General features: G+C 73.0%; 59 protein-coding genes, 2 tRNA genes and 3 pseudogenes (2 of these 64 running past the window's edge). 39 read left to right on the top strand and 25 right to left on the bottom strand.

The features are described from left to right. From AB0873_RS04485 to AB0873_RS04475, 3 genes and pseudogenes are all read left to right on the top strand, one after another. Window positions 1–292, top strand: the 3' portion of a protein-coding gene (locus tag AB0873_RS04485) for a copper resistance protein CopC (protein ID WP_366598383.1). The gene continues 1,373 nt to the left of window position 1, outside the view; the window shows 292 of its 1,665 coding nt (coding positions 1,374–1,665); the start codon falls outside the window, past its left edge; its stop codon occupies window positions 290–292. Window positions 293–309: 17 nt separating this feature from the next. Next, window positions 310–1,047, top strand: a complete 738-nt coding sequence (locus AB0873_RS04480) for a YcnI family protein (protein WP_366598382.1) — start codon at window positions 310–312, stop codon at window positions 1,045–1,047. 143 nt (window positions 1,048–1,190) lie between these two features. After that, window positions 1,191–1,574 (top strand): annotated as a pseudogene (locus tag AB0873_RS04475) (hypothetical protein); the annotation flags it as partial. Between the two features lie 595 nt (window positions 1,575–2,169). Here the strand turns inward: AB0873_RS04475 and AB0873_RS04470 are convergent. Then, the gene (locus AB0873_RS04470; protein WP_366598381.1) at window positions 2,170–3,435 is read right to left on the bottom strand and encodes a glycosyltransferase family 87 protein; all 1,266 of its coding nucleotides are present in this window, start codon (window positions 3,433–3,435) and stop codon (window positions 2,170–2,172) included. A gap of 68 nt (window positions 3,436–3,503) precedes the next feature. On the opposite strand from AB0873_RS04470, the gene orn reads away from it, so the two are divergent. Next, entirely contained in the window at window positions 3,504–4,100 is a 597-nt protein-coding gene (gene orn, locus AB0873_RS04465; RefSeq protein WP_155333759.1) for an oligoribonuclease, read from the top strand. A 96-nt stretch (window positions 4,101–4,196) separates the two neighbouring features. After that, window positions 4,197–4,269: transfer RNA gene (locus AB0873_RS04460), tRNA-His, on the top strand. 45 nt (window positions 4,270–4,314) lie between these two features. Here AB0873_RS04460 and AB0873_RS04455 read toward each other — a convergent pair. Beyond that, complete coding sequence (locus AB0873_RS04455; protein WP_366598380.1) at window positions 4,315–5,586, bottom strand: Ig-like domain-containing protein; 1,272 nt, start codon at window positions 5,584–5,586, stop codon at window positions 4,315–4,317. Window positions 5,587–5,736: 150 nt separating this feature from the next. Beyond that, a complete protein-coding gene (locus tag AB0873_RS04450; RefSeq protein WP_366598379.1) occupies window positions 5,737–6,984 on the bottom strand; it encodes an Ig-like domain-containing protein in 1,248 nt (415 codons plus the stop codon). A 187-nt stretch (window positions 6,985–7,171) separates the two neighbouring features. Between AB0873_RS04450 and AB0873_RS04445 the strand changes: the two genes are divergently transcribed. Together AB0873_RS04445 and AB0873_RS04440 are read left to right on the top strand one after the other, a co-directional pair. Continuing rightward, a tRNA-Lys gene (locus AB0873_RS04445) sits at window positions 7,172–7,247 on the top strand. Between the two features lie 282 nt (window positions 7,248–7,529). Beyond that, the gene (locus AB0873_RS04440) at window positions 7,530–7,826 is read left to right on the top strand and encodes a DUF4326 domain-containing protein (protein WP_366598378.1); all 297 of its coding nucleotides are present in this window, start codon (window positions 7,530–7,532) and stop codon (window positions 7,824–7,826) included. A gap of 7 nt (window positions 7,827–7,833) precedes the next feature. On the opposite strand, the gene AB0873_RS04435 is transcribed toward AB0873_RS04440, so the two are convergent. After that, on the bottom strand, window positions 7,834–8,706 hold the full coding sequence (locus AB0873_RS04435) for a hypothetical protein (RefSeq protein ID WP_366598565.1): 873 nt from the start codon (window positions 8,704–8,706) through the stop codon (window positions 7,834–7,836). 517 nt (window positions 8,707–9,223) lie between these two features. Here AB0873_RS04435 and AB0873_RS04430 point away from each other — a divergent pair. Both AB0873_RS04430 and AB0873_RS04425 read left to right on the top strand, forming a co-directional pair. Further along, a complete protein-coding gene (locus tag AB0873_RS04430; protein WP_366598376.1) occupies window positions 9,224–10,066 on the top strand; it encodes a DeoR family transcriptional regulator in 843 nt (280 codons plus the stop codon). Between the two features lie 96 nt (window positions 10,067–10,162). Continuing rightward, window positions 10,163–10,843 carry a YdcF family protein gene (locus AB0873_RS04425; RefSeq protein ID WP_366598375.1) on the top strand — a complete coding sequence of 227 codons (681 nt, stop codon included), beginning with the start codon at window positions 10,163–10,165 and terminating at the stop codon, window positions 10,841–10,843. A gap of 6 nt (window positions 10,844–10,849) precedes the next feature. Here AB0873_RS04425 and AB0873_RS04420 read toward each other — a convergent pair whose 3' ends face one another. Then, complete coding sequence (locus tag AB0873_RS04420) at window positions 10,850–12,076, bottom strand: helix-turn-helix transcriptional regulator (protein WP_366598374.1); 1,227 nt, start codon at window positions 12,074–12,076, stop codon at window positions 10,850–10,852. Window positions 12,077–12,446: 370 nt separating this feature from the next. Between AB0873_RS04420 and amcA (AB0873_RS04415) the strand changes: the two genes are divergently transcribed. From amcA (AB0873_RS04415) to AB0873_RS04395, 5 genes are all read left to right on the top strand, one after another. Then, window positions 12,447–12,611 (top strand): multiple cyclophane-containing RiPP AmcA, encoded by a 165-nt coding sequence (gene amcA, locus AB0873_RS04415; RefSeq protein WP_196222611.1) that lies wholly within the window; start codon window positions 12,447–12,449, stop codon window positions 12,609–12,611. After that, window positions 12,608–12,955: a hypothetical protein gene (locus tag AB0873_RS04410; RefSeq protein WP_366598373.1), complete on the top strand. Its 348-nt coding sequence runs from the start codon at window positions 12,608–12,610 to the stop codon at window positions 12,953–12,955. Before amcA (AB0873_RS04415) ends, AB0873_RS04410 begins: the two co-directional genes overlap by 4 nt. After that, window positions 12,952–14,088 (top strand): cyclophane-forming radical SAM peptide maturase AmcB, encoded by a 1,137-nt coding sequence (amcB, locus tag AB0873_RS04405; RefSeq protein WP_366598372.1) that lies wholly within the window; start codon window positions 12,952–12,954, stop codon window positions 14,086–14,088. Before AB0873_RS04410 ends, amcB begins: the two co-directional genes overlap by 4 nt. Further along, entirely contained in the window at window positions 14,085–14,267 is a 183-nt protein-coding gene (gene amcA, locus AB0873_RS04400) for a multiple cyclophane-containing RiPP AmcA (RefSeq protein WP_366598370.1), read from the top strand. The genes amcB and amcA (AB0873_RS04400) overlap by 4 nt, the downstream gene beginning before the upstream one ends. Before the next feature lie 61 nt (window positions 14,268–14,328). Further along, a complete protein-coding gene (locus tag AB0873_RS04395) occupies window positions 14,329–14,991 on the top strand; it encodes a pentapeptide repeat-containing protein (RefSeq protein WP_366598369.1) in 663 nt (220 codons plus the stop codon). Between the two features lie 70 nt (window positions 14,992–15,061). On the opposite strand, the gene AB0873_RS04390 is transcribed toward AB0873_RS04395, so the two are convergent. Then, complete coding sequence (locus AB0873_RS04390; protein WP_366598368.1) at window positions 15,062–15,778, bottom strand: hypothetical protein; 717 nt, start codon at window positions 15,776–15,778, stop codon at window positions 15,062–15,064. 176 nt (window positions 15,779–15,954) lie between these two features. Here AB0873_RS04390 and AB0873_RS04385 point away from each other — a divergent pair, with 176 nt between their 5' ends. Continuing rightward, a complete protein-coding gene (locus AB0873_RS04385) occupies window positions 15,955–16,398 on the top strand; it encodes a hypothetical protein (protein WP_366598367.1) in 444 nt (147 codons plus the stop codon). Between the two features lie 18 nt (window positions 16,399–16,416). Further along, window positions 16,417–17,040, top strand: a pseudogene (locus AB0873_RS04380) (crosslink repair DNA glycosylase YcaQ family protein); the annotation flags it as partial. A 12-nt stretch (window positions 17,041–17,052) separates the two neighbouring features. Here AB0873_RS04380 and AB0873_RS04375 read toward each other — a convergent pair. Then, window positions 17,053–17,880, bottom strand: coding sequence for a DUF72 domain-containing protein (locus tag AB0873_RS04375; protein WP_366598366.1), 828 nt, complete (start codon window positions 17,878–17,880; stop codon window positions 17,053–17,055). Window positions 17,881–18,004: 124 nt separating this feature from the next. On the opposite strand from AB0873_RS04375, the gene AB0873_RS04370 reads away from it, so the two are divergent. After that, window positions 18,005–18,745 carry a Clp protease N-terminal domain-containing protein gene (locus AB0873_RS04370; RefSeq protein WP_366598365.1) on the top strand — a complete coding sequence of 247 codons (741 nt, stop codon included), beginning with the start codon at window positions 18,005–18,007 and terminating at the stop codon, window positions 18,743–18,745. A 3-nt stretch (window positions 18,746–18,748) separates the two neighbouring features. Here the strand turns inward: AB0873_RS04370 and AB0873_RS04365 are convergent, their stop codons facing one another. The 4 genes from AB0873_RS04365 to AB0873_RS04350 all read right to left on the bottom strand — a co-directional run bounded on the left by AB0873_RS04365 (window position 18,749) and on the right by AB0873_RS04350 (window position 21,317). Continuing rightward, window positions 18,749–19,261: a hypothetical protein gene (locus AB0873_RS04365; RefSeq protein WP_366598364.1), complete on the bottom strand. Its 513-nt coding sequence runs from the start codon at window positions 19,259–19,261 to the stop codon at window positions 18,749–18,751. 93 nt (window positions 19,262–19,354) lie between these two features. Next, window positions 19,355–19,537, bottom strand: coding sequence for a hypothetical protein (locus AB0873_RS04360; protein WP_155333744.1), 183 nt, complete (start codon window positions 19,535–19,537; stop codon window positions 19,355–19,357). A gap of 30 nt (window positions 19,538–19,567) precedes the next feature. Next, on the bottom strand, window positions 19,568–20,629 hold the full coding sequence (locus tag AB0873_RS04355) for a HAMP domain-containing sensor histidine kinase (RefSeq protein WP_155333743.1): 1,062 nt from the start codon (window positions 20,627–20,629) through the stop codon (window positions 19,568–19,570). Continuing rightward, window positions 20,622–21,317: a response regulator transcription factor gene (locus AB0873_RS04350; protein ID WP_366598363.1), complete on the bottom strand. Its 696-nt coding sequence runs from the start codon at window positions 21,315–21,317 to the stop codon at window positions 20,622–20,624. Before AB0873_RS04350 ends, AB0873_RS04355 begins: the two co-directional genes overlap by 8 nt. Before the next feature lie 86 nt (window positions 21,318–21,403). Here AB0873_RS04350 and AB0873_RS04345 point away from each other — a divergent pair, with 86 nt between their 5' ends. The 3 genes from AB0873_RS04345 (at window position 21,404) to AB0873_RS04335 (ending at window position 23,009) form a co-directional block, all read left to right on the top strand. Beyond that, on the top strand, window positions 21,404–21,529 hold the full coding sequence (locus AB0873_RS04345; protein WP_366598361.1) for a hypothetical protein: 126 nt from the start codon (window positions 21,404–21,406) through the stop codon (window positions 21,527–21,529). A 126-nt stretch (window positions 21,530–21,655) separates the two neighbouring features. Then, entirely contained in the window at window positions 21,656–22,318 is a 663-nt protein-coding gene (locus tag AB0873_RS04340) for a GNAT family N-acetyltransferase (protein WP_366598360.1), read from the top strand. Window positions 22,319–22,649: 331 nt separating this feature from the next. Next, window positions 22,650–23,009 (top strand): STAS domain-containing protein, encoded by a 360-nt coding sequence (locus AB0873_RS04335; protein ID WP_366598564.1) that lies wholly within the window; start codon window positions 22,650–22,652, stop codon window positions 23,007–23,009. A gap of 8 nt (window positions 23,010–23,017) precedes the next feature. On the opposite strand, the gene AB0873_RS04330 is transcribed toward AB0873_RS04335, so the two are convergent. Then, window positions 23,018–24,220 carry a PP2C family protein-serine/threonine phosphatase gene (locus tag AB0873_RS04330; RefSeq protein ID WP_366598359.1) on the bottom strand — a complete coding sequence of 401 codons (1,203 nt, stop codon included), beginning with the start codon at window positions 24,218–24,220 and terminating at the stop codon, window positions 23,018–23,020. 114 nt (window positions 24,221–24,334) lie between these two features. Then, window positions 24,335–25,786, bottom strand: coding sequence for a glycoside hydrolase family 3 N-terminal domain-containing protein (locus AB0873_RS04325; RefSeq protein WP_366598358.1), 1,452 nt, complete (start codon window positions 25,784–25,786; stop codon window positions 24,335–24,337). A gap of 165 nt (window positions 25,787–25,951) precedes the next feature. On the opposite strand from AB0873_RS04325, the gene AB0873_RS04320 reads away from it, so the two are divergent. Beyond that, window positions 25,952–27,127, top strand: coding sequence for an ROK family transcriptional regulator (locus AB0873_RS04320; protein ID WP_366598357.1), 1,176 nt, complete (start codon window positions 25,952–25,954; stop codon window positions 27,125–27,127). A gap of 96 nt (window positions 27,128–27,223) precedes the next feature. Here AB0873_RS04320 and AB0873_RS04315 read toward each other — a convergent pair whose 3' ends face one another. Then, on the bottom strand, window positions 27,224–28,240 hold the full coding sequence (locus AB0873_RS04315; protein ID WP_366598356.1) for an ABC transporter permease subunit: 1,017 nt from the start codon (window positions 28,238–28,240) through the stop codon (window positions 27,224–27,226). Next, entirely contained in the window at window positions 28,237–29,247 is a 1,011-nt protein-coding gene (locus tag AB0873_RS04310) for an ABC transporter ATP-binding protein (protein WP_366598355.1), read from the bottom strand. Before AB0873_RS04310 ends, AB0873_RS04315 begins: the two co-directional genes overlap by 4 nt. Window positions 29,248–29,370: 123 nt before the next feature. On the opposite strand from AB0873_RS04310, the gene AB0873_RS04305 reads away from it, so the two are divergent. After that, window positions 29,371–30,222, top strand: coding sequence for an ABC transporter ATP-binding protein (locus tag AB0873_RS04305; protein WP_196255758.1), 852 nt, complete (start codon window positions 29,371–29,373; stop codon window positions 30,220–30,222). Between the two features lie 4 nt (window positions 30,223–30,226). On the opposite strand, the gene ftrA is transcribed toward AB0873_RS04305, so the two are convergent. Further along, window positions 30,227–31,225 (bottom strand): transcriptional regulator FtrA, encoded by a 999-nt coding sequence (ftrA, locus tag AB0873_RS04300; RefSeq protein WP_366598354.1) that lies wholly within the window; start codon window positions 31,223–31,225, stop codon window positions 30,227–30,229. Between the two features lie 72 nt (window positions 31,226–31,297). Between ftrA and AB0873_RS04295 the strand changes: the two genes are divergently transcribed. Then, window positions 31,298–31,756 (top strand): rhodanese-like domain-containing protein, encoded by a 459-nt coding sequence (locus AB0873_RS04295; RefSeq protein ID WP_366598353.1) that lies wholly within the window; start codon window positions 31,298–31,300, stop codon window positions 31,754–31,756. Window positions 31,757–31,793: 37 nt separating this feature from the next. Here AB0873_RS04295 and AB0873_RS04290 read toward each other — a convergent pair whose 3' ends face one another. Continuing rightward, window positions 31,794–32,510, bottom strand: coding sequence for a hypothetical protein (locus tag AB0873_RS04290; RefSeq protein ID WP_366598352.1), 717 nt, complete (start codon window positions 32,508–32,510; stop codon window positions 31,794–31,796). 15 nt (window positions 32,511–32,525) lie between these two features. Further along, on the bottom strand, window positions 32,526–33,005 hold the full coding sequence (locus AB0873_RS04285; RefSeq protein WP_155333729.1) for a DUF6232 family protein: 480 nt from the start codon (window positions 33,003–33,005) through the stop codon (window positions 32,526–32,528). 557 nt (window positions 33,006–33,562) lie between these two features. Here AB0873_RS04285 and AB0873_RS04280 point away from each other — a divergent pair. After that, a complete protein-coding gene (locus tag AB0873_RS04280; RefSeq protein WP_366598351.1) occupies window positions 33,563–33,829 on the top strand; it encodes a hypothetical protein in 267 nt (88 codons plus the stop codon). A gap of 119 nt (window positions 33,830–33,948) precedes the next feature. Here AB0873_RS04280 and AB0873_RS04275 read toward each other — a convergent pair. Continuing rightward, window positions 33,949–34,404, bottom strand: a pseudogene (locus AB0873_RS04275) (DUF6232 family protein); the annotation flags it as partial. Between the two features lie 99 nt (window positions 34,405–34,503). Between AB0873_RS04275 and AB0873_RS04270 the strand changes: the two are divergent. Continuing rightward, complete coding sequence (locus tag AB0873_RS04270; protein ID WP_366598350.1) at window positions 34,504–35,277, top strand: enoyl-CoA hydratase-related protein; 774 nt, start codon at window positions 34,504–34,506, stop codon at window positions 35,275–35,277. Window positions 35,278–35,352: 75 nt separating this feature from the next. Further along, a complete protein-coding gene (locus tag AB0873_RS04265) occupies window positions 35,353–36,975 on the top strand; it encodes an acetolactate synthase (RefSeq protein ID WP_366598349.1) in 1,623 nt (540 codons plus the stop codon). A gap of 37 nt (window positions 36,976–37,012) precedes the next feature. Here the strand turns inward: AB0873_RS04265 and AB0873_RS04260 are convergent, their stop codons facing one another. From AB0873_RS04260 to AB0873_RS04250, 3 genes are read right to left on the bottom strand one after another with little or no spacing between them, the layout of a single operon-like run. Further along, on the bottom strand, window positions 37,013–37,429 hold the full coding sequence (locus AB0873_RS04260; RefSeq protein ID WP_366598348.1) for a PLD nuclease N-terminal domain-containing protein: 417 nt from the start codon (window positions 37,427–37,429) through the stop codon (window positions 37,013–37,015). Window positions 37,430–37,456: 27 nt separating this feature from the next. Next, the gene (locus AB0873_RS04255; protein WP_366598347.1) at window positions 37,457–37,777 is read right to left on the bottom strand and encodes a DUF202 domain-containing protein; all 321 of its coding nucleotides are present in this window, start codon (window positions 37,775–37,777) and stop codon (window positions 37,457–37,459) included. Beyond that, on the bottom strand, window positions 37,770–38,165 hold the full coding sequence (locus tag AB0873_RS04250) for a DUF202 domain-containing protein (protein WP_366598563.1): 396 nt from the start codon (window positions 38,163–38,165) through the stop codon (window positions 37,770–37,772). Before AB0873_RS04250 ends, AB0873_RS04255 begins: the two co-directional genes overlap by 8 nt. Before the next feature lie 40 nt (window positions 38,166–38,205). Here AB0873_RS04250 and AB0873_RS04245 point away from each other — a divergent pair, with 40 nt between their 5' ends. The 5 genes from AB0873_RS04245 to AB0873_RS04225 all read left to right on the top strand — a co-directional run bounded on the left by AB0873_RS04245 (window position 38,206) and on the right by AB0873_RS04225 (window position 44,211). Further along, window positions 38,206–39,003 (top strand): GNAT family N-acetyltransferase, encoded by a 798-nt coding sequence (locus AB0873_RS04245; RefSeq protein WP_366598345.1) that lies wholly within the window; start codon window positions 38,206–38,208, stop codon window positions 39,001–39,003. After that, complete coding sequence (locus tag AB0873_RS04240; protein ID WP_366598344.1) at window positions 39,000–39,413, top strand: hypothetical protein; 414 nt, start codon at window positions 39,000–39,002, stop codon at window positions 39,411–39,413. Before AB0873_RS04245 ends, AB0873_RS04240 begins: the two co-directional genes overlap by 4 nt. 179 nt (window positions 39,414–39,592) lie before the next feature. Continuing rightward, window positions 39,593–40,372, top strand: coding sequence for an electron transfer flavoprotein subunit beta/FixA family protein (locus AB0873_RS04235; RefSeq protein ID WP_155333721.1), 780 nt, complete (start codon window positions 39,593–39,595; stop codon window positions 40,370–40,372). A 14-nt stretch (window positions 40,373–40,386) separates the two neighbouring features. Then, window positions 40,387–41,346, top strand: a complete 960-nt coding sequence (locus AB0873_RS04230) for an electron transfer flavoprotein subunit alpha/FixB family protein (RefSeq protein ID WP_366598343.1) — start codon at window positions 40,387–40,389, stop codon at window positions 41,344–41,346. Window positions 41,347–41,508: 162 nt separating this feature from the next. Further along, window positions 41,509–44,211 carry an HAD-IC family P-type ATPase gene (locus tag AB0873_RS04225; protein WP_366598342.1) on the top strand — a complete coding sequence of 901 codons (2,703 nt, stop codon included), beginning with the start codon at window positions 41,509–41,511 and terminating at the stop codon, window positions 44,209–44,211. Window positions 44,212–44,277: 66 nt separating this feature from the next. Here the strand turns inward: AB0873_RS04225 and AB0873_RS04220 are convergent, their stop codons facing one another. Beyond that, the gene (locus AB0873_RS04220; protein WP_366598341.1) at window positions 44,278–45,057 is read right to left on the bottom strand and encodes an anti-sigma factor; all 780 of its coding nucleotides are present in this window, start codon (window positions 45,055–45,057) and stop codon (window positions 44,278–44,280) included. Next, window positions 45,011–45,616, bottom strand: coding sequence for a sigma-70 family RNA polymerase sigma factor (locus AB0873_RS04215; protein WP_155333717.1), 606 nt, complete (start codon window positions 45,614–45,616; stop codon window positions 45,011–45,013). Before AB0873_RS04215 ends, AB0873_RS04220 begins: the two co-directional genes overlap by 47 nt. A gap of 229 nt (window positions 45,617–45,845) precedes the next feature. Here AB0873_RS04215 and AB0873_RS04210 point away from each other — a divergent pair, with 229 nt between their 5' ends. From AB0873_RS04210 to AB0873_RS04180, 7 genes are all read left to right on the top strand, one after another. After that, the gene (locus AB0873_RS04210) at window positions 45,846–46,676 is read left to right on the top strand and encodes a DUF4397 domain-containing protein (protein ID WP_155333716.1); all 831 of its coding nucleotides are present in this window, start codon (window positions 45,846–45,848) and stop codon (window positions 46,674–46,676) included. Then, window positions 46,673–47,335 carry a class F sortase gene (locus AB0873_RS04205; RefSeq protein ID WP_366598340.1) on the top strand — a complete coding sequence of 221 codons (663 nt, stop codon included), beginning with the start codon at window positions 46,673–46,675 and terminating at the stop codon, window positions 47,333–47,335. The genes AB0873_RS04210 and AB0873_RS04205 overlap by 4 nt, the downstream gene beginning before the upstream one ends. A 178-nt stretch (window positions 47,336–47,513) precedes the next feature. After that, a complete protein-coding gene (locus AB0873_RS04200) occupies window positions 47,514–48,689 on the top strand; it encodes a cysteine desulfurase family protein (protein ID WP_366598339.1) in 1,176 nt (391 codons plus the stop codon). 186 nt (window positions 48,690–48,875) lie between these two features. Further along, window positions 48,876–49,949 carry a tRNA 2-thiouridine(34) synthase MnmA gene (gene mnmA / locus AB0873_RS04195; protein ID WP_155333713.1) on the top strand — a complete coding sequence of 358 codons (1,074 nt, stop codon included), beginning with the start codon at window positions 48,876–48,878 and terminating at the stop codon, window positions 49,947–49,949. 118 nt (window positions 49,950–50,067) lie between these two features. Continuing rightward, the gene (locus AB0873_RS04190) at window positions 50,068–51,072 is read left to right on the top strand and encodes a methionine synthase (RefSeq protein ID WP_366598338.1); all 1,005 of its coding nucleotides are present in this window, start codon (window positions 50,068–50,070) and stop codon (window positions 51,070–51,072) included. Window positions 51,073–51,107: 35 nt separating this feature from the next. Beyond that, entirely contained in the window at window positions 51,108–51,467 is a 360-nt protein-coding gene (locus AB0873_RS04185; RefSeq protein WP_155333711.1) for a VOC family protein, read from the top strand. 137 nt (window positions 51,468–51,604) lie between these two features. Further along, the gene (locus AB0873_RS04180; protein ID WP_366598337.1) at window positions 51,605–52,615 is read left to right on the top strand and encodes an ADP-ribosylglycohydrolase family protein; all 1,011 of its coding nucleotides are present in this window, start codon (window positions 51,605–51,607) and stop codon (window positions 52,613–52,615) included. A 91-nt stretch (window positions 52,616–52,706) separates the two neighbouring features. On the opposite strand, the gene AB0873_RS04175 is transcribed toward AB0873_RS04180, so the two are convergent. Beyond that, a complete protein-coding gene (locus AB0873_RS04175; protein ID WP_366598336.1) occupies window positions 52,707–53,339 on the bottom strand; it encodes a type II toxin-antitoxin system PemK/MazF family toxin in 633 nt (210 codons plus the stop codon). Window positions 53,340–53,539: 200 nt separating this feature from the next. Here AB0873_RS04175 and ligA point away from each other — a divergent pair, with 200 nt between their 5' ends. Further along, a protein-coding gene (gene ligA / locus AB0873_RS04170; RefSeq protein WP_366598335.1) for an NAD-dependent DNA ligase LigA crosses the window boundary here: on the top strand, window positions 53,540–54,027 show its 5' end (the start). It continues 1,648 nt past the right edge of the window; the window shows 488 of its 2,136 coding nt (coding positions 1–488); the start codon lies at window positions 53,540–53,542; its stop codon lies beyond the right edge, outside the window.

Below are 54,027 nucleotides of genomic sequence, written 5' to 3'. Positions count from 1 at the left end.
GCTGGGCTCGCTCCAGGTCGAGGTGGACCCGGCCGAGCGGGGCAACAACAGCGTCCACTTCTACGCGTACACCCCGGAGAACCGGCCCCAGCCGGTGGTGGAGTGGCGGGCCACCGCCGCCCTGCCGTCCGCGGGAATCGAGCCGATCGAGGTGCCGTTGCTGCCACTGACCGACAACCACGTGACCGGCGAGATCAACCTGCCGGCGTCGGGGGAGTGGCAGCTTCGCGTCACCGTCCGTACGTCCGACATCGACCAGGCCACGGTGACCGCCACCGTGCCCGTCCGGTAGAGAAAGGTGCCCATTCCATGATCCGTCTCCGGCGTACCGCAACCGGCGCCGGCACCCTCGCCCTCGGTGCCGTCGCCGCCGCCGTTCTCGGCTTCGCCGCGCCCGCGTCCGCGCACGTCACGGTCAACCCGGAGGAGGCGACCCAGGGCGGCTACGCCCGGCTCGCGTTCCGGGTGCCGAACGAGAGCGACACCGCGTCGACGACGAAGGTCGAGGTGGTGCTGCCGGAGAACGCGCCGGTCGGCTCGGTCTCGACGATGCCGGTCCCCGGCTGGACCGTGGCGGTGGAGAAGCGCAAGCTCGACCAGCCGGTGGAGGTGCACGGCAGCCAGCTCATTGAGGCGGTGTCGAAGCTGACCTGGACCGCCGCCCCGGACGCCGTGATCAAGCCGGGCACGTTCCAGGAGTTCCCGGTTTCGATGGGCCCGCTGCCCAAGGCCGACCAGATGGTCTTCAAGTCGCTCCAGACGTACTCGGACGGCACCGTCGTGCGCTGGATCGAGGAGCCGACCGCCGGCGGCGAGGAGCCGGAGAGCCCGGCGCCGGTGCTGAAGCTGACCGCCGCCTCGCCGTCCGCCGCGCCGGCGGCCGACCCCGCCGGGGAGAGCGAGGTCGAGGCGGACGACGACGAGGCCGAGGGCGCCGGGCTGGCCACCGGTCTCGGCGCCGCCGGCCTGGTCGCCGGCCTGGCCGGCCTGGCGCTCGGCGGGCTGGCGTTCGCCCGGACCCGGCGGGAGCCCGCGCCGAAGGCGTGACCGTACGCACCGCCGTGCCGGCCCGTCGGATTCCTCCGGCGGGCCGGCGCCTTTCCGGGACCGGTGCCGTGGATATCCCCTGATCGGACGGTTCGTCTCGGTAAGGTCGGCCGGGTGTCCGGCTACGGAGGGGGACGAGGCCAATGCGGATCGTGCGGGTGTTCACCGGGGTGCTGCTGCTGACCGTCGGGATTCCGGCGCTGCTCGCCGGCGCCGTGCTCGGGGCGGATCTGACCCTGGACCTGCGCGCCGAGCTACGCGCGGGCTGGACCGCCCCGGTGACCGCCGGCCTGCTGGCCGGTGGGGTGCTGTTCGTGGCGTCGGCCCTGCTCCTGCTGCTGCGGCCGGTACGCGCCCGCGAAGTGGTCTTCGTCGTCGAGCCGGACCAGGTGCCCGTGCTGGCCGGCCGGCTCGGGGTGACGTCCCTGAGCGGGCTCGGCGTCCAGCCGACGCGGGACGGTGACCGCGCGGTCGCGCCGGCCCGCCAACTGGCGTCCGTCGGTGCGCCCCTCGACCGGCCCCGGCCGGCGCTGGGCCCGGTGCCGACGTGCCGTACCGCCGCCGGTCCGGTGCCCGCCGGTCGCCCGGCGACGCTGGCCGACCTCGTGGAGCGGCCGGACGGCGGCGGGCCGGAGGCGTCCGGTGAGGGGCCGTCGAGCGGCGACCGGCGCGGCCGGTCGGGCCGGGACGGCACCCGCTGCGTCGCGCCGTTGCGGCCGTCCGAGGTGGACCTGTCGCTCGCCTGGCCACCCGCCACCCGCACGGATGTCGCCCCGCCGGCGCCCACGTCGCGGACGGAGCCGGTCCGACCGGCCGGGCGGGCCGATCCCGTTCCGCCGGGGTCGCCGTCGCGGCCGGTGCGCGCCGCGCGGCCCGAACACCCGTCGCGGCCCGAATCCCGGTCACGGCCCGAACGCCCGTCGCGGGTCGAACCCGAGTCGCGGCAGGAGCCGTCCGCGGGGCCGCTGCGTCCGGCCGTCCCGGTCGATCCGACCTCCTGAGCGACGGCAGGTCGCCCGGGGCGGTGGACGCGGACGGCCCTCCGTGCTGCCGACACGGAGGGCCGTCCTCACCGGGGGATTCGGTGCTACCGCAGCGTCGTCTGTGGTAGTTGAGACCAGATTAGCGCCGGACGGGGCTTCTCGGGAAGTCTGTCCGTTTGGGCGTGGGCTCCATGCCCTCCCGCACCGGCAGCCCCACCAGCAGCAGCAGGCTGATCAGCACGTACGCGTTGCGGACCAGGAACTCGCCCACCGAGTCGGTGGGCACCTGGGCGGTGCCCCAGTCCTGGAACGACACCACCCCGTAGACGATGACGACGGTCGTGCCGACGGCGGCCGTCAGCAGCCGGCGGCGCTCGCCCCCCGACGTGGCGAGGGCCGCGTCGACCAGCACCACCACCGCCGGGACGAACCAGTAGATGTGGTGGGTCCAGGTGATCGGGCTGACCAGCGCGCCGACCAGGCCGGTGAGGGTGAGGCCGGTGAGCGCGTCCCCGGCGCGGGCCGCCCGCGCCGCCCGCCACAGCCCGTACCCGGCCACCAGGACGACGAGGGCCAGCCAGATCAGGCGCTCCGGCTCCTGCGGCGCGGTGAGCCGGCTCAGCAGCCCGAACAGCGACTGGTTGCCGGTGTAGTCGGTGCGGCCGACCCGCTCGGTGGTCCACAGCTCGTGGGTCCAGAACCGCCAGGAGTCGCGGGGCGCGAACGCCGCCGCGAGCAGTGTCGCGACCGCCGCCGTCGCGCTGGCCACCGCCGCCGCCCACCACCGCCGGCAGACCAGCAGGTAGACGATGAAGATGCCGGGAAACAGCTTGAGCGCCGTCGCCAGCCCCACGGCCACGCCGGCCCAGCGCCTGTTCCGGGGTACGGCGAACAGCAGGTCCGCCAGGATCAGCACCACCAGCAGCATGTTGATCTGCCCGAAGGTGATCGTCTCCCGGGTGCTCTCGACGGCGAGGACCAGCAGCACCGCCACCGTGAGCGCGAACACCCGCGGCAGGTGGTGCCGGGCGATCACCGGCTCGACCAGCCAGCGGGTGGTCACCACCACCGCCAGACCGGTCAGCGCGGTGAAGATCGCCACGGTGGCGCCCAGCGGCAGCATCGCGAACGGGCGTAGCAGCAGGGCGCTGAACGGCGGGTACGTGAAGTAGAGGGCACCCTGGACCCGGTCCGGCTGGACGTAGTCGTAGAGCGGGTTCCCCGCCGCCCACCAGTCCATCGCCCGCATGTAGATCTTCAGGTCGAAGAAGTCGTGCACCAGCCCGGGCAGGTAGAGCGCCGGCAGCACGGCGGCCAGCGCCAGCACGGCGACGATGCGACGGACCGTACGGCCACCGGGTTCGTCGTCGGTGACAGCGGGCGGTGCGACGGATTCGGCTGGCACGGGGAAACCCTAACGGTCGCCCCGCAGAGCGGTGCGCGGCGCGCGGGCCGCTGGGCTGCGCGTAGGCTGTGCCGGTGGCAGATCTTCTCGTCTGGATCGACTGTGAGATGACCGGCCTGGACCTCGGCAAGGACAAGCTGATCGAGGTCGCCGCGCTCGTCACCGACCCGGATCTCAACGTGCTCGGCGAGGGGGTCGACGTGGTGATCCACGCCGACGACGCGGCGCTGGACGCGATGCCCGAGATCGTCGCGACGATGCACGCCAAGTCGGGGCTGACCGACGAGGTGCGGCGGTCGACGGTGACGCTGGCCGAGGCGGAGCAGTTGGTCCTCGACTACGTCACCAGCCACGTGAAGGATCCGCGCACCGCGCCGCTGTGCGGCAACTCCATCGCCACCGACCGGGGCTTCATCACCCGGGACATGCCCCGGCTCGACGCCCACCTGCACTACCGCATGATCGACGTCTCGTCGATCAAGGAACTGTGCCGGCGCTGGTACCCGCGGGTGTACTTCGGGCAGCCGCAGAAGGGCCTCGCGCACCGGGCGCTGGCCGACATCCGGGAGAGCATCCGGGAGTTGGAGTACTACCGGCGGACCATCTTCGTACCCCTGCCCGGGCCGGACGTGGAGAGCGCGAAGGCCGTCGCCGCGCAGCTCTGAGCGCCCGGTTCCGTCCCAGCGAACCCGCTGGACGGGGTGGGCCGGGGTGGGGCTATTATTGGTCCGCACCGCCCGGGTGACCGGCGCGGCGGCATGGTGGCTGTAGCTCAGTTGGCAGAGCACCGGGTTGTGGTCCCGGTTGTCGTGGGTTCAATTCCCATCAGTCACCCGGCATGACGAAGGCCCCCTCCGCGGAGGGGGCCTTCGTCGTTGCTCAGGGGGTCGGGGTGGCGTCCGGGTCGGCGCTCTCGGCCGCCGCCGGCTCGTACGGCACGGCGCTGCCCTTGACGTACTCCTCCCAGCTCATGTTCCAGTCGGTCCAGCCGTTGCCGTTCTGGAGCTTGCGCTCGGTGCCCTTGACCGTGATCGGGTCACCGATCCGGGTGTTGGCGAAGAGCCACGCGCCGTTGGCCATCGACACGTTCACGCAGCCGTGGGAGACGTTGACGCTGCCCTGCTGCCCCTCCGACCAGGGAGCGGCGTGGATGAACTCGCCGCCCCAGGTGAGGCGCTGCGCGTAGTCGATCTTCGTGCGGTAGCCGTCCTCGGGGCCGAGCTCCTCGTACGTGTCGAAGACCGTCTTCCGGAGCTTCTCGATGACGACCATCGTGCCGCTCGACGACGGTGTGGACTTCTTGCCGAGGCTCACCGGGATGGTCTTGACCACCTTGCCGTCCTTCGCGACGGTCATCCGCTTGGTCCTGTTGTCCACGGTCATGACCAGCGACGGGCCGATCTTGACGTCGACGGTCAGGTCGGACCGGCCGTACCAGCCGTCGCCGAGCGGCAGTCCGCCGGCCTGGACCCGGTACGACACGGTGCTGTTCGCCTTCCAGAACTCCTTCGGGCGGTACCGGACCTCGGTCGGGCTGACCCAGTGCCAGATGCCCTCCTGCGCCGGGGTGGCGGTGACGGTCATCCGGCGCTGCAGGTCGTCCCGGTGGTCCTCCGGGATGGCCCGGCCGAACTTCACGATCAGTGGCATCCCAACGCCCACCACCTGGCCGTCACCGAGGAAGCTGCTGATCCGGACCTGCTTCTCGGGCTTGGCCATGGTGGTGAAGGTGCTGGTCGCCGTGGCGGGCCGGCCGTCGTCCCCGGTCGCGGTGACGGTCGCCGTGTACGTCGCGCCGTACTCCAGGGCGCCGCTCGGCAGCCAGCTCCCGCCGTCGGCGGCGAGCGTCCCCTCGACGGCCGCGCCGGAGGGGTCCTTGAGCTCGACGGTGGTCTCCCGGGACTCCTTCGCGGTGAAGGTGATGCCGGTCGAGGCCGGTACGTCCTTCGCGTCGGCGGCCGGTTCGACGATGGTGACGGCGGCCTTCGGGGCGGGCGCGGCGTTCCCGTCGCCGTCGCGCCACCCGGACGATCCGTCGTCGCCGCCGGAGGTGCACGCGGCGGTGAGCGTCAGCGCCGCGGCGAGAAGCCCGGCCGCGAGCGCACGGCGTCGCCCACCGCGCCGGGTCGGCTGGTCCTGGACAGCTCGCATGGTTGCCTCACAGTCGTCGTGCCGATTGCCCATCCTCTCTCAGAGGACGCACCAGACCTGATACCCGTTGCACCGGGTGAACCGAAACACACGGGGTGAGCTGTCCGAACGTGGACAGCTCCGGTGCTGGTCAGAAGGGCGGGCCGGCGCTCAGAAGGGCGAGCCGGCACCGCCGTCGGGCACCGGCAGGGCGCTGCCCTTGACGAACTCCGACCAGCTCAGGCTCCACGCCGTCCAGCCGTTGCCGGCTGCCAGCCGCCGTTCGGTGCCGGTGACGGTGATCGGGTCGCCGATCTTCGTCTTGCCGAACAGCCAACGGGCGTGGGCCGTCGACACGTTCACGCAGCCGTGCGAGACGTTCTGGCGCCCCTGCACGTGCTCCGACCAGGGCGCCGCGTGGATGTACTCACCGCCCCAGGTGAGCCGCTGCGCGAAGTCGATCTCGGTGACGTAGCGGTTGTCCGGGTTCGGGTCGTCGCGGGTGTCGAAGACGGTGGACTCCTTCTTCTCCATCACCACCATCGTGCCGCTGGAGGACGGGGTCTTCTTCTTGCCGAGGCTCACCGGCAGGGTGCGGACCACCTGGCCGTCCTCGTACACGGTCATCCGCTTGGTCGAGTTGTCGACCTTCATCTCGAAGGCGCGGCCGATCTTCGCGGTCGCGACCCGGTCGACGTTGCCGTACTTGCCGTTGCTCAGCTGGATGCCGGCCAACGCGATGCGGACGCTGAGCGTCGTGCCCGGCTTCCAGTACTCCGGTGCGCGGTAGTAGGCCTGGGTGCCGCCGTCGATCCAGTGCCACGCGCCGGGCTGCGGCGGGTCGGTCTGGACGAACATGCGCTTCTGCACCGCCGCCCGGTCCTTCTTCGGGATGCCGGGGCTGAACTCGACGACCACCGGCATCGCGACGCCGTACTCCTTGTCGTCGAACAGGTAGAGGCCGGAGCCGATCATCGACTTCGGCTTCGCCATCGTCGTGAACGTGCTGCGCCCCTCGCGGGTGCCGCCGTCGGTCGCGGTCGCGGTGACGGTGACCGAGTAGCGGGTGGCGTACTTCAGCGGGGCTGACGGCACCCACGACGAGCCGTCGGCGCGGAGCCGGCCCTCGACCGCCTTGCCGTCGGCCGCCGTCAGGGTGACGGCAGACACCTTCGCGCCGTCCGGCAGGGTGGCGCCGATCTCGGCGCTGACCGGCCGGTCCGTCGACCCGTCGGCCGGCGTGACCGGCAACGGCGGGCCGTTCGCCGCCACCGGCTCGGCCGGGGTGGCGCTCGCGGTCGGGCCGCTGCCCGCCACGAACTTTGCCTGCTCCGGATCGCCGCCGCACCCCGCCAGCGCCAGCGACGCCACCAGACCGAGGGCCCCCAGCGCCGCCCCGGCCCGCGTGAACATGCCCATCCCCACCTCTGTCCTCGCGTACCTGGCGGACATCGTGCCGCATCACCGCTAATCCGTACGTGCCCTCGCGCTCAGGCGGAGGCCGTTTGGCCGCTTTTACCCCATAAGCTCGACCGAAGGGGGGAGCCGGGGATCGGATTGGAACCCGGCTGAGAGGGCGTGCTAAGGTTCTCCCCGTTGCCAACGAGCGCCGCTAGCTCAACTGGCAGAGCAGCGGACTCTTAATCCGCGGGTTCGGGGTTCGAGTCCCTGGCGGCGCACCAACGATCAAGGCTCTGACCTGGCGGTTCACACCGGGCCGGGGCCTTTTTCGCGTACGCGGGCGGTGGGTGGTCGCTCGATGGGTGCTCGGGAGCCGTTGGACCGGGCCCGGCGTTGCTGGGACATGTGGTTGTTCCGTGGACGCCTGGGCTCCTCGTCATTTCTGAGGACAAGCCCGCATCGGGCCCTCGGGGTCGTTGGCGCATCCGCCCGCCCGCCCGGACGTCAACGCGCTTCCTTCGAGCATCCACGCGGGGGCGATCATTGGCGATTACGCTGGCGGCGTGGGGGGACAGCCGCGGGTTCGTGTGCAGGGGGACCTCTATCACCCGGTGGTGCCACCCGGTGCCGTGTACGTGGGGCGGCAGGGGTTCGGGTTGCGGCGTTCTCCGTGGGCCAATCCGTTCAGCCTGCGAAAGCATGACCGAGCGGAGGCGTTACGCCTCTATCGGCAGTGGCTTGTGGGCCAGCCGGCCCTCGTGGACCGGGCGCGTCGAGAGCTCACGGGGAAGCAGTTGGCGTGCTGGTGCCGGGTCGAGGATGCGTGCCATGCCGACGTACTGGCTGACGTCATCGGCTGAGTTGCAATCAGTATCGGGCGGTGGACCGTCTTGGTGCGTAGACGCCGCCGATGCTGAAGGACTGCGGTCGTGCCGCTTGGTTGCCTACGTAGAAGGCGACGTCGCGGTCGGCGGCGCAGAGTTGGGTGAGGAACTTGTCTCTCAGTTGCTCCTCGGCCTCCGCGTCGGTGAGCTTGCTCAGGCGACGTTGTAGGGCGACGAACTCCCAGTCCCAGAGTGTCTGCTGGTGACCGCGGCAATGACGGTCCGCGCAGCGGTAGCGGTAGGCGCCGGTGAAGCGCGGTGCTTGAAGCGGGCTGCGCTTGGCCGGTTCCAGTAGGTCGAGCTGGTTGAGGTAGCCAGTGATCTTCCTGCGATCCTCCGCCGACCAGCCGGGGTGTCGCTTGACCTGAAGCGCCGAGATGTCGGCCGCGCGAATGAGAGCGATCGATCGTGCGCTCGGGTCGTCGCGGGCCTGTTTGTTGAGTCGGCACATGGAGTCTTCGACGAGTGGATCGAGAAGGTTCCGACGCGACTGCCGATTGGCGATATGCCGCTCGGTGGTGATGGTGTCCACGATCGGCTTCCAGCTCTCGCGCCGCTGGTCTTGCCTGGCTGGGAGTGCCTCGACGTGGATGATGTCGTACTTGTGGAACTTGCCGTCGTCGTCGAGGTGCCGGTAGTGGATTGGGTAGAGGCGAATCCAGCCCGTCCAGGGTGGGTCTATGCCGAGTGCCCCGACGCAGACAGTCTCCCCGTACTGCGCGGAGGGGTTGGGTGCCGCTTTCACTGTGATCAGGAGGCGGAGTTTCGTTGGTCGCGCCAGGACTGGTTTCGGTCTCGGCTCTTCGTCGGTGCTCGGTCCCCACAATGGAAGCTGTTCCAACGGAACCACCCACATCGCTAAATGCAGCTGTACGGGCACATTCAGTTACATAGACGGTCTCACATCTAGAGGGCTGGCGCTAGCCGGCCGGGGCGAGGGGTGGCTGCTCAGCCGAACGCTGGCGCGGAAGGCTCGCTTGAATTCGTCACTTTCGGTCACCATTTTCTCAGTGTGTGGCGCTTCATCGCCGAGCCGGGAAGGCGCGTGTCAGGCGTTTCTGGCGCTCGGTGCTGGCCTCTCTGTGAAGATCAACTTTTGGTGGCCCGATTTGACCGCTTCGCTTCCTTCGTCCTCGGCTCTTCGGCTGATTCACCGAACAGTGATCTCCAAAATCAGCCCCAAAACCACGGTTTGGGTATGTGGGGCGCACGCACGGCCCGCTGACGCCTCGCCCAACGGCCCACGACGGGCGCTGTCTCCGGTCGCGGCGGTCCCTGGCTTCCGATCTCCCGGTCAGAGCATCGATCACTCTCTGTTGCGGCTCTGGGAAACAGGATGTCGGACCGCCGGGGCTCGGAGGGATCATCAGGGAATGGGTGACCAGGATGCCGCGCGGCGGTTGTCCCCGAGGCGGTGGCGGATCCTGTCGTACCTGGCGCAGCACGGTTCCGCGTCGACCCTGGACGTGGCGCTTGTTTGTGCGGTGTCGAGGCTGACGGCCCACCGGGACCTGGTGTGGCTGCACGAGGCGGGACTGGTGGGCCGCGAGCGCTCGCCGGAGGACCGGACCCACACCTGGTGGTACGAGGTCACGGCCGAGGGGACGGAGGTGCTCCGCCGCGCCCTGACGGCGTCGGGGCGACCGGTTCCGCTGCGGTTGGGTCAGCGGCCCTCCGGCAGGGCGGATGCCCTGCTGTTTCTGCCGTTGATCGAGGTGTCGCGGCGCAACCCGGGGCGGTGCGAGCTGTTCCAGTGGCTGGCGACGATGGAGACCTCGTCGTGGTTGCGCCAACACGACCTGGCGCAGTTGCGGGCCGACGGCTACGGCGTCTGGCTGCAGGACGGGCGGTGCCTGCGGTTCCTCGTCCACGTAGACCGTGGCCCGATCGGCGTATTCGCCGAGCACGAGCGGGCGACGTCAGGTCTGGGTGCACTGCTGGTCGGCTACCGGCGTGCGGACCGGCTGGTGCCGGTCGGGGCGGTTCTGGTGATCGCTCAGGACGCCGAGCGGGAGGAACGACTGAGGACCGACCTACTCCGTGGGCCGCTGCGGAACGTTGTCGCCACGACCACGCAGCAGTTGTTGTATCGCCACTGGCCGGACGAGCAGGTATGGCAGGTCCCGGGTGAAACTGGCAGGCGTCGCCTCGTCGAGCTCGGAACCTGGCCGCCCACATCACGATGCCCCGACCACCGCCAACCTCTTGATCCTTAGGAGGCCAGCGGCCTGGTGCTGGAGTCAGCGGTGTCGTGTGCCCTGCTACCCCTACGCTGGCGGCATGAGGGAACCCAGCGCGGACCGAACTGGTAGGTGCTGATGAACCGGCATGCGGCGGTACCTGCCGAGGCGATCCCCGACGCGATCCGGGCGGACGTGGAGACGCTCTGGCGCTACCACGACATGCGTCACGAGTTGCGTCCGTGCGACGTGGGGATCGGGTTGGGCAGTCATGACCTCGGCGTGGCTGTCATCGCGACGCGCTTGTTCCGCGAGGGCCTGTTCCCAAGGATCGTGTTCACCGGCGCGAACGCCCCGACGACCGTCGAGCGGTTCCCGCGTGGGGAAGCGGTGCACTACCGCGAGTACGCCGTCGAGCAGGGTGTACCCGCGGAAGCGATTCTCGTGGAGCCGGGTGCCACGAACACCGCTCAGAACCTGGAGTACTCGCGTCAGCTCCTGACTGAACACCAGATTCCGGTGCGGTCGGTGCTGATCATGTCGCGGCCTTACCAGCAGCGTCGGGCCTACGCCACGTGCCGGCTGATGTGGCCGGAGGTCGATGTGGTGTGCGCCTCGAATCCACTAGAACTGGACGACTACGTGCGCAGCATCGGCGACCCGCGTCGGGTGGTGGACATGCTGGTCGGCGACACGCAGCGGATCGAGGTGTACGCCGAGCGCGGGTTCGCTATCCCGCAGGAGATGCCGGACGAGGTACGGGCGGCCTTCGAGCGCCTGGTAGCGGCTGGCTACACGAGCCGGCTGATCTGAGCTCAGCTACCAGCGCGGCCCTCCCGACCGGACGCCCATACGGTCGCTGAGTTCGACGGCCAGCCGAGGTGGCCGGGGGCGGGTGAGGATGTCCCGGACAAGATCGCGGGAGAGCCGGTGGTAGCGCACCTGGTCGGGGCCGATGACCTCGGCGTCCAGGAGTGCCGCGAGCGCGTCGTCGATGCGGTTCCACCGGGCAAGGGCTCGGGCGGTTTCGATGGCGTGCCGAACCTGCCGCTCGACGGGCACGGTGCTGGTGTCGAGTGGGGCACCGATGGCGATGGCGCGTTGCACGTCGCCGAGTTCCATCGCCACGGTCGTCTTGTGGATCGACACGTTGGTCGGCCCGAACGCGGTCCACACGTGGTTGCCATCGGCGCCGAGCCGCTGCGCTGCGGCATCGGCCTCGGCGATGTGGGTGTCGGCGGAGGTGCGGTCGTCGTCTCGGGCGGCGGCCAGCGCGCAGACGAGGTGCAGGCTGCCGTAGACCGACAGCAGCTGCGGAGTCGGCCTGACGAGCCGGGGTTCCAGGAACCGCGCCGCCGTGGCGGCGAGGCTGCGGGCTTGGGCGTACTCACCAATGGATGCCAGTGAGTGTGCGGCGGAGCGGCTGAGTGAGCCGATGACGACGTGATCGTTGCTGGCGTTGGCGGCGGCCAGGCCTCGGCTGGCGGCTGTCCAGGCGAGGTCACCTTCGCCGAGCTTGGTGAGGAACAACGCGGCGAGCTGGTGGGCGTAGGCGGTCATCGCGTGCGCGCGCTGGCCGTCATGTCCGTCGTAAGCCTCGGTGGCGGTGAGGCAGTCGTGGATGAGGTAGGGCAGCCGGCGGGCGAGGGTGCCGTACCGGGAGTGCTGGTAGGCGGTCCAGATCTCGGCGACATCGTTCTCGATCTCGCGCAAGGCAGGAGCCTCGACGTCTCCCGTGCTGGCCAGCGCTGGCGCGAGGTGGCGATAGTCGTGAAGCGCGGCCCGCAAGGCGGGGATGGTCTCGCGTCCGGAGTCGTCCGACCACTCGAACAGGCTTGGCGCACCGATCAGGTCGCCGAGGGACACGTCGAGGGCCTTGGCGATCGCGCGGATGACCGACAGCCGGTCCAGGTCGGCCCGGTTCGTCTCGACCTTGCGTAACCACTCCTGCGTCTTGCCGACCAGACCGGCCAGCACCTCCTGGGAGAGCCCTCGCCGACGCCGGTAGAAGGCGACGCGCTGGCCGATCGTCATGTCGTCCGTCATCCCTCGCACACCATCACCCTGCCCGCTGAAGGCCGCCGGACCCGGTACGGATTTTCCCGGTCCTCCGACCGGACCGCCCCTACGTTCAGTTCACCCCGGATCACCGGCGTGTGTCGATGTAGGTGTCAGGGATGACTGACAGGGAGCTGCAGATGGAGGGATCGATGAGCGGCGCGCCACACCACGGCTTGGGCCGCCGGCTCGGCCCGTCCGGGAGCGAACTGTCTCGGTGTTTTCCCCGCCTACGTACCGCCATGAGGGCTGCGTGGGTGGGTGATCGGCGGTCTGCTCCCAGCCGCCGTGGTGCGGCGGCGGGCTCGCCATTCCCCCGGCGAGCCCGCCGCTCATCGTCCCTGGTGGGGGTGGCGGCATGACGGTGTACGTCTCGCGTAACGCCATGGCCAGCCAGTCCCGGCACCCCGAGCCCAGGTGGACGGCCTCGCCGGGGCAGGTGTGGCCCGCTGACCCGCCGCTTCTCACCTTCGTGTGGCGTCGGCTGTTCGAGCAGCAAGCCCGCGAAGGCGGTCGCCGGTGACTGGCCAGCAGCGCCGTCTCGCGGCGAACCGGCTCGCGCCGGCCGAGGTGGAACATCTGCCGATGCGCCCGCTGTGGCGGTGCCGCCGATGCGGGCAGCCGTGGCCCTGCGGCGCAGCGAAGCTCGCGCTCCTGGCCGAGTATCGAGAAGTGCCGGTGAGCCTGTTCCTCTACCTGGCCGGCTGCCTGCACGACGCGATCGACGACCTGCACCGGCTCAACCCGAGCGTCACGGGCAGCGCCGCCGACATGTTCGATCGGTTCCTCGGCTGGCCCGCCCGCCACACCCACGCCTACCGCGTCAGTACCACCCCGGACTTCAGCATCGAAAAGGCCTCCTCGTGAACGGCATCGGCCTCATCAACGCCACAGGCCAGCCGGCGGTCGCCGGCAGCTTCCACACCCTGGTCGTGCAGCCGACAAGCTTCTGCAACCTCGACTGCACCTACTGCTACCTGCCCGACCGGAGATCCCTCCGCCTGATGAGCAGCGCGGTCGCGCAGGCCTGCGCGGAGTCGATCGCCCAGCAGAACAGCAGTCATCCGGTGAGTGTCGTGTGGCACGGGGGCGAACCCACCGCCACACCCATCGGGCTGTTCCGGGATCTACTGGTGCCGTTCGAGGAACTGCGACGCGCGGGAATGGTGCGTCACGAGATCCAGACGAACGCGACGTTGATCAACCGACAGTGGTACGAGCTGTTCACCACCTACGGGTTCGAGGTCGGGGTCAGCATCGACGGACCGGGCGCGTTGAACCGTAACCGCCTCGACCTGGCCGGCAACCCGACGGACGCCCGAACTCTGCGCGGCATGCAAACCTTGGCCGACGCGGGGCTGACGTACTCGGTGATCTGTGTTGTCACCCCGGAGACCATCGACCACGCGGAAGCCCTCGTCGACTTCTTCACCGGCCTGCCCGGCTGCGAGTCGGTGGGCTTCAACATCGAAGAGCAGGAGGGCGCCGACCGGACACCGGTGTCGGAGGACGCCGCGTACCGGTTCTGGCAGCGACTGATCGCACGTCGCGTCGGCGGCAGCCCGCTGCGGATCCGTGATGTGGACCGGTTGGCCGACTACCTTGCCGCCACCCGCGCTGGGCGCGTCGACCACGCCCCGTACGAGCCGATCCCGACCGTCTCCTGGGATGGGCAGGTGGTGCTGCTGTCACCGGAGCTGCTCGGCATCACCGACCCGCGATACGGCGACTTCATCGCCGGCAACGTCCTCCATCAGCCGATCACCGCCATGCTCGCCCGCGCCGGCGACCTGGACTACGTCGCCGAGTTCATCACGGCCCTCAACGACTGCGCCGACCACTGCGCCTTCTACGACTTCTGCCGGGGCGCTCAGGCCGGCAACCGCTACTTCGAGCACGCCACGTTCACCGCCCGAGAAACGACCTACTGCCGAACCACCCGACAGGCCCTCGTCCGCGCCGCCGCGGATCACCTCACCCCTCAAGGAGGAGCACCATGACCAACGCTCTCGCGGCCCTCGTCAACGCTGCACCCGAGCAACTCGCCCGCCTCGGCGTCAACCCGAAGCGATCGGTAGCGTCCATCGACGCGGCGAAGTTCGACAACCGCCCCACCTGGGACAACCGGGGAAAGTTCGACAGCCGACCCGGCTGGGACAACTGGAACAGGAAGAAGTAGCCCCCGCCACGGAACTCGCGGGGTGGCGTGCCCACCCCGCGCCCACACAGGTTGAGGACACATGCGTACCACCACGATCGGCGACGTGAAGGTCCTGTTGCCGGACCTCGAACCGGACGACCTCGACACCACGACCTACCTTGCCGGCGGCCTCACCGAGGCTCTCGTCGAGGGCGCCGCGTGGGCTGGCTCGCGCCTCGAGGGCGGCAGCATCCGCAGCAGCCTGATCATCGGCGTGGACCTGAGCGAGAGCACCTGGGAAGCCGGCAACCTCTACGGCTGCGAGGTCACCCGCACCGATTTCTCCGGCGCGACCCTGACCGGCATCACCATCGAACGCTGCGCGATCACCGGTTCGCGGTTCACCGGCACCAGACTCACCGATGTACGCCTCAAGGACGTCGTGTTCGACGGCTGCCGCTTTGACTACGCCACCTTCCAACGGGTCACCGCTGCCGGCTCGGTTGCGTTCACCGACTGCACTCTCACCAACGGCGCGTGGTCTTCCTGCCGACTTCCTCGCATCGCGCTGCGGTCATGTGACCTCGCTGGCCTGGAACTGGACTCCTGCCACCTCGACGGCACAGACCTGAGAGGCAGCCGGCTCCACGGTCTCAAGACGTCCCTCGACAACCTGCGCGGCGTCACCCTCGGCCAGGACCAACTGCCTGACCTCACCCAGCTGGCCGTCGCCGCCCTTCACCTCACCGTACGCAGGGAATGAGTCTGGAGAGGCATCGTGCTCGCTGGACGCAGAGTCGTATTCGTCCACCTCCGCACAGGCTGGTGTGGGCTCACAGCGTTGGCGGCGGGCACCGGTCGGGAAGCGTGACCTGCCCTGGCAGGTGCCGGAACGTGTCCATCGTGAACCACTCGTCCAGCGCGGGATCGTAGAGGTTCTGGATGCCGAAGTGCAGCACCTGCCGCCACCGGCTCGGGTCGCGCTGGTCGACGTAGACGTCACCGAGCGCGAGCGGGATCCGGGGAAACACGCCCGGCTGGGTGGAGCCCGCGACGACACCGACCCGCCAGTGATGGACGTGCCGGTCGTGGTGCCCCTGCAGGATCTCCGGTCCGACGAACCGGGCGGTCTTCAGCAGGTCGTTGAACATGTGGCGGTTGAAGAAGCCCACCCGGTGGCAGGGCTGCGGCGGCTCCAGCGGGATGTTCGGCCACTTGTAGGTGAGCGTGTAGAGCGTGTCGCGGTAGATCAGGTTGGTGAACCAGATCGGGTACTGCGGACCCCCGGCGATCATCTGACTGTCGCCGTTTCTCCCCTCCCAGGTGAAGGGGACGTCGATGCCGAGGTCGCGGACGATGTACCGCCCCGCGCCGTGGAAGTCCGCCGGGAGTCGCGGGGGCCGGGGCTCTTCCAGCGCGGCGGATGTGGCGTCTTCAGCCGCAGCCGTGCCGGGATGGGCGCGGGCCATGGCTGGTGCGGTCGCGGCGATGGCGACCAAGCCGCCGACAGCCGCCGAAACGAGTGCCCGAAGTGCTCGATTCGGTGCCATGTCCCCTCCGTAAGCGTGGAACGGCTCGATGGCGCCGCCGCTCCGACAGCGCTGCTCCGGTGAGCGTAGAGTCGGCGAAATCCGAGCCAGGTTGAATCGGAGAAAAAGTCGCCTTTCGGGTCAGATGGGACGGGCGGGAGTTCCCCGTCAACAGCGGCGCCACTAGCGTCGTCGGCATGGCCGCCCACCGTCTGGACCGGGACGAAGCCCGCCGGATCGCGATCCACGCCCAACTGCTCGACGCCCCGCGCCCGACCGACCTCGTCGACGTCGTCGACCGCCTGACCGTCCTGCAGATCGACCCCACCGCGGCCATCGCTCCCAGCGCCGACCTCGTCCTGTGGAGCCGGCTCGGGTCGACCTACGACCCGGCCGACCTGACCGGGGCCATCGAGCGCGACCGCACCCTCGTCGAGACCGTCGCCTACGTCCGGGTGCCGCGCGACCTTCCGGCCGTGATCGCCGAGGGGCAGGATTCGATACACCCCTCCACCGCGGCATGGCTGGAGAAGAACGAGCCGTTCCGGCGCGACATCCTCGCGCTGCTGGAGAAGAACGGCCCGCTGCTGTCCCGCGACATTCCCGACACCAGCGTCGAGCCCTGGCCGTCCTCGGGTTGAACCAACAACCGGAACGTCACGCAGATGCTCGAGTGCCTCGCGCTCCGCGGGCAGGTCACGATCTCCGGCCGCAAGGGGCGGCAGCGCTACTGGGACCTTCCCCAGCGCGTGTTCCCCGCGGCCCTGCCGACGTTGGACCGGGCGGCCGCCGCCCGGCACCGCGACGAGCGCCGGCTCGCGGCGCTCGGCATCGCCCGGTCGACCGGCCCGCAGGTGCCGGGCGAGTCGCCGTACGTCGGCGACGCCGGTGAGGAGGCCGTCGTCGACGGTACGCCGGGGACGTGGCGGGTCCACCCGGCGTACCTGGACCTGCCGTTCACCGGGCGTACGGCGCTGCTGTCGCCGTTCGACCGGCTCGTGCACGACCGTGTCCGCGCGGAGCAGCTCTTCGACTTCGAGTACGTCCTCGAGATGTACAAGCCCCGGGAGAAGCGGCGGTGGGGCTACTTCGCGCTCCCGATCCTTCACGAGGACCGGCTCGTCGGGAAACTCGACGCGACCGCGGACCGCAGGGCCGGCGCTCTCGTCGTCAACGCGATCCACGAGGACGTTCCGTTCACCGGGGAGACGACCGCCGCCGTCCGCGCCGAGATCGAGAACCTCGCCGGGTGGCTGCGGCTTGAAACCAGCGGCGGCTTCTGACCGCCGACCCGGTCAGAAGAGGGTCAGGGGTCCGATCGGGATCGGCTCCGGCAGCGGTTCGAGCGCCGGTACGCGGGCGCGTACCTCGTCGTGGAAGCGGCGGGCCAGCACGGGCGCGTCGGCGTTGTCCGGGGTGTGGATGAACACCGTCGGCGAGCGCCCCTCGCGCAGCCACCCGGCGACGACGTCCACCCAGTGCTGCCAGCCCTCGATCGTCCGCGCGTCGTCGTCGCGGCCGAGGTACCGGACGATCGGCCGGTCGGTGAGGGCGTCCGACCGGCGCGGCACGCGGGGTTTCTTCGTCCAGGCGTCCCGCTCGGCGTCGCTGGTCGGTGGGCTGTCGAAGAAGGCGGTGGTGTCGAAGGGGACCCACTCGGCGGCGACGGTGGCGAGGGCCTCCTCGAGGAGCCGCGTGGCGTGAGCGTCGGCGAAGAACGCGGGGTGGCGGACCTCGACGGCGTACCGGTGGGACGCGGGGAGCCGGCGCAGGAAACGGGCGAGCACGGGGACGTCGGCGGGCGCGAAGGACCCCGGCAACTGGATCCAGAGGGCGTGGGCCCGCGGCCCGAGCGGCTCGATCGCGTCCAGGAAGATCCGGAGCGGCTCGTCGACCTCACCGAGACGGCGCTCGTGCGTGACGACCTTCGGCAGCTTGAGTACGAACCGGAAGTCGGGGTCGGTCTGCTGCGCCCACGACGCCACCGCGTCCCGGGCCGGTGTCGCGTAGAACGTGGTGTTGCCCTCGACCGCGGTGCACCAGGCGGCGTAGTGCCGCAGCCGTTCGTGGGACGGCAGCGGATGCGCCAGCAGACGTCCCTGCCAGGACCTGTGGGTCCACATCGCACATCCCACGTGAAGACGCATGCCGTAGCTCCTACGTCACGTCCCCGGCTGAACGCAAGTCGCAGCAGAAGTCGTCAACTTCCGGTTGACGGCGTTCGGCCGTCAACCTAAGGTTGACGATATGACGGAGCCAGTGCAGATGACCAACGCCGTACGCCTCGACGACCTCATTCAGGGCATCAAGAAGGTGCACGCCGACGCGCTCGACCAGTTGTCCAGCGCCGTCGTCGTCGCCGACCACCTCGGCGAGCTCGCCGACCACCTGATCGGGCACTTCGTCGACCAGGCCCGCCGCTCCGGCGCCTCCTGGACGGAGATCGGCCGGAGCATGGGAGTGAGCAAGCAGGCCGCGCAGAAGCGGTTCGTGCCGAAGTCGACCGATGCGCCGCTGGACCCGCAGCAGGGCTTCAACCGGTTCACCGTCCGGGCCCGCAACGTCGTCATGGCCTCCCAGAACGAGGCCCGGGGCACCGGACACACCGAGATCCGCCCCGAGCACATCGTGCTGGGGCTGCTGGCCGAGCCGGAGGCACTCGCGGCGCAGGCGATCGTCGCGCAGGGCGTACCCCTGGAGCGGGTGCGCGAGGCCGCGACGGCCGCACTCCCGCCGACGCCCGGCGGTGAGCTGTCCCCGCTGCTTCCGTTCGACGCGCAGAGCAAGAAGGTGCTGGAGCTGACGTTCCGCGAGGCGCTGCGGCTCGGGCACAACTACATCGGGACCGAGCACATCCTGCTCGCGGTGCTGGAGCAGGAGGACGGCAGCGGTGTGCTGTCCGGGCTCGGTGTCGACAAGGCCGCCGCCGAGGCCCACCTCACGGCCGCGCTCGCCGCGTTGACGAAGCAGGCGCCGACCGGCGAGTGAGTGTCAGGCGGGGAAGCCGTACCGGGCGGCGTGCTCCGGGTCGGCCGGGTCGATCTGGCGCAGACCGGCGTCGGCGAGGCGCTTGTTGACCTCGTCGAGCCGCTCGCGCACCAGTCGGGCCTCCTCCTCGGTGACCCGGCCCCGGTGCGGCCTGCCCGCGTGCTCGATGGTGCCGTAGTCGACCTTCTCGGCGGCCCGGCGCGTCTTCGGCGGGCGGACCCGCTCGGCCGTCTTCAGCAGCTGCGCCATCGGCACGTCGGTGGCCATCGCGTCGAACTCGCTGGCGGTCAGCACCACCCGGCGCGGCTCGCCGCCGCCGTGCCGGTCGTGGATCTCCACGACCGCGACGTCCAGGGCGGCGTCGTCGATGCTCTCCACCTCGACCGGGGTGGCGTCCAACTGCACGGGCCCGGCCACCAGGTCAGGGTGGTCCAGGACGACGACGCGGACGACCTCGTCGTCGGGTTGGAGCACCGTGCCGCTGAAGTCGGAGACGTGGATCGTCTTCTTGCCCATGCGCGGAGCTTCTCCTGTCGTAGGCCGGTCGAAGGACCAGGAGACGTTACCCGACAGGTGTGCGAAAGCCCGCGCTGGCTCGCCGCGGTGGGGTCAGCGGGTGTTGAGGTTGCGGGTGGAGGTGCCGGCGGGCAGGCGGTTCAGCTCACCCCAGGTGAGCGTGGCCGCGCGGTTGCCCCGGTACGGCGGCTGGGCCGGGAACCGTTCCGCGACCCCGCTGTCCGGCCAGAGCAGCTCGGGGTCGTGTTGGTAACGGTCATTCGGCTGATTCGGCATGACCCTACCGTCCCAAAGAATGTTGTACGTCTATGGAAATAGATATGACGGTCGATCGATACCCTCGGTTCCGGCGAGCGGCAACCGGATCTCGAATCGACATCCGTCCGTGATGTTGCGGACTTGTACCCGCCCGCCGTGGGCCTCAACCAATCCGCGCACGATCGCCAGCCCCAGACCGCCGGAACTGGCGGGTGCGCCGTCGCCCGGACGCGGGGTGCGCGCCGGCTCGCCCCGGAAGGCGACGTCGAAGACCCGGGGCAGGTCCTCGTCCGGAATTCCGCCGCAGGTGTCCGCCACGGCGAGCCAGGCGCTGTCCGTGTCGCACCCGGCGTCCACCCGGACCGTGCCGTCCGACGGCGTGTAGCGGACCGCGTTGAGCAACAGGTTGCCCACCACCCGGGCCAGTTCCGGCTCGCTGGCCAGCACCGTGGGCCAGCCCGAGTCGGGGGCCTCCAGGCGGACCCGGCGGGCGGCGGCCAGCGGCGCGGTGCCGGCGAGCGCGTCGGAGACCACGTCGCCCAGCGGCACGGCCGACAGCGTCAGCCGCAGCGCGCCGGCGTTGATGCGGGAGAGTTCGAACAGATCGTCCACCAGGCGCGTCATCCGGTCGGTCTCCACCCGGATCCGGCGGTGGTACTCGCCCACCGTCGCCGGGTCGTCGACCACCCGGTCCTCCAACGCCTCGGCCATCGCCCGCAGCCCGGCGAGGGGGGTCCGCAGGTCGTGTGAGACCCAGGCGACGAGATCGCGCCGTCCCTGCTCGATCCGGCGTTCCCGCTGCCGGGCCTGATCGGCCCAGACCGCCGCGGCGGCCAGGCGTCGCCCGAACAGCCAGCCCACCACGAGGCTCACGACGGCCGCCGCGGCCACGGTTATCAGCACCACGTCCCGGTCGTGGGCGGAGAGGAACATCGCCTCGGCCACCACCGCGACGCCGGCCACCACCGCGGTCACCGTGACCGCCAGCAGGGCGACGATGTGGACGGTGACGGACCGGCCGCGCAGCAGGCGGAGGACGAGCGCGCCGACCGCGCCCACGCCGAGTGCCGCGAGGAGCGCGAACGCGAAGATCAGCGCGAGATCACGCATCGCCGGGCTCGTAGCGGTAGCCGACGCCCCACACGGTCACGATCCGCCGGGGGTTCGCCGGGTCGGCCTCGACCTTCTCGCGCAGCCGCCGGACGTGCACGGTGACCGTCGACTGGTCGCCGAAGCTCCAGCCCCACACCCGTTCCAGCAGCTCGGCCCGGCGGAACGCCCGCATCGGGTGCCGCATCAGGTGCACCAGCAGGTCGAACTCCCGCACGGTCAGGGTCAGCTCGGTGCCGTGCAACCGGGCCACCCGGGGGCCGGTCTCGACCACCAGGGCGCTGTCGCGCAGCACGTCCGGCGGCGCGGTGACCGGCTCGCCGCCGGTCCGTCGCAGCACGGACCGCACCCGCAGCACCAGCTCCCGGGGGGAGAAGGGCTTGCCCAGGTAGTCGTCGGCCCCCAGTTGCAGGCCGAGGATCCGGTCGGCCTCGTCGCCGCGCGCGGTGAGCATGATGATGGGTACGCCGTCCGGCCGCGCACGCAGCCGCCGGCAGACCTCCAGGCCGTCGACCCCCGGCAGCATCAGATCGAGCACCACGAGATGCGGCGGCTCGGTCGCCACGGCGGCGAGTGCCGAGACGCCGTCGCCCACGTGCGTCACGTCGTAGCCGGCGTGCTCCAGATAGCGGCAGACCACGTCGCTGACCGTCCGGTCGTCGTCGACGACCAGCACCCGCTGCGTCACCGGACCTCCCTCGTGTCCGCACAGCCTAGCCATGCGCGGGCGGCGCGATCCTTGCGAGCCGCTTACGGGTCGGGCCCGCGGTCGCGGTGACGCACCGGTACCACCACGACGCCGACCACGCGGCCGGCGCCGACCACCACGCCGAGCACCCGGGCCACGCCGGGCGGACCGGCCACGGCGGGTACGGGCACGTCGCCCACGGCCGGCACTGAGCCCGATCGGGTCGGCCGCCCGGCCCGGCCGACGGTCCCGGCCGGCGGTCCGTACGGCGCCCCCGCACCGGGCGGTCGGCGTACGGTGATCATCGGAGTGACCACCGGGGCCGGAGGGAGGAGCCGATGCGCGACCGGCTGCTCCACCTGCACCTGGCCACGTGGCTCGGCCAGTGGCCCGCCGGCCCCGGTCTGCACGTCGTCGGGTCCCACCGCCGGGCGCAGCCCGCCTGGGACGGCCGGCTCCGCCCGGCGGTCGCCGTCTCCGCCGGGGCGAGCACCGTGCTGTCCGTGGCGCCGGACCGGGTGGCCGCCGTCCGCGACCTGGCCCGGGGCTCCGTGCGGCGGCTGCTGTCCGGCCTGCCGGCGGCGGTCGGCCATCCGGGGTGGGCCGTGCACGACGACGTGTTCCGGTGGAGCCTCGCCCCGGCGCCGTTGCCCGACGCCGGGGACTGGGTCTCGCCGGCCACACCGGGCCTGCCGCCCTGGCTGCGGCTGTTCGACCGGCCGGTGCTGGTGGTGCGGGACGACCGGGGGCGGTACCTGTCGGGCGTGGGGATCAAGCGGCACGACGCGTACGGCCACGAGCTGGCGGTGGGGACCGTGCCGGCGGCGCGCGGGCGCGGCCTGGCGCGGCGGCTGGTCGCCCAGGCGGCCCGCCGGGTGCTCGACGAGGGGGCCGTGCCGACGTACCTGCACAACCGGCGCAACACCGCCTCCGCCCGGGTCGCCGAGGCGGCCGGCTTCTCCGACCGGGGCTGGCGGTCGTTCGGCGTCTACCCGAGCTGACCCGTCGGCAGGGCGCGGACCGGAGTTCCCGGGCCGGATCCCCGGTCCGCGCCCTTCCCCCCAGGCCCCGTGCGGCTCCGGCGGGCGAGCCGGACACCGTGTGTATCGATCACGCTACGTATTCATCGGGCCGACGGCAAGGGTGGTGCGTGCGGGTCGGAGTGTCGAGAAACAGACTCTGACCTGGGCGGGAACGGTCCAGCGCTGATGTGGGGCGGTGATGCGTTGTGTGACGGACGCTGCCGACAGGTCCGCCGTGCCCGTGCTGCCGGTTGCGGTGGCGGTCGGTATGGTCGGTGGGCGGACGATGGCGGGCGGAGGTGAGGGCTTGGTGCAGCGTTCCCCGGGTGCCGAGTCCGGTGAGGCCCCCGGCCGGGTCACCCTGCGTCCCGCCGGGGAGCTCGACATCTCGACGGTGGGCACCCTCGAAGCCGCGCTCACCGACGCGCTGGCCCGCCCGGGCCTGCGCGAGATCGTGGTCGACCTGGCCGAGGTGCGCTTCCTCGACTCCAGCGGCGTACGCGTGCTCGTCCTGGCCGCCACCGCCGCCCGGAAAAGGGATGCCGTCCTGCGGGTGACCGATCCGCAGCCGGTGGTGGCCCGCGTCCTGCGGATCACCGCGGTGGGCCCGCTGCTCGGCCTGACCGACCCGGTTCCCGGCGACGGTCCCACCTGGCGTCGCCTGACCTGACCCGGCGGTCAGGGTTCGGTGTCAGCCGCGGCCCGCTCGGACCACTGCACGAGCAGCAGCGTGGCGTCGTCACCGGTCCACCCGGCCTGATGGTCACGGACGGCGTGGCTGATCCGCCGCAGTGTCTCCGGTGCGGGCAGGCCGGAGCGGATGTGCCGTTCGGCGAGGTCGGCGAGGCGCGGCAGGCCGAACAGGTCACCCGCCGCGTCGCGGGCCTCGGTCACCCCGTCGGTGTGCAGCAGCAGCCGGTCGCCGGGCTCCAGGCGGACGTGCGCCACGTCCGCACGGTCGTCCGGAAGGCCCAGCGGGAGGCGCCGCCCCTCGGCGAGGGTCCGCACGGCCCGCCCCCGGCGCAGCAGGACCGGCGGTGGATGGCCCGCGTTGACGTAGCGGAGCGCTCCGGTGTCGGTGTCGACCTCGGCGAGGACGGCGGTCACGAAGCGGGCGTCGGTCCACTGGCCGGCGATGGCGGCGTCGACCGCCCGGGCCAGCCCGGTCAGGTCGGCGCCGGCCCGCCGGGCCGAGCGCAGCGCGGACAGCGCCACCGAGGTGGTGAGCACCGCCGGCAGGCCGTGCCCCACGCCGTCGAGGAGCGCCAGTGACACCGTCGCACCGTTCAGGGCGTAGTCGAAGGCGTCGCCGCCGACCTCGTAACAGGGTTCCAGCAGGGCGCTGATCGTGGTGTTCGCGGTGGCGAAGGTGAGTGGCGGGAGGAGTTGCCACAGCAGTTCGGCGGAGACCGCCATCGGCTGGCTGCGGCGCGCGCGGTGCAGGCCGTCGCCGTACCCGATCTTGCTCGTCAGCAGGTGGCCGACCAGGCCGGCGATCAGGCGGAGACCGTCGTGCAGGGCCTCGTCGGCCAGGTCGGCATCCGCCGGGGGGAACACCTCCAGCAGTCCCAGCCGGTCGGTGCCGTCCACGATCGGCAGCCAGAGCCGAGGCGGCGGGCCCTGCCCGGGATGCACCGCCACCTGGGTGAAGGCCCGCCCGGCGAGGCTGGTGTCGATCGGCAGGGGCTCCGGCGTCGGGCGCCCGGGCTCGGGCAGCGGGCGCAGGTCGCACTGCTCCGCGTCGACGAGGTAGACGGTCGCCGAGGCCCGCAGCGGCCGGAGAACGGCGTTCACCGCGACCGGCAGGTCGTCGGGCGGCAGCCGGTGCGACCGGTGGGCGAGGTCGGCGAGCGCCCGGAGCCAGGATTCGGTCGCGGTCATCCGACCCGCATACCCGTAGCCGCCCGGTCCGATGCACGGCGCCGGCCGGGTGGACGCGCCCGCGCCCGTCCCCGGCCGGATCCCGGCGGCCGGGAACGGGCCGGTCCGCTCAGCTCAGCCGGCCAGGCCGAGGGCCTCGGCGGCGGCGCGCCCGTTGGCGTGGCTCGCCCCGTACGTGGTGACGAAGGCGCGGACGCCGGCCGGCCGCCACTGCGCGGGCCAGCCCATCTCGACCACCGCCACCGGATGCCGTGCGGCCAGCGCGGTGACCAGGTCGGCGGCGCCCGGCAACCGGTGCAGGTGTCGGCCGACCAGGACGATCGGCCGGTCGCCGGCGAGCCCGAGCAGGGTCGCCGGTTCGGTCTCGGCGGCCACCACGCGCAGTTCCTCCGCCCCGGCGAGGTGCGGGCCGAGGCCCCACGGCACCCGTCCCTCGGCGATCGTGGAGGTCGAGTGCAGTTGCACCACGAGGGGCTTCTCCAGCCCGGTCAGCACGCCCTCCACCCGTACGGCGCGCCGCGCGGCCGCGTACCCCAGGCCGGTGGGCGCGGCCTCGACGGTGCCGGCGGCCCGGGTCCAGGCGGCGAGGTCGGCGGCGCGGCCGGCCGCCTCCTCGACGCGTGCCCGGTCCAGCCGGCTGTCGCCGAGCGCGGTGACGATCTCCGCCGCGACGTGCTCCACCAGGTCGGCGTCGACCTTGGCGCCGATGCAGAGCAGGTCCGCCCCGGCGGCGAGGGCCCGGACGGCGGCGGGGCCCACGCCGCCCGCGGCGACGGCGGCGCCCTTCATCTCCAGGGCGTCGGTGACGATCGCGCCGGTGAAGCCGTACTCGCCCCGGAGCAGGTCGACCAGGACCGCGCGGCTGAAGGTGGCCGGGCCCTCCCCGGTCAGCGCCGGGACCCGGATGTGCGCGGTCATCACCGCCCGCACCCCGGCGGCGACGACCGCGGCGAACGGCGGCAGGTCCCGTTCGCGGAGCACGTCCACGGGCACGTCGACGGTGGGCAGTTCGTAGTGGGAGTCGGCGACGGTCGCGCCGTGCCCGGGGAAGTGCTTGGCGCAGGCGGCGACGCCGGCGGCCTGGAGGCCGGCCACCGCGGCGGCGGCGTGCGCCGCCACCTTGACCGGGTCGGCGCCGAACGACCGGGTGCCGATCACCGGGTTGTCGTCGGCGCTGTTCACGTCGACGGTCGGGGCGAGGTTGACGGTGATGCCGAGGGTGGCGAGTTCGGCGCCGATCGCCTCGTGGACGCGCCGGGTCAGCGCCACGTCGCCGATCGCGCCGAGCGCGGCGTTGCCGGGGTACGGGCTACCGGTGGCGTGGGCGAGCCGGGTGACGTCCCCGCCCTCCTCGTCGATCGCGATCAGCACGTCCGACCGGGCGGCGCGCAGCGTGGCGGTGCTCGCCGCCACCTGCGCCGGGTCGTGGACGTTGGTGCCGAACAGGGTGTGCCCGGCGAGCCCCTCGCCGACCAGGTCGACGGCCCAGTCCGGCGGGACCGGGCCCGGGTAGGCGGCGAGCAGCGTGCCCAGCGCGAGCCGGCGGAGTCCTGGATCCAGCCCCACTGATCTTCCCCTTTCGGTGCCCGGTGGCACGGACGTCGTACCGGAGGTGGTCCCCGGCGTGCCGGGTCGGGCGAACACTCCGGTCGCGGGTGGCCGTTACGCTACGGCTACCCGTTCGCAGGTCGGTTTACAGTTAGCAAACTTTACATATTTCGAGGACGTGGCATGAGTGCGACCCGGCTCCCCGGCACCCCCCGTCTGTTGCGGGCGCTCAACGACCGCGCGGCACTGGAACTGCTGCTGGAGCGCGGCCCGCTGACCCGGGCCCGACTGGGAGAGCTGACCGGGCTCTCCAAGGTCACCGCGTCCCAGCTGGTCGAGCGCCTGGAGGAGCGCGGGCTGGTCACCCGGGTCGGCGAGCAGGCCGGCGGGCGGGGCCCGAACGCCCAGCTCTACGCCGTCCGTCCCGGCAGCGCCCACGTGGTGGGCGTGGACGTCGGGGCGGACCGGGTGGTCGCCGCCTGCGCCGACATCACCGGGGCGGTGATCGGCCGGGTCGAGCAGTCGACGCGGGACACCGACGACCCGGTGGGCGTGGTGCACAACGCTGTCGTCCAGGTGGCGAGCAGCGCACAGGCGCAGCTGTCGAGCGTACGGCGGATCGTGCTGGGCACCCCGGGCCTGGTCGACCCGGGCAGCGGCGACATCACCTTCGCGTTCAACCTGCCGCGCTGGCACGCCGGCCTGCTCGCCGCACTCCGGGAGGACCTGCACACCCCGGTGGTCTTCGAGAACGACGTGAACCTGGCCGCGATGGCCGAGGCACAGTCCGGCGCGGCGCAGGGCGTCCCCGACTTCGTGCTGGTCTGGGTCGGCGCCGGCGTGGGTCTGGCGATCATGCTGGGTGGCCGCCTGCACCACGGCACCAGCGGCGCCGCGGGTGAGATCGGCTACCTGCCGGTGCCGGGGGCGCCCATCCCGCGCGACGTCTCCCGCCGGGCGAAGCCGGCCTTCCAGCAGCTCGTCGGCGGCGACGCGGTCCGCGCGCTGGCCCACGAGCACGGGTACGCGGACGACACGGCGGCCGGTGCGGTGCGCGCGGCGATCGCCGACGGCGCGGCCGGCGGCCCGATGCTCGACGAGCTGGCCCGCCGGCTCGCCCTGGGCGTGGCGAGCACCTGTGTGGTGCTGGACCCGCCGCTGGTGGTGCTCGCCGGCGAGGTCGGGCAGGCCGGCGGGACGGCGTTGGCCGAGCGGGTGCAGCACGAGGTCGCCGCTATCACGCTGGTCCGCCCCACGGTGGTGCCGACCGGGCTGACCGAGGAGCCGATCCTGCGGGGCGCCCTGCACACCGCCCTGGAGGCCGTCCGGGACGAGGTGTTCGGCTCCACGGTCGGCTGACCGGGTGTCACCGCCGTCCGCCATGTGAAGGAATATTTCATTCTTGGTCGGCAGGCTGCAAGGTCTTGCCGCAGCCCGCCGGCCGGCGGACGTGCCTCAGATGAGGTCGCGGCGGCGGAACACCACGAAGGACGCCGCGGTCAGCCCGCCGGCGAGCAGCAGCAGGACCGCGAGGCCCGACGGCCAGGTCAGCGTGTAGGTGCCGTCGCAGAACCCGCCGAAGGAGTCCGTGCAGGCGTTCCGGTCCCAGAACTCGGCCCGCCCGGCCAGCCAGGCACCCAGATAGCTGGAAAGCATCAGCTGGTCCGGTCGGGACACCTCCAGGATCTCCAGCACCAGCCGGGCGCCCAGTTCCCAGACCACCGCGTACGCGGCGACCGCGCCCAGCGCCGCCGAGGTGTGCCGGCCCAGCGTGGCGACGGCGAAGCCGATCACGGTGGCCAGCAGCACGACGACCAGGCCACGCCCCCAGACGGCGCCCAGGTCGGACCAGAAGTCCGCGTCCACCGGGCCGACGTAGCCGTCGACGAGGGCGATCATCCAGAACGTGGCGAGGTACGCGATCGTGGCCAGCAGGGACAGCAGCAGCACCGCCGCCATCAGCGTGCCGAGCTTCGCGCCGAGCACGGTTGTCCGGCGGGGTCGCCACAGCAGCAGGTTCACCACCCCGCCCGAGTTCAGGTCGGCCCCGATGTAGGAGGCCCCGACCAGGAATCCGAAGAGCACGAGGAAGGCGATCAGGAAGTACAGCAGGGGGCGGGTGTCGTGGCTGAAGGTGAAGACCCCGACGAGCTTGTCGGCGGCCACCGGCAACCGCTCGCGCAGGCCGGGATCCACGATGCTGCAGTCGGAGGGGAAGTAGCCACTGTCGAAGTCCTCGGGCGGCAGCTCGCCCCGCTGCCGGGCCAGGCACCGCTCGTGGTGGAGTTCCATCTCGCGCCGCTCGCTGTCGGCCTTCTGCTGGGCGACCGCCAGCTCGCCCGGGGTCGGCCGGTGGGAGATGGCCACGTTCGTCAGGGCGGTGACGCCGAACGCCAGCACCAGCAGCACGAGCATCAGCTGGACGAAGCGCCGCGACCCGAGGCGCCCCAGCTCGGCACGGACCAGGTTCACGCGTCCACTCCCTTGCGGTCCAGGTCGATCACGTCGTCGCGGACGTCCGCGCCCGATTCCGTCGAGCCGTCCACCTGCCGGGGCACCCCGGGGTGCGCGACCGGCCCGGTCAGCTCGAGGAACACGCTCTCGAGATCCGGCCGCAGCGGTGTCAGTTCGCGGACCCAGGCGCCCTGCTCACCCAGGGTTCGGCTGATGGTGGCGGCGTCGTCCACCCCGTGCACCACCAGATGGTCGGGGTGCTCGGTGACCGTGAGGCCGGCGCCGCGCAGCAGCTCCGTCGCCCGGTCCGGCTCGTCCACCCGGACCAGCACCTCGTGCCGGTCGAAGCCGGCCAGCACCTCGTTTACGCGTCCCGCGGCGACCCGTCGGCCCCGCGAGATGATCGTCACGTGGTCGCAGATCAGCTGGATCTCGGCCAGGATGTGGCTGGAGACCAGCACGGTCACGCCCGAGTCGGCCAGCGTCCGCATCAGGTCCCGCATCTCCCGGATGCCGGCCGGGTCCAACCCGTTCGCCGGCTCGTCGAGGATCAGCAGCTCCGGGCTCTTGAGCAGGGCGGACGCCACCGCGAGGCGCTGCTTCATGCCCAGGGAGTAGCCCTTCACCCGCTCGTGGCCCCGATCGCGCAGACCCACCTGGTCCAGCACCTCGTCGATCCGGGACGTCGGGACGCCGCCGGCGCGGGCCAGCAGCCGGAGTGTCCGGTGAGCGGTGAAGTTGCCGAAGAACTGCGGGCTCTCCACGATCGCGCCCACCCGCCCGGCGACCCGGGGCAGGTGCTCCGGAGCCTGCTCGCCGAGCACCCGCATCCGGCCGTCGTCGGCCCGCACAAGCCCGAGCAGGGCGCGCAGCGTGGTCGTCTTGCCCGACCCGTTCGGCCCCAGGAACCCGTGCACCTGGCCGGCCTCCACGAGCAGGTCGAACCCGTCGACCGCCACCCGGCGCCCGCGCCGCACGCTGTGGAACGTCTTGCGCAGACCCTCGATCTCGATGACCGCGCTCATCCGCGCAGCTCCGTGCTCCGAACGGGCATCGGCCGTCCTCCGGTGGGGGTGATCAATGACACGGCGACTCAGCCTAGGCCCGGCACGCCGCCCGTGGGGGGCGCCGCGGCGGTGCGTGGTTGGATGGGCCTCGTGACTGGTGACCTGATCCCCGGCGCTTCCGGCGCCGCTGCCGCCCCCTCGCCCGTGGACGCGGATCTGGTGGTCAGCCTCGACGGCGTCGGCGTGCGCCGCTCCGGCACGGCCCTCCTGCACGACCTCGACTGGCGGGTCGAGTTGGACGAGCGGTGGGTGGTCCTCGGCCCCAACGGCGCCGGCAAGACCACCCTGCTCAACCTCGCCGCCGGACGGCTGCACCCCACCACCGGCACCGCCCACGTGCTCGGCGAGCGGATCGGCCGCACCGACGTGACCGAACTGCGGACCCGCATCGGGCTCTCCACCGCCGCCCTCGCCGAGCGGATCCCCGCCGACGAACGCGTCGCCGACGTGGTGGTCACCGCCGCGTGGTCGGTCGTCGGCCGGTGGCGGGAGAGCTACGACAGCGGCGACGAGGCCCGCGCACGGTCCCTGCTCTCGCAACTCGGGGTCGGCGCGCTGGCCGACCGCCCGTACGGCACTCTCTCCGAGGGTGAGCGGAAGCGGGTGCAGATCGCCCGCGCGCTGATGACCGACCCGGAGCTGCTGCTGCTCGACGAGCCCGCCGCCGGGCTCGACCTGGGTGGCCGCGAGGACCTGGTCGCCCGGCTCGCGGAGCTGGCGTACGACCCGGACGCCCCGGCGCTGGTGCTGGTCACCCACCACGTGGAGGAGGTCCCGCCCGGCTTCACGCACGCGCTCCTGCTGCGCGAGGGCGGCGTGGTGGCGCAGGGGCTGCTCGGCGACACGCTGACCGGGGACAACCTCTCCAAGACCTTCGGCCTGCCCCTGCTGGTCGAGCGGCACGGCGACCGGTACACCGCCCGCGCCGCCTGAGGCGTCAGGAAGGGCTCCGCGTACCGCCCGCCGTCCCGGTGCGGAAGGCCCGGCGGTACGCCGACGGCGACGTCCGCATCGCCCGGGCGAAGTGGTGCCGGTACGTGACCGGGGCGTCGAAGCCGACCGCGCCGGCGACCTCCTCGACCGGGACGTCGGTCGTCTCCAGCAGCGCCAGGCTGGCCCGGATCCGCTGGTCCACCAGCCACCGGATCGGGCTGGTCCCGGTGGCCCGCGCGAAGTGCCGCAGGTACGTGCGGGACGACATGTGCGCCTGCGCGGCCAGCCGCGCCACGGTGAGCGGTTCGGCGAGGTGCGCCAGGGCCCACGCCATGCTGCCGGCGATCCGGTGGTCGTCCGGGTCGGCCGCCACCGGCGCCTCGATGAACTGCGCCTGCCCGCCGTCGCGGTGCGGCGGGATCACCAGGCGGCGGGCGACCGCGTTGGCGACCGCCGCGCCGTGGTCGCGGCGGACCACGTGGACGCACAGGTCCAGACCGGCGGCGCTGCCCGCACTGGTGAGGATGTGGCCGTCGTCCAGGTAGAGCACGTCCGGGTCGACCGTGACGCGGGGATGCCGGCGGGCCAGCCGGTCGGCGTACCGCCAGTGGGTGGTGGCGCGCCGCCCGTCGAGCAGGCCGGCGCCGGCGAGGGCGAACGCACCGGAGCAGATCGACATGATGCGGGCACCGGACCGGTGCGCCCGGCGCAGCGCGGCGACCAGCTCCGGCGACGGGTCGGCGGTCACGTCGGCCACCCCCGGCACGATCACGGTCGCGGCGGCGGCCAGCTCGTCCAGGCCGTACGGGGTGTGCAGGGTGGCGCCGCCGACCAGCGGCACCGGCCCCGGCCGCTCCGCGCACACCGTGAGCGCGTACCAGTCGACGTCGAACTCGGGCCGGGGCAGCCCGAACACCTCGGTGACGATGCCTGTCTCGAAGACCGACATCCCGGGGTACGCGAGGACGGCGACACTGCGGTCGCGGGGGGCTCGGAGCGGCATGGCGGGATGTTAGCGGAGAACGGCGTACGCGCCACTCGCCCGGCCGCCCCGGCCAGGCCGACGATCGACGGCATGACCCACGCCTTCGCCGTACCGGCCGCCACGCCGGCCGTCGCCGCAGCTCACTTCCTCGCCCGCCTCGCCGTCGAGACCGACGTCAGCGACGTGCACGCCGACCTGGAGGCGGGGGTGCCCGGCCTGGTCGTGGTCGACTCGCGCGGTGCCGCCGCCTGGGACCAGGGGCACCTGCCCGGTGCCGTCCACCTGCCGACCGCCGACATCGCGACCCGCGCCGCCGGGATCGTGCCGGCCGGATCGCGGGTCGTCACCTACTGCTGGGGTCCGGGCTGCAACGGCGCGACGCGGGCGGCGCTGGAGTTCGCCCGGCTCGGGTACGCGGTCAAGGAGATGCTCGGCGGCTACGAGTACTGGGTCCGCGAAGGGCTCCCCGTCGTCGCGCCGGGCGGGCTCACCCGCCGGCCGGTCGACGAGCTGACCGCGCCGCCCGCCGCGATCACCTGCGACTGCTGAACCCTGCCGGCGCTCCGCCTGGTGCCGGGGTGCCGGGTCACCCGGCCGGCTCGTCGGTGAGCCGTTCGCCCCGGCGGCGCAGCATGGTGAGGCCGGGGATGCCGGCGACGGCCAGCTTGAGGTCGCGGGTGACGTCGAGCAGGTCGTGCAGGTCCGGCCCGACCCGGTCGAGGGTGGCCAGGATGGGCAGGATGTCGGCGGTGAGGTGCTGCCGCAGCTTGGGCAGCTCGTCGACGAGGCGGATGGCGGCGGCCACCTCCTCGTGGCTGAGCTGCTCCACGAAGTGGTTCGCCATCGGGGCGCCCCGGCGCAGCGCGGGCTCGTACGCGGTCAGCAACTCCGCCGCGGTGGCCGCCGCCTCCGCCGCGACACCCACCGTCTCGGCCGCCCGGCCGGCGATCGAGTCGGCCGCGCCGACCACGGCGCCCGCCGTCCGGGCCACCTTCTCCGCCTCGCCGACCACCACTGTCGCGGCGGCGGCCACCTCGGCGGCGTTCTCGATGGCGGTGGTCGCGGCGGCGCTGATGACCGCCACCTCGGCCACCGCCGCCTCGGCGTCGGTGAGTACCCGGTCGGTGCGGTCCAGGGACGTCTCGATCCGGTCCACCACCCCGTCGATCCGCGTCAGCAGCGCCTCCACCCCGTCGAGCACCGCGGAGGCGCGGGCGGGGATCGCGGCGAACGAGGCCGCCGAGTCGAGGGCGGAGCGGGTGAGGCCGACGACCGACGCGGGCCGGGGGAGGGGAATCGCCATGGCACCCAGTGTGCGTCAGCGGCGCTCCCCGTGCTGTTCGACGGCGCGTTGCACGGCCCGGTAGATCTGCCCGAACCGGAGCGCGTCCGGGGTGCGCAGCAGCAGCATCTCGCGGCCGTGCGCCTGCACCCACAGCTCGTGCACGCGGTTCCCCCGCTCGTACGAGCGGTCCAGCCACCCGAGCGGGATCTCCAGGAAGGGCGTCAGCGCCAGCGCGAGCACGACGCACGCGACGAGGGTGATCAGCACCGGCAGCCAGCCCCGGTCCGGCACCGACCACGCGAGCGAGAGCGCGCACACCACGGCCACCAGCGGTGGCAGCGACAGCACCAGCACCAGGACGCCCCGGCCCAGGACCCGCCCCCGGACGGCGAGCGTCGTCCGTCCCTTGGCGTGCCAGACGTACGTCACGTCGGCGATCGCCACCGCCAGTCCACCGACCCGGATCGACTCGGACGTCACCTGCACCACGTCGTCCCGGTAATAGAGGGCCATCACTAAGCCTAACCACCCCGCGGCGAACCGCCGGTGTCCGCGAGGACGGGTCGGGGCCTCCTGTCGGGTCCGTCGGACTGCCGCCGTCGGTACCCCGCGACGTCCCGGTGGCGGCTCACCTCGTCTCACGCGGGCCGGTCCCATGGTTGCCGGCCGGCGCCTTTGGAACTGACTCATTCACGACATCAGCCGATACCTCGTCGCCCTGCCAGGTCTCCCGGTGGGGGTCGTCGTCCGGTCCGGCTTGTCAGGGGCGTTCGTCGTCCGGTTCGGGCCAGAGGCGTTCGGCGTCCGGTCTGGCTTGTCGGGGCGTTCGGCGTCCGGTCCGGCTTGACAGGGCGTTCGGCGTCCGGTCCGGCTTGTCAGCGGCGATCGGCGTCCGGTTCGGGCCAGAGGAGTTCGGCGTCCGGTCCGGGCGCAGGGGGTTCGGCGTTCCGGCCCGCTAGTGGCAAGCGACGTTCGGCGCTGACGCCGGGCGGCGGACAGCCTGTCGCCGCGAGTGCCGGCGCGGGGTGATCCAGCAACGACATCAGGTCCAAAGGGGCCGGGAGGGCTACGTGGAGGGACGCGTCGACGACGAAACAGGTTCCGAGCGGCACCGGCAGGCGGGCCCGGGGGACCGAGCAGGAGCGCAACGTCGAGGTGGTCCGGCGGTACTGGCGGACCACCGTCACGAGGGACCCGGCGGAGCTGCGCGCGGCGGCGGTCTCGTCCCCGGGCTCACCGTGCTCGCCCCGGCGATCGTGGAGCTGCTCGCCGCCGAGGATCGCTACGGCCTGCTGCGTGGCCTGGGCATGCTGCCGGACCCGCCGATCCCGTTCTGACCCGCGCCGATCGCGTTCTGGCCCGCGCCGATCGCGTTCTGGCCCGCGCCGATCGCGTTCTGGCCCGCGCCGATCGCGTTCTGGCCCGCGCCGATCCCGTTCGGGCGGCGAACCGCGGGCGGGTGGCCGGCCTCGACGGCCCGCTGCACCGCCCGGTAGATCTGGCCGAACCGCAGGGCATCCCCGGTGGCCAGCAGCTGGACCGGTCGGCCGCGCCAGCGGGCCCAGATCTCCAGCCGCCGGCTGCCGCGGGCGTACGAGCGGTCCAGGTGCTCGAAGAGAAAGTCGGCGACCGGCCCGACGGCCAGCCCGACCAGCACCGAGGCGCCGACGATCCCGACCGTGACGGCGGCGGAGCGGTCCAGCCAGAGGGCGAGCGCGATGCCCAGCCCGGCGGCGACCAGGGGCCCGGCGAGGGCCGCGCCGATCGCGCCCCGGCCGGCGAGCACCCGCCACGAGCGGCTGCCGCGGTGGTGCCACACGGCGCTGATCTCGGCCAGCGCAAAGGTCCGACCGTCCACCCGCACGGCGGTGGAGGTGACCTGGACCGACCTGTCGTCGTAGTACGTGACCATCACGGAACTCCCGGTGGCGGCGCTGACACCAGACTACGTACCCCAACGAGCCGGGCCGTAAGGTTGGCACGCGACTTCGACGAGGAAGTGAGGGTCAGCGTGGGCGAGTTCGTGCGGCTGGAGACCAAGGGCGGCATCGGCACCATCCGGCTGGAGCGGCCGCCGATGAACGCCCTCAACACCCAGGTGCAGGAGGAGTTGCGCGCCGCGGCGACGGCGGCCACCGCCGACCCGGAGGTCCGCGCCGTCATCGTGTACGGCGGAGAGAAGGTCTTCGCGGCCGGCGCGGACATCAAGGAGATGGCCGATATGTCCTATGTGGACATGGCCGACCGCGCCGCCGACCTGTCCAGCGCGCTGGGTGCGATCGCACGGATCCCCAAGCCGGTGGTCGCGGCGATCACCGGGTACGCGCTCGGCGGCGGCTGCGAGCTGGCCCTCGCCTGCGACTGGCGGGTGGTCGCCGAGGACGCCAGGCTCGGCCAGCCGGAGATCAAGCTCGGCATCATCCCGGGCGCCGGCGGCACCCAGCGGCTCGCCCGCCTGGTCGGCCCGGCTCGCGCCAAGGACCTGATCATGTCGGGCCGGATGGTGGACGCGCAGGAGGCGCTGCGGATCGGGCTGGCCGACCGCGTCGTCCCGGCCGCCGAGGTGTACGACGCCGCGGTGGCGTTGGTGAAGCCGTACCTGACCGGGCCGGTGCAGGCGCTGCGCGCGGCGAAGCTCGCGGTCGACGGCGGCCTGGACATGGACCTGAACTCCGGCCTCGCCTGGGAGAGCCAGCTCTTCGCGGCGCTGTTCGCCACCGACGACCGGCGCGAGGGCATGGCGGCGTTCGTCGAGAAGCGGAAGCCGGACTTCACCGGCCGCTGACCCGAGCGGTGTTCACATTCGGGCTACCGCTGAGTAGCGTGTGACCCCGGTCATCCGGAACGAAGGGGAGCGGTGATGTCGGAGCGGATCGAAGGTCACGGCGGCGAGCTGGCGCTCGCGGCGCTGCGCGCGTACGGGGTGCGGGAGATGTTCACCCTCTCCGGCGGGCACGTCTTCCCGCTCTACGACGCCGCGCACAAGGGCGACTTCCCGATCTACGACGTGCGGCACGAGCAGTCGGCGGTCTTCGCGGCCGAGGCGGTCGCGAAGCTCCAGCGGCGACCGGGTCTCGCCGTGCTCACCGCCGGCCCCGGTGTCACCAACGGCATCTCCGGGTTGACCAGCGCGTTCTTCAACGCGTCGCCGGTGCTGGTGCTGGGCGGGCGGGCCCCGCAGTTCCGGTGGGGTTCGGGCAGCCTCCAGGAGATGGACCACCTGCCGCTGGTCGCCCCGGTGACCAAGCACGCCGAGACGGTGTTCAGCACCGACGACATCCCGCGGGCGGTGGGAGCGGCGCTGACCGCGGCGCTCACCCCGCACCGGGGTCCGGTCTTCCTGGACTTCCCGCTCGAGGCGGTCTTCTCGGTGGCCGACGCGGACCTGCCCGCCCCGGCGGGCATCGCCCCGATCGAGCCGGACCCGGACGAGGTGACGAAGGCGGCCACCCTGATCGCCGGCGCCAGCCGTCCCGTGATCATCGCCGGTTCCGACGTGTACGCCGGTGACGCCGTCACCGCCCTGCGCGAGGCGGCCGAGGCGCTCCAGGTGCCCGTCTTCACCAACGGCATGGGTCGCGGCGCGCTGCCGCCGGAGCACCCGCTTGCCTTCGCCAAGGCCCGGCGGGTCGCCCTCAAGGGCGCCGACGTGGTCGTGGTCGTCGGCACCCCGCTCGACTTCCGGCTCGGCTTCGGCGACTTCGGCGACGCGAAGGTGGTGCACGTCGTCGACGCGCCGAGCCAGCGCGCCGGGCACGTCCAGCCGGCCGCCGCGCCCGCCGGCGACCTGCGGCTGATCCTCTCCGCGTTCGCCGGGCACACCGGCGACCGGGCCGACCACGCCGACTGGATCGCCGGCCTGCGGACCGCCGAGGACGCCGCCAAGGCCCGCGACGCCGAGGAGATGGCCGCCGAGAGCGACCCGATCCGCCCCGCCCGGGTCTACGGCGAGCTGCGCAAGGTGCTCGCCCGCGACGCCATCACCATCGGCGACGGCGGGGACTTCGTCTCGTACGCCGGCCGCTACCTGGAGCCGGCGCAGCCCGGCACCTGGCTCGACCCGGGCCCGTACGGCTGCCTCGGCACCGGCATGGGCTACGCGATGGGCGCCCGGGTGACCCACCCCGACCGGCAGGTCTGCGTGCTGATGGGCGACGGGGCGGCCGGCTTCTCGCTGATGGACGTGGAGTCGCTGGTCCGGCAGAAGCTGCCGGTCGTGATCGTGGTGGGCAACAACGGCATCTGGGGCCTGGAGAAGCACCCGATGCGGGCCATGTACGGCTACGACGTCGCGGCCGACCTCCAGCCCGAGCTGCGCTACGACGCCGTGGTCGGTGCGCTCGGCGGCGCCGGCGAGACGGTGGCGAAGGCCGCCGACCTGGGGCCGGCGTTGAAGCGGGCGTTCGAGGCGGGCGTGCCGTACCTGGTGAACGTGCTGACCGACCCGACCGACGCGTACCCCCGCTCGTCGAACCTGGCCTGAGCCGGACCGGCCGCCGGCACGCGGTGCCGGCGGCCGGTCAGGCGTCGGGGCTCTTCTCCTCGCGCGGCGGGTCGCCCTCGCGGCGCCGCAGGTCGTCCTCGCGGCGGCGCAGGTCGTCCTCCCAGCGCCGGAACAGGTCCTGGTCCCGCGGGCGGGTGCGCTCGTCGATCGAGCGGAGGAACTCGGGGTCGTCGTCGGGGGCGACCGGCCGGGGCTTGCGCTCGGCGACGCCCTTGCCGACCGGCCATGCCTTCGCGGCGCCACCGGCACCGCGGTCACGGCCGGCGACGAACCAGGCGATCGACCCGACCAGCGGGAAGAACAGGATGATCAGCACCCAGGCGACCCGGGGCAGGGCGCGGATGTTGCCCTCCTCGGCCGAGAGGCAGCTGATCAGAGCGCAGACGGCGAGGACGATCTGCGCGAGGAAGACGAGGACGTACAGCCGGGCCATGACTCCATGATGACGCACCCGCGCCGGCTACCACACCCCGCGTATCAGCACCACGACACCGAGCGTGGCGTACCCGACGGTGGCCAGCGCGGCCAGCGGCACGGCCCGGCTGTAGGCGGCCCGTCGGGCGACCGTCACCCGCCACCAGCAGACGAGCAACGCCGCCGACCAGCCGAGCACCGCCACCCCGCCGAGCGTCACTCCGGCCGCGCCGAGGGGCAGCGCCAACCGCACGGTCAACACCATGACGACCGTCATCGCCAGCGCGGTGCGCCGCCAGGCGAGCCGGGTCCGTTCGGGTTGCAGGCCCGGGTCGGGCCGGCTGGCCCCGGACGCCCGGTCAGCCATTCCCGCCGATGGTGCGGACCAGCACCGCGGCGACCAGGAGCAGCGCCCCTACGCCCACGGCGAGCGCCAGGACGGCCGGGAAGCGGGAGGCGGGCAGCTCCTCGCCGAGCCGGATCGCACGCTCGGTGCGGGCCCAGTGGTCGATGGCCCGGACCGCGACAGCCCCGCCGAGCAGCAGCAGGGCGATGGCGATCGCCTCACGCAGGTGGGCCAGCGGCAGCGGCGGCAGGAACTGTGCCGTGGCCAGGCCGCCGGCGACCAGCGCCAGGCCGGTCCGCAGCCAGGCGAGGAAGGTGCGCTCGTTGGCCAGCGAGAAGCGGTAGTCCGGCGTGGTGCCCACCGAACGTAGCTCCTGCGGGTCGAACCACCGCCTGATCGCCTGCCACACGTGCTGATTATCCGCTTCCATCCGGACGTAGCCTGGTCTGGTGACGGATCTTGATGTGAACACCCTCCGGAGGGCGTACGACCGCCGCCTGCGCGCCTTCGTGCCCGACCCGCTGCCGGCCGGCGTGTCGATCGAGCGGGACGGCCCGCTGCTGCGGTTCCTCGGCCTCGACGACGGCGGCTTCCTCACGTACCACGACCTGGGCGGCCTGGCGGGCGCGGAGCTGGACGAGCTGATCGCCCGGCAGGTGGCGATCTTCCGGGATCGGGGCGAGCCGGTCGAGTGGAAGCTGCACGGCCACGACGAACCGGCCGACCTGGCGGACCGGCTGCGCGCCGCCGGGTTCGTGCCGGAAGCGCCGGAGACCGTCGTGATCGGGCCGGTCGCGCCAATCGCCGCCGCCCTCCCGGTCGTTCCCGAGGGCGTCCGGCTGCGCGAGGTCACCTCGCGTGCGGACCTGGACCGGATCGTGGCGATGGAGGAGGCGGTGTGGGGCACCGACCGCAGCCACCTCGGGCCCGGCCTGGAGAAGGAGCTCGCCGCCGACCCGCAGTCGATCACCGTGGTGGTGGCCGAGGCCGGCGACGAGGTGGTCAGTGCCGGCTGGGTGCGGTACCCGCACGGGACCGGGTTCGCGACCCTCTGGGGCGGCTCGACCCTGCCCGCCTGGCGTCGTCGGGGGATCTACCGGGCCCTGGTCACCTACCGGGCCCGGCTCGCCGCGCAGCGCGGCGCCACGCTGCTGGAGGTGGACGCCTCGGCGGACAGCCGGCCGATCCTGGAACGGCTCGGCCTCGTCGCGGTCACCACGACCACGCCGTACGTCTACACTCCGTGATCATGGAGCAGCGGTTGACGGCCGAGGAGCGGCTGACTCTCAAGACCGGAGCCTTCGGTGCGGTCTTCCTGGTGTCCAACGCCGACCCCGGCATGATGGCGCTGTTCCGGGAGAGCTTCGCCGCCTCCGGGGCGATGGCCGACACCAGCGGGGTCGTCAAGGAGGCGCTGACCACCGGCCCGCTGCCCAGGCTGCCGAGGGACTCGGCGCTGGAGATCGAGTCGGTGGTGCTCCCGGCGCTCACCCGTGCGGTGGCGATCCTGCGGAGCAAGGCTCCGTCGGAGGTCGGGACGTACCGCGAGGTGGTGCTCGCCGCGGCGGACCGGGTGGCCCAGGCGCACCGCGGCGTCAGCCCGGAGGAGACGGCGATGATCGAACGGATCCGCGCGGCGCTGGCGCAGGCGGCCTGAGCTGCGCGGTGAGCTGTGTCACCCCCGCCCTCCGGAGAGGGCAAGCTACTTGTGGGTAACATTGCGCCGTGGGCAACTGCACAGCGGCCCGCGGTTGACCGAGCGTTAAGTCACGCGGGAGGCTGCGCCCCAGACCGGGCGAGCGATCGCCACAACCACAGGAGGGTCGTCGAAGCGCGATGAACATCGTCGTACTCGTCAAGCAGGTGCCCGATTCGGGCGCGGACCGCAACCTGCGCACTGACGACAACACCGTCGACCGCGGTTCGGCGAACAACGTCATCAACGAGATGGACGAGTACGCCATCGAGGAGGCGTTGAAGATCAAGGAGGCGCACGGCGGCGAGGTCACCATCCTGACCATGGGTCCGGACCGGGCGACCGAGTCGATCCGCAAGGCGCTCTCCATGGGGCCGGACAAGGCCGTGCACGTCGTCGACGACGCCCTGCACGGGTCCTGCGCCGTCGCCACCTCCAAGGTGCTCGCCGCCGCGCTCGGCCAGCTCAACGCCGACCTGGTCCTCTGTGGCGCCGAGTCGACCGACGGCCGCGTCCAGGTCATGCCGCACATGATCGCCGAGCGGCTGGGCGTCGCCGCCCTGACCGGCGCGCGCAAGCTCACCGTGGACGGCTCGACCCTGACCGCCGAGCGGCAGACGGAGGAGGGTTACGAGGTGGTCACCGCCTCGACCCCGGCCGTGGTCTCCGTCTGGGACACCATCAACGAGCCGCGATACCCCTCCTTCAAGGGCATCATGGCCGCCAAGAAGAAGCCGGTGCAGACCCTGTCCCTGGGTGACCTCGGCGTCGCCCCGACCGAGGTGGGCTTCGACGGCGCGACCAGCACCGTGCTGGAGCACAGCAAGCGCCCGCCGCGCTCCGGCGGCGCGAAGGTCACCGACGAGGGCGACGGCGGCGCGAAGCTGGTCGAGTTCCTCGCCACCGAGAAGTTCGTGTGAGAGCAGGTACGGACATGTCTGAGGTTCTCGTCGTCGTCGAAGCCACTCGGGAATTCGGCGTCAAGAAGGTCACCCTGGAGATGCTCACCCTCGCCCGCGGCCTGGGCACGCCCAGCGCGGTCGTGCTCGGTGGCCCCGGCGCCGCCGAGGCGCTGAGCGCGAAGCTGGGTGAGTACGGCGCGGAGAAGATCTACGCGGCCGAGAGCGAGGAGATCGACGGCTACCTGGTCGCCCCGAAGGCGACCGTGCTGGCCGAGCTGGTCCAGCGGGTGCAGCCGGCCGCCGTGCTGCTCGCCTCGTCGCAGGAGGGCAAGGAGATCGCCGCCCGCCTCGCGGTCAAGCTCGACAACGGCATCCTGACCGACGTGGTGGCCCTGACGGCCGACGGCACCGCCACGCAGGTGGCCTTCGCCGGCTCCACCATCGTGAAGTCCAAGGTCACCCGTGGCCTGCCGCTGGTCACCGTCCGGCCGAACTCGCTCAACCCGGAGCCGGCCGCGGCCAGCCCGGCGGTCGAGCAGCTCACCGTGTCGGTCACCGACACCGACAAGCTGGCCAAGGTCGTCGACCGGGTCGCCGAGCAGAAGGGCTCCCGCCCGGAGCTGACCGAGGCGTCGGTGGTCGTCTCCGGCGGCCGCGGTGTCGGCAACGCCGACAACTTCAAGCTCGTCGAGGAGCTGGCCGATCTGCTCGGCGGTGCGGTCGGCGCGTCCCGCGCCGCCGTCGACTCGGGCTTCTACCCGCACCAGTTCCAGGTGGGCCAGACCGGTAAGACCGTCTCCCCGCAGCTGTACGTCGCGCTCGGCATCTCCGGCGCGATCCAGCACCGGGCCGGCATGCAGACCTCGAAGACCATCGTCGCCGTCAACAAGGACGCGGAGGCGCCGATCTTCGAGCTGGCCGACTTCGGCGTGGTGGGTGACCTGTTCAAGGTCGTACCGCAGGCCGCCGAGGAGATCCGTAAGCGCAAGTGAGCTGAGCTCGTACCACGACGAGGGCCGGGAGCCGGGCAGGTTCCCGGCCCTCGTCGTGCCGCCGTCCGCCCGGAACCGCACGACTGGCGGCTCCGACCTGGGAGGATGGACCTGTGGGCCCCCGCGCACCCCCCGGCCCGGACGTGGGAACGAGGAGTGCGAATGCCGGTGAAGGCGCCCGGAAGTGGCCACCACGCGCTGGCCGTGCACGAGGTCGTCCTGCTGCTGGAGACCGACACCCACCGCGGCCTGAGTGCCTCGGAGGCGGCCGGGCGCCGGGAACGCTTCGGCCCGAACGTGCTGCCGACCGCCGCCCGCGGCAGTGTGCTCCGCCGGCTGCTCCGGCAGTTCCAGAACCCCCTCGTGTACGTGCTGCTGGTCGCCGGCCTGGTCACCCTGCTGCTCCGCGAGTACGTCGACGCCGCCGTGATCCTCGGAGTGGTCGTCGTCAACGCCGTCATCGGCTTCCTCCAGGAGTCCAAGGCCGAGGCCGCGCTGGACGCGCTTCGCACGATGGTGCGGACCGAGGCCCGGGTGGTGCGGGACGGCCGGCCACGGCGGGTGCCCTCGGACGACGTGGTCCCCGGCGACCTGGTGCTGGTCGAGGCGGGGGACAAGGTGCCCGCCGATCTGCGCCTGGCCCGCGCCGACGAGGTGCGGGTGGACGAGTCGACGCTGACCGGCGAGTCCCAGCCCGTACGCAAGGACGAGGTCGTCGTCGCCGACGAGACGCCGGTGGCCGACCGGAGCAACGTGTTGTACTCCGGCACCCTGGTGACCGGCGGTTCGGCGGCCGGCCTCGCCGTGGCGACCGGGGCGGAGACGGAGCTGGGCCGGATCCACCGCCTGGTCGGGAGCGCCCAGGTCCTGGACACGCCGCTGACAACCAAGCTGGCCCGCTTCAGCCGGGTACTGACCGTCGTGATCCTGCTGCTCGCCGGGGTGACCTTCGCGGTCGGCGTCCTACGCGGGGAGCGGGCCGGCGAGACGTTCACCGCGGCCGTGGCGCTGGCCGTGGGGGCCATCCCCGAGGGCCTGCCGGCGGCGGTGACCATCACCCTGGCGATCGGGGTCGCGCGGATGGCTCGCCAGCAGGCGGTGATCCGCCGGCTGCCGGCGGTGGAGACGCTGGGCAGCACGACGGTCATCTGCACCGACAAGACCGGCACCCTGACCGAGAACCAGATGACCGTGCGGGCGGTCTGGACGCTCGCCGGCCGGCACAGGGTCAGCGGCAGCGGCTACGCGGCGGCGGGGGAGATCCGCGACCCCGACGGCGGCATCGCGCGTACCGGGGAGGACGGCGCGCTGCGCTGGTCGCTGCTCGCCGGGGTCGCCTGCAACGACGCCCGGCTGGACGAGCGGGACGACCGGTGCGTGGTGCTCGGCGACCCCACCGAGGTGGCGATGCTGGTGGCCGGGGCCAAGGTGGGCCTGCGGGGTGCGGAGGTGGCCGCCGAGTTGCCCCGGGTCGCCGCGATCCCGTTCACGTCCGAGCGGCAGTTCATGGCGACCCTGCACGACACCCGGGACGGCGAGCGGGTGGTGCTGGTCAAGGGCGCGGTCGAGCGGGTGGTGGAGTGGTGCGCCGAGGCGCTGGACGAGGAGGGACGGACGGTGCCGCTCGACCGGCGCGCGGTGCTGGCGGCCGCCGGGGAACTCGCCGGTGAGGGCCTGCGGGTGCTGGCCACGGCGATGGCGCGGGTCGGCGGTGGTGCCGGGCTGGCGGAGGAGGACCTGCCCGGCAACCTGGCCTTCACCGGGCTGCACGCCATGCTGGACCCGCCGCGGGCCGCGGTCGCCGACGCGATCGCCGCCTGCCGGCGCGCCGGGGTCGCGGTGAAGATGATCACCGGTGACCACCGGACCACCGCGAGCGCCATCGCCGTACGCCTCGGACTGCTGGACGCGGAGCCGGGGCCCGGCGCGGTGCTCTCCGGCACGGACCTCGCGGAGCTGCCGGACGCCGAGCGGCCGGCGGCGGTGGACCGCGCCTCGGTGTTCGCCCGCGTCTCGCCCGAGCAGAAGCTCCGGCTCGTCGAGGCGTTGCAGGCGGACGGGCAGGTGGTCGCGATGACCGGGGACGGCGTCAACGACGCGCCGGCCCTGCGGCAGGCCAACATCGGGGTGGCGATGGGGCGGAGCGGCACGGAGGTGGCCAAGGAGGCCGCGGACATCGTGCTCACCGACGACGACTTCACCACGATCGAGGCGGCCGTCGAGGAGGGGCGCGGGGTCTTCGCCAACCTCACCAAGTTCATCACCTGGACGCTGCCCACGAACACCGGTGAGGGCCTGGTCGTCCTCGTCGCGATCGTGCTCGGTACGGCGCTGCCGATCCTGCCCAGCCAGATCCTCTGGATCAACATGACCACGGCGGTGCTGCTCGGCCTGACGCTCGCGTTCGAGCCGAAGGAGGCCGGGGTCATGGAGCGACCGCCCCGCGACCCGGCTCAGCCGCTGCTCACCGGCGCCCTGGTGGCCCGGGTCCTGCTCGTCGCCGCGCTGCTGGTGGCCGGTGCCTGGTGGCTCTTCGAGTGGGAGCTGGGCTCCGGGGCGGAGTTGCCGGAAGCGCGTACGGCGGCGGTGAACCTCTTCGTCACCGTGCAGGCGTTCTACCTGCTGAGCTGCCGGTCGCTCACCCGCTCACCGTGGCGGCTGGGGCTGTTCAGCAACCGCTGGCTCCTCGCGGGGGTGCTGCTGCAGGCTCTCGGCCAGGCCGCGCTGACCTACCTGCCGGTGATGAACACGCTGTTCCGGACGGCGCCGATCGGCGCCGACACGTGGCTGCGGATCGTGGCTGTCGCCGTGGCGGTCAGCGCCGTCGTGGCGGTGCACAAGCGGTTCGGCCGCCGGCTCGGGTGAGGCCGGCGGCCGTTGCGGCGGAAGGGGAGCTGATCGGCGGGCCGGGGAGCTGAGCCGGCCCGCCGATCAGCCCGTCAAGGTGCCCCTCAGCAGGCTGTTGCCGGAGTGGGCGGTGTTGTTGTCGTACGCCTCGGCGGAAACGTCGACAACCGAGTATGCCTCAAGGTCCACGTTCGGTGGCAACGGAAGCAGCTCGTCCTTCTGCGCACCGAGCACGCCGACCGAGAACATCGCCATGGTGTCCGGGTTGATCAGCCACACCTCGTAGTACCCCGCCACGTCCGGGAGATTCGCCACGTGCAGGTGCAGTCGCCCGTTGTCGAACACCCGGGCCTCGCCGTTCGCGTCCGGCGGGGTCGAGCCGTACGCGGTGAGCGGCGCCGTGGCCAGCACCGGCGGTGCCGGCTGCGGGTCCGGGCCGGTCACACCGAGCACCGTGAGCGTGCCGACCACACCCATGGCGGCGGCGGCGACCGCGGTCACCGCGGTCGTCAGCCAGCGCGGCCGGCGGGCCCGCCGGTGCGCCGGCGGCGACGGCACCACCGCGGGCGGGTCGCCGGCGGTGCCGGTCGGCGCGGCCGGCGACACCGGGCGGCGCGCGCCCGCGATCGTGGGCAGCTCCTCGGCGGCCCGGACCTCGGCCACGATGCCCTGCCACACGTGCTCGGGCGGGTCGGGCAGGTCCCGCAGGCCCTGCGCGCCGGCGCCGAGGCCCGCGACGTGCTGGAGGGTCTCCATCTCGAGGCGGCAGTGTTCGCAGCTGTCGAGGTGGGTGCTCTCCCCGTTGTCCGCCTCGCTCTCACCGAGCGCCAGGAAGACCAGCCGGTCGTGGTCCAGGTGTTGCACCGTCCACCTCCCATCTGCGTTTCAAGCTCTGCATGCCGCGTCGGATGTGACTCTTCACCGTGCCGAGGGGCACCCCGGTCACCGCCGCTATCTGCTGGTGTGTCAGGTCGTCGAAGAACGCCAGCTCCAGCATGCGTCGCTGGTCGTCGGGGAGTCGAGCCAGCTCGTCCGCCACGACCAGCCGGTCGACCACGGTGTCCGGATCGGGACCGGCCGGGGCCGGGTCGGGCAGTTGACGGACCGTCTCGACCACCCGGCTCTCCCGGGCCGAGGCGCGCAGCCGGTCGACCACCTTGCGGCGGCCGATACCGAGCAGCCAGCCGATCAGCGACCCTTTGGCCGGATCGAACGTCTCGCGCCCCAACCAGGCGGCCACGAACGTCGCCTGCGTCACGTCCTCGGCGTCGCTGCGGTTGGCCAGCGTGCTGGTGGCCAGGTGGAGCACCGCCCGGCCGTACCGGTCGTACGCCTCCCGGAGCGCCGCCTCGTCGCCGGCGCGGAAGCGGGCGGCCAGGTCGTCCTCGGGCGGACCCGGGGGCTGCTGTGGTGCCGCCGTCACGGGTCGGCTCGCCTTCCTCGGGGCATGCCCGACTGTAACTCCCACAGCCTCCGCCCCACTTTCCTGGTCGTGTCGTTCCCACCCGCTCTTCGTCGTGGGGGCCGCCCGCGGATGCGGTCGCCCGGAGAAAAAGAAATCGTCTCCGGCCGCATCCAGCCGGCGCGGAACGGGCGTAACCCGTTTCGCAAGCCGAGCCTGACGAATCAGCTCCAATCACCAGGAGGCAGACATGCAGCTCTCGTACATCCGCCGGGCGGCCGCCGGCGGCGCGGTCGCCGCGCTGACGTTCGCCGGTGTCGCCGCCGTCACCGCGACCCCGGCGTACGCCGCGACGTCCAAGGTCTCCGTGGTGCACGGCATCCCGGACACCCCGGTGGACGTCTACGTCAACGGCGAGAAGACCCTCTCGAACTTCGCGCCCGGCGACGTGGCGGGCCCGCTGGACCTGGCGGAGGGGGCGTACGACATCGCGCTGACCAAGCCCGGCGAGCCGGTCGGCAGCGCGATCCTCACCGTCGACGACGCCCAGGTGCCGGGCGGGGCGAACATCAGCATCGCCGCCCACCTGGACGCGAACGGGCAGCCGAAGATCACACCGTTCGTCAACGACACCGCGAAGGTCGGCGCCGGCAAGGCGCGGCTGATCGTCCGGCACACCGCCGCCGCCCCGGCGGTGGACGTGCGGGCCGGTGGCACTCCGGTCTTCGAGGACCTGACCAACCCGAACGAGGCCAAGGCCGACGTCGACGCCGGCACCGTCAGCGCGGACGTCGTGCTCGCCGGCACCTCGACCGTGGCGATCGGCCCGGCCGACCTGAACCTGCGCGAGGGCACCGCGACGATCGTCTACGCGATCGGCTCCGCCGAGGCGAACAACCTGGAGGTCGTGGCGCAGACGATCACCGGCCTGCACTCGGCCCCGGCCGGTGTGCCGAGCGGTGACGGCGGCCTGGCCGGCACCGGCGTGGGCACCTGGTGGTACGTGCTGGCCGGCGCGGGTGTGCTCCTGCTGGTCGGTGGCGGGGCGCGGGTCGCCACCGCCCGGACCGGCCGCCGGTGACGGTGCGGGATCGCGGGGCGCTGGCGGCGATGGCCGCCGGCGCCGCCGCGCTCACCGTCGCCGCGCTGGTCGCCTGCGCCAACCGGCCGGCGGAGGACGTCGGCGCGGACGAGGCGGCCGCACTCGCCGGCGCCAGCCCCTCGGCGACGGCCACCGGCGGCGGGTCGTCCGTGCCGGTCACCGCCGGCGACCTGCCCGCCGGGCCGGAGGTCGTCCCGCCGGTCCGCCTGGAGATCCCGACGATCGGGGTGACCGCCAGGGTGAACGCGGTCGGGATCAACGAGCGGACCGGCGAGTTCGAGGTGCCACCCAGCGTGGACCAGATCGGCTGGTACCGGTACGGCCCCGGGCTGGAGGCGACGGCCGGGTCGGTGGTGATCGCCGGGCACGTCGACAGCTCGACCCAGGGCCGGGGCGCCTTCTTCCGGCTCCGGGAGCTGGACCGGGGTGACACGCTCACGGTCACCGACGGCGCCGGCGGGGAGCGCGCCTACCGGGTGGTCGCCCGGGAGGAGTACCGGAAGACGAAGATCCCGCTGGAGCGGTACTTCGCGCGGGACGGGGCTCCGCGCCTCACGCTGATCACCTGCGGCGGGCCGTTCGACGCCGAGACCCGCCGCTACCGCGACAACATCGTGGTCACGGCCGTGCCGGCGTGACCGCCGGGACGCGCCCGTCGGCCGCCCGACCTGCCGGCTGACCGGGCCGCGCCGAGCCGGGGCGGGGGAGGAGACGCACCCCCGCCCCGGCTCCGGCGTACCGGGCGAGCTCCGCCGTTCGCGGCCCGCGTACTCCGGCGTCCGGCGGGTGCCCGGATGGTCGTTAGGCTGAACCCTGATGGCTTACCTGGATCACGCGGCGACGACTCCGATGCTCGACGAGGCACTGGAGGCGTACGTCGCCACCGCCCGCGAGGTCGGCAACCCGTCCGCCCTGCACGCGGCGGGCCGCCGTGCCCGCCGGCGGGTGGAGGAGTCGCGGGAGCGGGTGGCCGCCGCGCTGGGCGCCCGACCCTCCGAGGTGATCTTCACGGGCGGCGGCACGGAGAGCGACAACCTCGCCGTCAAGGGTGTCTTCTGGGCGCGCCGGGCCGCGGACGGCCGGCGGACCCGGGTGGTCTCCAGCGCCGTCGAGCACCACGCCGTGCTGGACGCGGTCGACTGGCTCGCCGCTCACGAGGGCGCCGAGGTGGGCTTCCTCCCGGTGGACGCGGCCGGTCGGGTCGACCCGGATCAGCTCCGCGCCGAGCTCACCGCGCGCGGCGACCGGGTCGCCGTGGTGACGACGATGTGGGCGAACAACGAGGTCGGCACGATCCAGCCGGTCGCCGCGCTGGCGGCGGTCGCCGCCGCGCACGGCGTGCCGTTCCACACCGACGCGATCCAGGCGGTCGGCCAGGTGCCGGTCGACTTCGCCGCCAGCGGCGTCTCGGCGCTCACCGTCACCGGGCACAAGCTCGGCGGGCCGGCCGGCGTGGGTGCGCTGCTGCTCGCCCGCGACGTCGCCGCCACCCCGCTGCTGCACGGCGGCGGCCAGGAGCGCGACGTCCGGTCCGGCACGCTCGACACCGCCGGCATCGTCGCCTTCGCGGTCGCGGTGGAGACGGCGGTCAAGCGCCAGCAGGAGTACGCGGCCCGCGTCGCCGCCCTCCGCGACGACCTCGTCGAGCGGGTCCGGCAGGCGGTGCCGGAGGTCGTGTTCAACGGCGACCCGGTGGACCGGCTGCCCGGCAACGCGCACTTCTCCTTCCCCGGCTGCGAGGGCGACGCGCTGCTGCTCCTGCTCGACGCGCAGGGCATCGCCTGCTCCACCGGTTCGGCCTGCTCGGCCGGGGTGGCCCAGCCGAGCCACGTGCTGATCGCGATGGGCGCCGACGACGACCGCGCCCGTTCCTCCCTGCGCTTCACCCTGGGCCACACCAGCACGGAGTCGGAGATCGACGCCCTGATCAGGGCCCTCCCCGCGGCGGTGGACCGCGCCCGCCGCGCCGCCAGCTACCGCACCCCCCGCTGAGCCCGCGACCGCCGGCCAGCAGCCGTGGTGCCCGAAGTGCCACCTTCTGCACCAATTGCGGCCACCACCACTTCGTGATCGCGGGCGCTGGGACGGGTGGGGTGGGTCGCAGCGGGGGTGCAGGGAGTTCGAGGGTGGGGTCTCGGGTCGTTACGCTCGGACGGGAGATGGGGAAGGGTGGTAGAGGTGCGGGTACTGGCGGCGATGTCGGGCGGCGTGGACTCCGCCGTGGCGGCGGCGCGGGCCGTCGAGGCGGGGCACGACGTGACCGGCGTGCACCTGGCGCTCGCCCGTAACCCGCAGACGTACCGCACCGGCGCCCGGGGCTGCTGCACCCTGGAGGACTCGCGGGACGCCCGCCGGGCCGCCGACGTGATCGGCATCCCGTTCTACGTGTGGGACATGGCCGACCGGTTCCACGCCGACGTGGTGGACGACTTCGTCGCCGAGTACGCGGCCGGTCGTACCCCGAATCCCTGCCTGCGCTGCAACGAGAAGATCAAGTTCGCCGCGGTGCTGGACCGCGCCGTCGCCCTGGGATTCGACGCGGTGGTCACCGGCCACCACGCCCGGCTCGGCGCGGACGGCCTGCTGCGGCGCAGCGTCGACCTCGCCAAGGACCAGTCGTACGTCCTCGCCGTGCTGTCCCGCGAGCAGTTGGACCGGTCGATGTTCCCGCTGGGGGACTCGACGAAGGCGCAGGTCCGCGAGGAGGCGGCGCGCCGCGGGCTCGCCGTGGCCGACAAGCCGGACTCGCACGACATCTGCTTCATCGCCGACGGGGACACCCGCGGCTTCCTCGCCGAGCGGCTCGGCGAGACACCCGGTGACGTGGTCGACGCGACCACCGGCGCCGTCGTCGGCACGCACGCCGGGGCGTACGCGTACACCGTCGGCCAGCGGCGGGGCCTGCACCTGGACCGGCCGGCGCCGGACGGCCGCCCGCGCTACGTCCTGTCGATCACGCCGAAGACCAACACGGTGACGGTCGGCCCGGCCGAGGCTCTGGCGGTGTCGCACGTCCGCGCCGAGCGTCCGGTGTGGACGGGCGGGGTGCGTCCGGACGCGCCGGTCGAGTGCGAGGTGCAGCTGCGCGCACACGGCGACGTGGTGCCCGCCACGGTGACGGTGACCGCCGACGGCCTGCGCGCCGAGCTGCGTCGCCCGGTCCGGGGCGTCGCCGCCGGTCAGGCGATCGTGGCGTACCGGCCGGAGCCGGCCGGCGACGTCGTGCTCGGCTCCGCCACCATCGCCGCCTGAGCCGGCTCCCGCCCGCTGCCGGCGTGACGGTGGGCCCGACCCGGTCGACGCGGGTGAGGTATGCGCCGGGACCGGCGGTCCGGGTGGGGCGGCACCGCGTACCCGATAGTCTTCGGCCGTGACAGATCAGGGGTGGCCGTGGCCGGCCGGGGCGGCGACCGGCGTCGGATCGCTGCCGGGCACCGACATCGCCGAGGCCCAGCGGATCGTCCTCGGTGAGCTCCCCGCCCTGCCGCACCTGCCGGAGCTGCCCGCCCGCGGCCCCGGTGCGGACCTGATCGGCCGCACCGCCGGCCTGCTGGTGGAGCTGCCCGTCGAGCTGTACGCGGCCCGCTGGCGCATCGCGCCCCGCCCCGGGCGGGACCTGCGCCGCGCGCGGGACCTGATGGAGCGCGACCTGGACCAGCTCGCCGAGCAGGCCGAGGCGTACGCCGGTCCGATCAAGATCCAGGTCGGCGGACCGCTCACCCTGGCGGCGTCGCTGGAGCTGCCGATCGGCGGCCGGATGGTCCGCGACCCGGGAGCGGTCCGGGACCTGACCGGGTCGCTCGCCGAGGGGGTACGCGGCCACGTCGCCGCCGTGACCCGCCGCCTGCCCCGGGCCTCGGTGCTGCTGCAACTGGACGAGCCGTCGCTGCCCGCGGTGCTCGCCGGCCGGGTGCCGACCGAGAGCGGCTTCGGCACGTACCGGGCGGTGGAGCCGGGGGTGGCCGGCGCGCTGCTCGGCGACGTCGTCGAGGCGGCCGGGGTGCCGGTGGTCGTGCACTGCTGCGCGCCCGACGTGCCGCTGGAGCTGATCCGTACGGCCGGCGCGGTGGGCGTGGCGCTCGACCTCGGCCTCGTCACCGACCTGGACCCGCTGGGCGAGGCCGTCGACGCGGGCCTCGGGCTGCTGGCCGGCGCCGTGCCGACCGGGCCGCCGGCCGCCGGGCGCGCGCCCACGTCGGCGCAGGTCGCCGACCGGGTACGCCAGCTCTGGGACCGCCTCGGATTCCCGCGCCGCCGCCTTGCCGAGCAGGTGGTCGTCACCCCGGCCTGCGGGCTCGCCGACGCCACCCCGCGGTACGCCCGGGCGGTGCTCACCGCCTGCCGGGACGCCGGGCGGCGGCTCGCGGAGGAGTGAGGTTTCCTGTCGTACGGGCGGGGCAGGATGACGCCATGATTGGACAGCTTCGTTCCGTGGTGATCGACTGCCCCGACCCGCGGGCCCTCGCGGCGTTCTACTCCGAGCTGCTCGGCGTGCCGCTCGACTCCGACGACACGGAGGACGACTGGGTGGTGCTCTCCGGCGGCGGGCACCGGCTCGCCTTCCAGAAGGCACCCAACCTGCGTCCGCCGACCTGGCCCGAGCCGGCCGTCCCGCAGCAGTTCCACCTGGACGTGGAGGTCGAGGACGTGGCGGCGGCGGAGAAGCAGGTGCTCGCGCTCGGTGCGCGCCGGCTGCCCGGCGGGGGGCAGGACTTCCGGGTCTACGCCGACCCGGCCGGCCACCCGTTCTGCCTGGTCTTCGACGTCTGAGCCGCCGGGCCCCGGCCGCTGGGCGGTCCTCCGCTCCGGGAGGTTCCGCCGTCCCACCACCTCGGTCTGCGGCGCCCGGGTCGGGCGGGTGGCCGCGGGGCTGGCGGAGGTCGTCAGTGGACGGCATGATCGCGGGAATGACCGACCCCTCCCTCCGGCGGGCCGCGGGCTCGCTGTTCGGCCTGGCCTACGGTGACGCGCTCGGCAAGCCGACCGAGTTCCTGACCGTCGCCGAGATCGTCCGACGGTACGGCCCGGCCGGCCCGCGCGAGCTGACCGGCGACCCGGCCCTGGTCACCGATGACACCCAGATGGCGCTGGCGGTCGGCTGGGCCCTCCACGACGCGCCGCAGCTCACCCCGGAGACGGTCGAGCCGCTGCTGCGGCGGCGCTTCGTGGCCTGGTCGGTGAGCCCGGACAACGACCGGGCTCCCGGGATGACCTGCCTGCGCGCCTGCGCGGAGCTGGCCCGGGGGACCCGCTGGCAGCACGCGACCGTGATCGGGTCGAAGGGGTGCGGCGCGAACATGCGGGTCACCCCGGTCGGCCTGCTCGACGTGGATTTCGACACGCTCGCCGGGCTGGCTCAGCTCCAGGCGGGGCTGACGCACGGCCACCCGACGGGTCTGGCGGCCAGCGAGCTGACCGCGTACGCGGTGCGGCTGCTGCGCGACGGCGCCGAGCCAACCGCGGTGCCGGCGCTGCTCGCGGAGCGGGCCCGGGAGCAGCGGGGGACCTACCGGGAGGAGTGGCTCGGCGACCTGTGGCAGGTCGCTCGCGCCGCCGGCCCGGCGGCCTTCATCGCCACCGGCTGGGACGAGTGCCTCGCGATCCTCGACCGCCTCCGGGCGGCGCTGGCCGGGCCGGACGACGGCGGTGACCCGTGCCGGCACACCGGCGCGGGCTGGATCGCCGAGGAGGCGCTCGCCACGGCCCTGTACTGCGCGATCCGGCACGCCGACGACCCGGTCGCCGCGCTGGCCCGCGGCGCCACCACCGCCGGCGACTCGGACTCGATCGCCGCGCTGGCCGGCGCCTTCGTCGGCGCGGCCCTCGGCACGCCGGCCTGGCCCGCCGACTGGGCCACCCGCATCGAGTACGCCGACCAGCTCTTCACCCTCAGCACCCTCCCCACCCGCCACCCCTGACCGCCCCCCGCTGCGTTGATCAAGAGGTTTTCGGTCTCCGGAGGCGTCCCCGGGCCCCGGAACCTCTTGATCAACTCTCTGCGGCAGGTGGTCACCGGGGGAGGCGGCGGATCTGACGCCAGAGGGCCGGGTCGCAGGTGCCGGCGCGGTTGGCGAAGTCGGCGAGCGGGACGCGCACGGGCTCGGTGAGGTTGACGAAGCTGTCGTGGTCGGCGTCCGGGTCCCAGGTCCGGGTCGGGATGGGGACGTGGTCGTCCCGGTCTTTCTTGTCCCGGCTGGTGATCTTCAGGACGTCGGCGCCCCGCTCGTCGGCGCGCAGCACCAGGCAGGGGCGCACCTTCGAGCCGCTGCCGTCGGCGTACGGGACGTCGGCCCACCAGATCTCCCCGGGGCGGGGTTCCGGGGCGGACGTCCCCGCACCGGTACGCGGGCGGGGCGTGGCGGCGACGCGGTCGCGCCGGCGGGAGCCGGTCCGCGGGTCACCACGCCCGCCGGGCCGGGTGCCACCGGTCCCGCCCCGGCCGCCAGTGCCCCCGCCACGGCCGCCACCGCGCCCGTCGCGGGTGCCGGCGCCCTCGGCACGGCTGCCACCGGGTGCCTCCGGGCGGGTGCCGCCCGGCCCGGCGGAGCGGCGTCCGGCGGCGCGGTGCCGCCACTCGTTCCACCCCCAGCCGGCGGCCACCGCCAGCACGATCGCCGCCGCCCAGAGCAGCCAGTCGGGCACGCGTACCCCCTTGGTCACGGGTGGGCGCGGCGGGGCCGCCGCGCGGCGCCGCGGCGGCCCGTCGGGGCCGGTGGGCGCGTCGTCCGGCGATCCTCGCACGTTCCGGGCGGGGTCGCCCGTCCCGGCGCGGCGGGTGGGCGGCGGAGTGTCCCACCCGCCGGATACCGTGCCGGGTAACGGAACAACAGGAGGTCACGGCGGTGTCCGAGGATGTCATCGGTCAGCAGGCCAGTCCGGCGCAGGAGGCGGCGGCCGGCGCCGAGCCGACCCCGGAGGCGCGGGATCGGCACGCGACGCTCGGCCGTGAGCTGACCGAGCACCAGTACCGCTACTACGTGCTCGACGCGCCGACGATCTCCGACGCGGAGTTCGACCGGCAGCTGCGGGAGCTGGAGGCGCTGGAGGCGGAGTTTCCGGCCCTGCGCACGCCGGATTCGCCGACCCAGCGGGTGGGCGGCACGTTCTCCACCGACTTCACCCCGGTGGCGCACGCCGAGCGGATGATGTCGCTCGACAACGCGTTCAGCGACGAGGAGTTGGCGGCGTGGGCCGAGCGGGTCGAACGCGACGCCGGCGGCCCGGTTCCGTACCTGTGCGAGCTGAAGGTGGACGGGCTCGCGATCAACCTGACCTACGAGGAGGGCCGGCTGGTGCGGGCGGCCACCCGGGGCGACGGCCGGACCGGCGA

The sequence above is a fragment of the Micromonospora sp. NPDC047707 genome (assembly GCF_040704235.1).
In the GTDB taxonomy this organism is placed as follows: Bacteria; Actinomycetota; Actinomycetes; order Mycobacteriales; family Micromonosporaceae; genus Micromonospora.
This window is presented reverse-complemented; position numbering and strand designations above follow the sequence as displayed.

Excerpts from the sequence above, each read along its gene's own strand:
- AB0873_RS04180 (WP_366598337.1), top strand. The coding sequence starts at position 51,605 with ATGACCGACCCCTCCCTCCGGCGGGCCGCGGGCTCGCTGTTCGGCCTG.
- AB0873_RS04310 (WP_366598355.1), bottom strand. The coding sequence starts at position 29,247 with ATGAGCGCGGTCATCGAGATCGAGGGTCTGCGCAAGACGTTCCACAGC.
- AB0873_RS04355 (WP_155333743.1), bottom strand. The coding sequence starts at position 20,629 with ATGCGTGATCTCGCGCTGATCTTCGCGTTCGCGCTCCTCGCGGCACTC.
- AB0873_RS04225 (WP_366598342.1), top strand. The coding sequence starts at position 41,509 with ATGCCGGTGAAGGCGCCCGGAAGTGGCCACCACGCGCTGGCCGTGCAC.
- AB0873_RS04385 (WP_366598367.1), top strand. The coding sequence starts at position 15,955 with ATGGCCGCCCACCGTCTGGACCGGGACGAAGCCCGCCGGATCGCGATC.
- AB0873_RS04420 (WP_366598374.1), bottom strand. The coding sequence starts at position 12,076 with ATGACGGACGACATGACGATCGGCCAGCGCGTCGCCTTCTACCGGCGT.
- AB0873_RS04200 (WP_366598339.1), top strand. The coding sequence starts at position 47,514 with ATGGCTTACCTGGATCACGCGGCGACGACTCCGATGCTCGACGAGGCA.
- AB0873_RS04375 (WP_366598366.1), bottom strand. The coding sequence starts at position 17,880 with ATGTGGACCCACAGGTCCTGGCAGGGACGTCTGCTGGCGCATCCGCTG.
- ftrA (WP_366598354.1), bottom strand. The coding sequence starts at position 31,225 with ATGCCGCTCCGAGCCCCCCGCGACCGCAGTGTCGCCGTCCTCGCGTAC.
- AB0873_RS04305 (WP_196255758.1), top strand. The coding sequence starts at position 29,371 with ATGGGCCTCGTGACTGGTGACCTGATCCCCGGCGCTTCCGGCGCCGCT.
- AB0873_RS04330 (WP_366598359.1), bottom strand. The coding sequence starts at position 24,220 with ATGACCGCGACCGAATCCTGGCTCCGGGCGCTCGCCGACCTCGCCCAC.
- AB0873_RS04455 (WP_366598380.1), bottom strand. The coding sequence starts at position 5,586 with ATGCGAGCTGTCCAGGACCAGCCGACCCGGCGCGGTGGGCGACGCCGT.
- AB0873_RS04360 (WP_155333744.1), bottom strand. The coding sequence starts at position 19,537 with ATGCCGAATCAGCCGAATGACCGTTACCAACACGACCCCGAGCTGCTC.
- AB0873_RS04260 (WP_366598348.1), bottom strand. The coding sequence starts at position 37,429 with ATGGCCCGGCTGTACGTCCTCGTCTTCCTCGCGCAGATCGTCCTCGCC.
- AB0873_RS04395 (WP_366598369.1), top strand. The coding sequence starts at position 14,329 with ATGCGTACCACCACGATCGGCGACGTGAAGGTCCTGTTGCCGGACCTC.
- AB0873_RS04430 (WP_366598376.1), top strand. The coding sequence starts at position 9,224 with ATGGGTGACCAGGATGCCGCGCGGCGGTTGTCCCCGAGGCGGTGGCGG.
- AB0873_RS04340 (WP_366598360.1), top strand. The coding sequence starts at position 21,656 with ATGCGCGACCGGCTGCTCCACCTGCACCTGGCCACGTGGCTCGGCCAG.
- AB0873_RS04370 (WP_366598365.1), top strand. The coding sequence starts at position 18,005 with ATGACGGAGCCAGTGCAGATGACCAACGCCGTACGCCTCGACGACCTC.
- amcA (WP_196222611.1), top strand. The coding sequence starts at position 12,447 with ATGACGGTGTACGTCTCGCGTAACGCCATGGCCAGCCAGTCCCGGCAC.
- AB0873_RS04265 (WP_366598349.1), top strand. The coding sequence starts at position 35,353 with ATGTCGGAGCGGATCGAAGGTCACGGCGGCGAGCTGGCGCTCGCGGCG.
- AB0873_RS04185 (WP_155333711.1), top strand. The coding sequence starts at position 51,108 with ATGATTGGACAGCTTCGTTCCGTGGTGATCGACTGCCCCGACCCGCGG.
- AB0873_RS04235 (WP_155333721.1), top strand. The coding sequence starts at position 39,593 with ATGAACATCGTCGTACTCGTCAAGCAGGTGCCCGATTCGGGCGCGGAC.
- AB0873_RS04320 (WP_366598357.1), top strand. The coding sequence starts at position 25,952 with ATGAGTGCGACCCGGCTCCCCGGCACCCCCCGTCTGTTGCGGGCGCTC.
- AB0873_RS04210 (WP_155333716.1), top strand. The coding sequence starts at position 45,846 with ATGCAGCTCTCGTACATCCGCCGGGCGGCCGCCGGCGGCGCGGTCGCC.
- AB0873_RS04450 (WP_366598379.1), bottom strand. The coding sequence starts at position 6,984 with ATGGGCATGTTCACGCGGGCCGGGGCGGCGCTGGGGGCCCTCGGTCTG.
- AB0873_RS04390 (WP_366598368.1), bottom strand. The coding sequence starts at position 15,778 with ATGGCACCGAATCGAGCACTTCGGGCACTCGTTTCGGCGGCTGTCGGC.
- AB0873_RS04285 (WP_155333729.1), bottom strand. The coding sequence starts at position 33,005 with ATGGCCCTCTATTACCGGGACGACGTGGTGCAGGTGACGTCCGAGTCG.
- AB0873_RS04230 (WP_366598343.1), top strand. The coding sequence starts at position 40,387 with ATGTCTGAGGTTCTCGTCGTCGTCGAAGCCACTCGGGAATTCGGCGTC.
- amcA (WP_366598370.1), top strand. The coding sequence starts at position 14,085 with ATGACCAACGCTCTCGCGGCCCTCGTCAACGCTGCACCCGAGCAACTC.
- AB0873_RS04365 (WP_366598364.1), bottom strand. The coding sequence starts at position 19,261 with ATGGGCAAGAAGACGATCCACGTCTCCGACTTCAGCGGCACGGTGCTC.
- AB0873_RS04480 (WP_366598382.1), top strand. The coding sequence starts at position 310 with ATGATCCGTCTCCGGCGTACCGCAACCGGCGCCGGCACCCTCGCCCTC.
- AB0873_RS04295 (WP_366598353.1), top strand. The coding sequence starts at position 31,298 with ATGACCCACGCCTTCGCCGTACCGGCCGCCACGCCGGCCGTCGCCGCA.
- AB0873_RS04255 (WP_366598347.1), bottom strand. The coding sequence starts at position 37,777 with ATGGCTGACCGGGCGTCCGGGGCCAGCCGGCCCGACCCGGGCCTGCAA.
- AB0873_RS04290 (WP_366598352.1), bottom strand. The coding sequence starts at position 32,510 with ATGGCGATTCCCCTCCCCCGGCCCGCGTCGGTCGTCGGCCTCACCCGC.
- AB0873_RS04435 (WP_366598565.1), bottom strand. The coding sequence starts at position 8,706 with ATGTGGGTGGTTCCGTTGGAACAGCTTCCATTGTGGGGACCGAGCACC.